Source organism: Shewanella sp. AS1 (genome assembly GCF_021412565.1).
In the GTDB taxonomy this organism is placed as follows: Bacteria; Pseudomonadota; Gammaproteobacteria; order Enterobacterales; family Shewanellaceae; genus Shewanella.
This window is the reverse complement of record NZ_JAKCLJ010000004.1, coordinates 173,014-230,684: the sequence shown is the minus strand read 5'-3', so window position 1 is coordinate 230,684 and position 57,671 is coordinate 173,014. Positions and strand designations below refer to the sequence as shown.

At 44.8% G+C, this 57,671-nt stretch carries 50 protein-coding genes and 6 tRNA genes (2 of these 56 only partly in view); 10 read left to right on the top strand and 46 right to left on the bottom strand.

Annotation, left to right across the window (positions count from 1 at the left end; all coding sequences use genetic code 11):
• A protein-coding gene (locus tag LZP69_RS08430; protein ID WP_234199825.1) for an SNF2-related protein crosses the window boundary here: on the bottom strand, positions 1 to 2,441 show its 5' portion. Its footprint begins 436 nt before the window's first position; 2,441 of the gene's 2,877 nt are visible here — the first part of the coding sequence; its start codon is at positions 2,439 to 2,441; the stop codon falls past the left edge of the window.
• An 817-nt stretch (positions 2,442 to 3,258) separates the two neighbouring features.
• On the bottom strand, positions 3,259 to 3,456 hold the full coding sequence (locus LZP69_RS08425; RefSeq protein ID WP_234199823.1) for a helix-turn-helix transcriptional regulator: 198 nt from the start codon (positions 3,454 to 3,456) through the stop codon (positions 3,259 to 3,261).
• Between the two features lie 132 nt (positions 3,457 to 3,588).
• On the opposite strand from LZP69_RS08425, the gene radC reads away from it, so the two are divergent.
• The 5 genes from radC (at position 3,589) to LZP69_RS08400 (ending at position 6,485) form a co-directional block, all read left to right on the top strand.
• On the top strand, positions 3,589 to 4,062 hold the full coding sequence (radC, locus tag LZP69_RS08420; RefSeq protein ID WP_234199821.1) for a RadC family protein: 474 nt from the start codon (positions 3,589 to 3,591) through the stop codon (positions 4,060 to 4,062).
• Positions 4,063 to 4,137: 75 nt separating this feature from the next.
• Complete coding sequence (locus tag LZP69_RS08415; protein WP_234199820.1) at positions 4,138 to 4,500, top strand: hypothetical protein; 363 nt, start codon at positions 4,138 to 4,140, stop codon at positions 4,498 to 4,500.
• Between the two features lie 96 nt (positions 4,501 to 4,596).
• Complete coding sequence (locus tag LZP69_RS08410; protein ID WP_234199818.1) at positions 4,597 to 5,004, top strand: DUF2787 domain-containing protein; 408 nt, start codon at positions 4,597 to 4,599, stop codon at positions 5,002 to 5,004.
• Positions 5,005 to 5,111: 107 nt separating this feature from the next.
• Entirely contained in the window at positions 5,112 to 5,672 is a 561-nt protein-coding gene (locus LZP69_RS08405) for a site-specific integrase (protein WP_234199817.1), read from the top strand.
• Between the two features lie 87 nt (positions 5,673 to 5,759).
• The gene (locus LZP69_RS08400; RefSeq protein WP_234199815.1) at positions 5,760 to 6,485 is read left to right on the top strand and encodes a lecithin retinol acyltransferase family protein; all 726 of its coding nucleotides are present in this window, start codon (positions 5,760 to 5,762) and stop codon (positions 6,483 to 6,485) included.
• Between the two features lie 51 nt (positions 6,486 to 6,536).
• Here LZP69_RS08400 and LZP69_RS08395 read toward each other — a convergent pair whose 3' ends face one another.
• Together LZP69_RS08395 and LZP69_RS08390 are read right to left on the bottom strand one after the other, a co-directional pair.
• Positions 6,537 to 7,157: an inovirus Gp2 family protein gene (locus tag LZP69_RS08395; protein ID WP_234199813.1), complete on the bottom strand. Its 621-nt coding sequence runs from the start codon at positions 7,155 to 7,157 to the stop codon at positions 6,537 to 6,539.
• Between the two features lie 274 nt (positions 7,158 to 7,431).
• Positions 7,432 to 8,538: a hypothetical protein gene (locus tag LZP69_RS08390; RefSeq protein ID WP_234199811.1), complete on the bottom strand. Its 1,107-nt coding sequence runs from the start codon at positions 8,536 to 8,538 to the stop codon at positions 7,432 to 7,434.
• Between the two features lie 328 nt (positions 8,539 to 8,866).
• Here LZP69_RS08390 and LZP69_RS08385 point away from each other — a divergent pair, with 328 nt between their 5' ends.
• From LZP69_RS08385 to LZP69_RS08375, 3 genes are all read left to right on the top strand, one after another.
• The gene (locus tag LZP69_RS08385; RefSeq protein ID WP_234199809.1) at positions 8,867 to 9,523 is read left to right on the top strand and encodes a hypothetical protein; all 657 of its coding nucleotides are present in this window, start codon (positions 8,867 to 8,869) and stop codon (positions 9,521 to 9,523) included.
• A 403-nt stretch (positions 9,524 to 9,926) separates the two neighbouring features.
• Entirely contained in the window at positions 9,927 to 10,916 is a 990-nt protein-coding gene (locus tag LZP69_RS08380; RefSeq protein WP_234199807.1) for a type IV toxin-antitoxin system AbiEi family antitoxin, read from the top strand.
• Positions 10,882 to 11,727: a nucleotidyl transferase AbiEii/AbiGii toxin family protein gene (locus LZP69_RS08375; RefSeq protein WP_234199806.1), complete on the top strand. Its 846-nt coding sequence runs from the start codon at positions 10,882 to 10,884 to the stop codon at positions 11,725 to 11,727. The genes LZP69_RS08380 and LZP69_RS08375 overlap by 35 nt, the downstream gene beginning before the upstream one ends.
• A 98-nt stretch (positions 11,728 to 11,825) precedes the next feature.
• On the opposite strand, the gene LZP69_RS08370 is transcribed toward LZP69_RS08375, so the two are convergent.
• The 28 genes from LZP69_RS08370 to LZP69_RS08230 all read right to left on the bottom strand — a co-directional run bounded on the left by LZP69_RS08370 (position 11,826) and on the right by LZP69_RS08230 (position 47,862).
• Positions 11,826 to 12,749, bottom strand: coding sequence for a hypothetical protein (locus tag LZP69_RS08370; RefSeq protein ID WP_234199804.1), 924 nt, complete (start codon positions 12,747 to 12,749; stop codon positions 11,826 to 11,828).
• A 154-nt stretch (positions 12,750 to 12,903) separates the two neighbouring features.
• On the bottom strand, positions 12,904 to 15,108 hold the full coding sequence (locus LZP69_RS08365) for a YjbH domain-containing protein (protein ID WP_234199803.1): 2,205 nt from the start codon (positions 15,106 to 15,108) through the stop codon (positions 12,904 to 12,906).
• A gap of 405 nt (positions 15,109 to 15,513) precedes the next feature.
• Entirely contained in the window at positions 15,514 to 17,472 is a 1,959-nt protein-coding gene (locus tag LZP69_RS08355; protein WP_234199802.1) for a polysaccharide biosynthesis protein, read from the bottom strand.
• Between the two features lie 127 nt (positions 17,473 to 17,599).
• The gene (locus LZP69_RS08350; protein WP_234199801.1) at positions 17,600 to 18,778 is read right to left on the bottom strand and encodes a DegT/DnrJ/EryC1/StrS family aminotransferase; all 1,179 of its coding nucleotides are present in this window, start codon (positions 18,776 to 18,778) and stop codon (positions 17,600 to 17,602) included.
• A 47-nt stretch (positions 18,779 to 18,825) separates the two neighbouring features.
• Positions 18,826 to 19,458, bottom strand: coding sequence for an acetyltransferase (locus LZP69_RS08345; RefSeq protein ID WP_234199800.1), 633 nt, complete (start codon positions 19,456 to 19,458; stop codon positions 18,826 to 18,828).
• A complete protein-coding gene (locus LZP69_RS08340) occupies positions 19,451 to 20,065 on the bottom strand; it encodes a sugar transferase (RefSeq protein ID WP_234199799.1) in 615 nt (204 codons plus the stop codon). Before LZP69_RS08340 ends, LZP69_RS08345 begins: the two co-directional genes overlap by 8 nt.
• The gene (locus LZP69_RS08335) at positions 20,046 to 20,879 is read right to left on the bottom strand and encodes an aldolase/citrate lyase family protein (RefSeq protein ID WP_234199798.1); all 834 of its coding nucleotides are present in this window, start codon (positions 20,877 to 20,879) and stop codon (positions 20,046 to 20,048) included. Before LZP69_RS08335 ends, LZP69_RS08340 begins: the two co-directional genes overlap by 20 nt.
• 10 nt (positions 20,880 to 20,889) lie before the next feature.
• Positions 20,890 to 21,999, bottom strand: coding sequence for a glycosyltransferase family 4 protein (locus LZP69_RS08330; RefSeq protein ID WP_234199797.1), 1,110 nt, complete (start codon positions 21,997 to 21,999; stop codon positions 20,890 to 20,892).
• Between the two features lie 44 nt (positions 22,000 to 22,043).
• Positions 22,044 to 22,937: a glycosyltransferase family 2 protein gene (locus LZP69_RS08325; protein ID WP_234199796.1), complete on the bottom strand. Its 894-nt coding sequence runs from the start codon at positions 22,935 to 22,937 to the stop codon at positions 22,044 to 22,046.
• Positions 22,934 to 24,076, bottom strand: coding sequence for a glycosyltransferase family 4 protein (locus tag LZP69_RS08320; protein ID WP_234199795.1), 1,143 nt, complete (start codon positions 24,074 to 24,076; stop codon positions 22,934 to 22,936). Before LZP69_RS08320 ends, LZP69_RS08325 begins: the two co-directional genes overlap by 4 nt.
• A gap of 39 nt (positions 24,077 to 24,115) precedes the next feature.
• Entirely contained in the window at positions 24,116 to 25,333 is a 1,218-nt protein-coding gene (locus LZP69_RS08315) for an O-antigen polymerase (RefSeq protein WP_152490613.1), read from the bottom strand.
• Between the two features lie 148 nt (positions 25,334 to 25,481).
• Positions 25,482 to 26,504, bottom strand: coding sequence for an ATP-grasp domain-containing protein (locus LZP69_RS08310; RefSeq protein WP_234199794.1), 1,023 nt, complete (start codon positions 26,502 to 26,504; stop codon positions 25,482 to 25,484).
• Positions 26,485 to 27,771 carry a flippase gene (locus LZP69_RS08305; protein ID WP_234199793.1) on the bottom strand — a complete coding sequence of 429 codons (1,287 nt, stop codon included), beginning with the start codon at positions 27,769 to 27,771 and terminating at the stop codon, positions 26,485 to 26,487. The genes LZP69_RS08310 and LZP69_RS08305 overlap by 20 nt, the downstream gene beginning before the upstream one ends.
• Positions 27,761 to 28,792, bottom strand: coding sequence for an NAD-dependent epimerase/dehydratase family protein (locus LZP69_RS08300; RefSeq protein WP_234199792.1), 1,032 nt, complete (start codon positions 28,790 to 28,792; stop codon positions 27,761 to 27,763). The genes LZP69_RS08305 and LZP69_RS08300 overlap by 11 nt, the downstream gene beginning before the upstream one ends.
• A gap of 93 nt (positions 28,793 to 28,885) precedes the next feature.
• Positions 28,886 to 29,260: a four helix bundle protein gene (locus LZP69_RS08295; protein ID WP_234199791.1), complete on the bottom strand. Its 375-nt coding sequence runs from the start codon at positions 29,258 to 29,260 to the stop codon at positions 28,886 to 28,888.
• A gap of 43 nt (positions 29,261 to 29,303) precedes the next feature.
• A complete protein-coding gene (gene tviB, locus LZP69_RS08290; RefSeq protein ID WP_234199789.1) occupies positions 29,304 to 30,584 on the bottom strand; it encodes a Vi polysaccharide biosynthesis UDP-N-acetylglucosamine C-6 dehydrogenase TviB in 1,281 nt (426 codons plus the stop codon).
• Positions 30,585 to 30,739: 155 nt separating this feature from the next.
• Positions 30,740 to 32,938 carry a polysaccharide biosynthesis tyrosine autokinase gene (locus tag LZP69_RS08285; protein WP_234199787.1) on the bottom strand — a complete coding sequence of 733 codons (2,199 nt, stop codon included), beginning with the start codon at positions 32,936 to 32,938 and terminating at the stop codon, positions 30,740 to 30,742.
• A 75-nt stretch (positions 32,939 to 33,013) separates the two neighbouring features.
• Positions 33,014 to 33,457, bottom strand: a complete 444-nt coding sequence (locus LZP69_RS08280) for a low molecular weight protein-tyrosine-phosphatase (protein ID WP_234199786.1) — start codon at positions 33,455 to 33,457, stop codon at positions 33,014 to 33,016.
• Between the two features lie 29 nt (positions 33,458 to 33,486).
• Complete coding sequence (locus LZP69_RS08275; RefSeq protein WP_234199785.1) at positions 33,487 to 34,614, bottom strand: polysaccharide export protein; 1,128 nt, start codon at positions 34,612 to 34,614, stop codon at positions 33,487 to 33,489.
• A 969-nt stretch (positions 34,615 to 35,583) separates the two neighbouring features.
• On the bottom strand, positions 35,584 to 35,940 hold the full coding sequence (hpf, locus tag LZP69_RS08270; protein WP_234199784.1) for a ribosome hibernation-promoting factor, HPF/YfiA family: 357 nt from the start codon (positions 35,938 to 35,940) through the stop codon (positions 35,584 to 35,586).
• Positions 35,941 to 36,358: 418 nt separating this feature from the next.
• The gene (locus tag LZP69_RS08265) at positions 36,359 to 39,649 is read right to left on the bottom strand and encodes a S41 family peptidase (protein WP_234199783.1); all 3,291 of its coding nucleotides are present in this window, start codon (positions 39,647 to 39,649) and stop codon (positions 36,359 to 36,361) included.
• Positions 39,650 to 39,776: 127 nt separating this feature from the next.
• Entirely contained in the window at positions 39,777 to 40,517 is a 741-nt protein-coding gene (locus LZP69_RS08260; protein WP_234199782.1) for a hypothetical protein, read from the bottom strand.
• Between the two features lies 1 nt (position 40,518).
• A complete protein-coding gene (locus LZP69_RS08255; RefSeq protein ID WP_234199909.1) occupies positions 40,519 to 41,046 on the bottom strand; it encodes a sigma-70 family RNA polymerase sigma factor in 528 nt (175 codons plus the stop codon).
• A gap of 400 nt (positions 41,047 to 41,446) precedes the next feature.
• Positions 41,447 to 41,956 (bottom strand): 5-(carboxyamino)imidazole ribonucleotide mutase, encoded by a 510-nt coding sequence (gene purE, locus LZP69_RS08250; protein ID WP_234199780.1) that lies wholly within the window; start codon positions 41,954 to 41,956, stop codon positions 41,447 to 41,449.
• 196 nt (positions 41,957 to 42,152) lie between these two features.
• Positions 42,153 to 42,770 carry a transglycosylase SLT domain-containing protein gene (locus LZP69_RS08245; RefSeq protein WP_234199779.1) on the bottom strand — a complete coding sequence of 206 codons (618 nt, stop codon included), beginning with the start codon at positions 42,768 to 42,770 and terminating at the stop codon, positions 42,153 to 42,155.
• 72 nt (positions 42,771 to 42,842) lie between these two features.
• Positions 42,843 to 43,268 carry a hypothetical protein gene (locus LZP69_RS08240; protein ID WP_234199778.1) on the bottom strand — a complete coding sequence of 142 codons (426 nt, stop codon included), beginning with the start codon at positions 43,266 to 43,268 and terminating at the stop codon, positions 42,843 to 42,845.
• Positions 43,265 to 44,863 (bottom strand): glutamate--cysteine ligase, encoded by a 1,599-nt coding sequence (gshA, locus tag LZP69_RS08235; protein WP_234199908.1) that lies wholly within the window; start codon positions 44,861 to 44,863, stop codon positions 43,265 to 43,267. Before gshA ends, LZP69_RS08240 begins: the two co-directional genes overlap by 4 nt.
• Positions 44,864 to 45,027: 164 nt before the next feature.
• Positions 45,028 to 47,862 (bottom strand): M16 family metallopeptidase, encoded by a 2,835-nt coding sequence (locus LZP69_RS08230; RefSeq protein WP_234199777.1) that lies wholly within the window; start codon positions 47,860 to 47,862, stop codon positions 45,028 to 45,030.
• A gap of 389 nt (positions 47,863 to 48,251) precedes the next feature.
• Between LZP69_RS08230 and LZP69_RS08225 the strand changes: the two genes are divergently transcribed.
• Positions 48,252 to 49,502: a dicarboxylate/amino acid:cation symporter gene (locus LZP69_RS08225; protein ID WP_234199776.1), complete on the top strand. Its 1,251-nt coding sequence runs from the start codon at positions 48,252 to 48,254 to the stop codon at positions 49,500 to 49,502.
• A 121-nt stretch (positions 49,503 to 49,623) separates the two neighbouring features.
• Positions 49,624 to 49,809, top strand: a complete 186-nt coding sequence (locus tag LZP69_RS08220; protein ID WP_234199775.1) for a hypothetical protein — start codon at positions 49,624 to 49,626, stop codon at positions 49,807 to 49,809.
• 40 nt (positions 49,810 to 49,849) lie between these two features.
• Here LZP69_RS08220 and LZP69_RS08215 read toward each other — a convergent pair whose 3' ends face one another.
• The 14 genes from LZP69_RS08215 to csrA form a co-directional block, all read right to left on the bottom strand.
• Positions 49,850 to 50,362 (bottom strand): hypothetical protein, encoded by a 513-nt coding sequence (locus tag LZP69_RS08215; RefSeq protein ID WP_234199774.1) that lies wholly within the window; start codon positions 50,360 to 50,362, stop codon positions 49,850 to 49,852.
• A 4-nt stretch (positions 50,363 to 50,366) separates the two neighbouring features.
• On the bottom strand, positions 50,367 to 51,206 hold the full coding sequence (locus LZP69_RS08210) for an FAD:protein FMN transferase (RefSeq protein ID WP_234199773.1): 840 nt from the start codon (positions 51,204 to 51,206) through the stop codon (positions 50,367 to 50,369).
• Complete coding sequence (locus LZP69_RS08205; RefSeq protein ID WP_234199772.1) at positions 51,203 to 51,757, bottom strand: FMN-binding protein; 555 nt, start codon at positions 51,755 to 51,757, stop codon at positions 51,203 to 51,205. Before LZP69_RS08205 ends, LZP69_RS08210 begins: the two co-directional genes overlap by 4 nt.
• Before the next feature lie 44 nt (positions 51,758 to 51,801).
• Positions 51,802 to 52,674, bottom strand: coding sequence for a DUF6662 family protein (locus LZP69_RS08200; RefSeq protein ID WP_234199771.1), 873 nt, complete (start codon positions 52,672 to 52,674; stop codon positions 51,802 to 51,804).
• Positions 52,675 to 53,026: 352 nt separating this feature from the next.
• Positions 53,027 to 54,160, bottom strand: a complete 1,134-nt coding sequence (locus LZP69_RS08195; protein ID WP_234199769.1) for a sodium ion-translocating decarboxylase subunit beta — start codon at positions 54,158 to 54,160, stop codon at positions 53,027 to 53,029.
• 9 nt (positions 54,161 to 54,169) lie between these two features.
• A complete protein-coding gene (gene oadA / locus LZP69_RS08190; RefSeq protein WP_234199767.1) occupies positions 54,170 to 55,981 on the bottom strand; it encodes a sodium-extruding oxaloacetate decarboxylase subunit alpha in 1,812 nt (603 codons plus the stop codon).
• A 12-nt stretch (positions 55,982 to 55,993) separates the two neighbouring features.
• Positions 55,994 to 56,239 (bottom strand): OadG family protein, encoded by a 246-nt coding sequence (locus LZP69_RS08185; RefSeq protein WP_234199766.1) that lies wholly within the window; start codon positions 56,237 to 56,239, stop codon positions 55,994 to 55,996.
• 521 nt (positions 56,240 to 56,760) lie between these two features.
• A tRNA-Ser gene (locus LZP69_RS08180) sits at positions 56,761 to 56,852 on the bottom strand.
• An 8-nt stretch (positions 56,853 to 56,860) separates the two neighbouring features.
• A tRNA-Arg gene (locus tag LZP69_RS08175) sits at positions 56,861 to 56,937 on the bottom strand.
• A 51-nt stretch (positions 56,938 to 56,988) separates the two neighbouring features.
• A tRNA-Arg gene (locus tag LZP69_RS08170) sits at positions 56,989 to 57,065 on the bottom strand.
• A gap of 23 nt (positions 57,066 to 57,088) precedes the next feature.
• Positions 57,089 to 57,165 (bottom strand) — tRNA-Arg (locus LZP69_RS08165).
• 32 nt (positions 57,166 to 57,197) lie between these two features.
• Positions 57,198 to 57,274, bottom strand: a tRNA-Arg gene (locus tag LZP69_RS08160).
• A gap of 22 nt (positions 57,275 to 57,296) precedes the next feature.
• Positions 57,297 to 57,388 (bottom strand) — tRNA-Ser (locus LZP69_RS08155).
• Between the two features lie 214 nt (positions 57,389 to 57,602).
• Positions 57,603 to 57,671, bottom strand: the 3' portion of a protein-coding gene (csrA, locus tag LZP69_RS08150) for a carbon storage regulator CsrA (protein WP_234199765.1). The gene runs 129 nt beyond the window's last position; only the last 69 of its 198 coding nucleotides appear in the window; its start codon lies off the right edge, out of view; its stop codon occupies positions 57,603 to 57,605.

Sequence of the window (57,671 nt, the reverse complement as noted above, 5' to 3'; positions counted from 1 at the left end):
ACTGACTGAACCTGCGATGGCAACTGTAAAAGCTTTTGCGCAACTTCAGCAGGAATAGTTTTGCCTTGGTTATCTACAGTGGCAAACAACAAGTAGTCTTCACTGCGTTCCAGTGACTCAATACTGAATTTTTGCAGCCGAAGTATGCCAGACTGACCAAGGAGCTTTTCAAGCACAGACACCTTTGCGTTGTGCGCTGAATAATCGAATACCAATTTTGCAAACGGCAACTCACGGTTGATAGCTTTCTGTAAAACCCACTCTCCCAAAGGAGCTGATATACGATAGCGATGGGAGTGAGGCAGTTCGGCTACTTGTTGCTGCGCAGCCCCGCGCTTATGTAGCTGATAGAGTCCGGGGACTACATTCGGGATCGAATTTTTTAGCTCAAAGCAATGATTTGTATCATCAAAATCTGCGTGATCTTGCAACTCATGACGGGTGATAGCCCAGAACCAGCGCCCGACTTTATCAAGCCGCTGCTCCGCACTGTCCAGACGCATTTTTAACAGGTCGTGGATATCTTCATCAAAGTTCTCGAGCAGCAGCTGTCTTGTCTCTTTCATTTTTTCATTAATGTCAGCTTCAAGCTCCTGTTGAAGGCGCTTAAAAGCAGCATCAATGTCTTCTGGCTTACGACAAGTCTCGTAGATGGCCTGAATGCGCTTTTCAAAATCAACACCAGATTCGATACTTCCGAGCACTTCGTCTGAGGCGCCAAATACTCCATCGAAGAGGTGGAATTTTTCACTAAGCAGTTCCAATACTCGTTGGTCTGCGTGATTTGACTGATTGAGAAAGTTTATAACCACTACATCGAACTTTTGCCCGTAACGATGGCAGCGACCGATACGCTGTTCAACGCGCTGGGGGTTCCACGGTAAATCGTAGTTAATCAACAAAGAGCAAAACTGGAGGTTAACCCCCTCTGCCGCCGCTTCTGTCGCTATCATCACCTCTGCGTGGTGTTTAAAGTCTTCAATAAGCGCGGTGCGACGATCAACCTGTGGTGAACCAGTGATTTGATCACTGCCCTGGTTTTCAACGAGCCAACGTTGGTAGACTTCTGTTGCATGTTGATGATTATTGGAGCCACTGAAGGTGACAATCTTATCCTGATAACCATTGGCTGAAAGAAATCGGTTTAAGTATTCCTGGGTCCGCTTGGATTCGGTAAAGATAATCACTTTTCGCGGTGCGCCCATGACCTCCATTTTGGCGAAGCCTTGTTCTAAAGCAGTGAGCAGCGCCGTTGCTTTACTGTCAGTTTCAATGGCCTTGGCTTGGTCGATATAAAGCTTGAGTTCATTGATTTCAAGATCAAGCAAATGCAGGTCTAAATCATCATCACCGGCCGCAGACTCATCTATTTCTTCCAAATATTCCTGTTCTAGGTCATCGTCATCCACTAACGTTGCAACGATGTTGATATCGCTTCTGTGGGCGCTTTTTAGAGACTCCAATCGTCTTAATATAGTTTCGAGCGTATTGAGCACAGCATGGGAGCTTGAGGCCAGTAATTTTCTTAAAATCAGCCCCGTTAAATGACGTTGATTTGAGGGTAGCGCATAACTTTCCTCGCGTTCCAACAGTGCCGATATGCCGTTATAAAGGTCCTCTTCTTGCGTGGTGGGCGTAAAGGGCACTGTGATCGTCTGGCGATTAGTATAAGGTACGTATTCCAGCACGTCTCGACGAAGTGTACGGTGGATAAAACCCTTTAACCTTTCTTTGAGCCTAGTGACTGCACTTTGGCCTTGAATAAAGTTTTGACGGAAGGTTCTCTCATCGCCAAAGAGCTGTTCATCTATCAGTGTTGAGAGTCCATATAACTCCATCAGAGAGTTTTGTAATGGCGTTGCTGTCAACAGCAGTTTTTTGCGACCAGTCAGTGCACGCCGCAGCACCTGCCCCATGCGATTGCTGATTCGATAAGCGTTTCTAAGTTTGTGAGCTTCATCGATAACAACCAGATCCCAGGGCTCCACTAGTAACTGCTCTTCAAGTCGAACAGCATAGTGATAGGACATGATAATGACCTGCTTTTGTGCAAGAGGATTGTGCACTCCTTCCTTCAGCAGATTACGCCAGGTTTTTGCATCCAAAATTTGCGATGGCAGATTGAATTTATCAGCGAGTTCTTGTGCCCATTGCTTACGTAGTGATGCTGGACAAATGATAAGGAGTTTACGACGACGCTCAGCCCAGTACTGCGACAGTACAAGGCCTGCTTCGATGGTTTTACCCAGCCCCACCTCATCAGCCAAAACTACACCTTGGCTGAGTGGATTGTTCAGTGCAAAAAGTGCCGCGTTTATCTGATGAGGATTAAGATCAACACTGGCGTCAAACAGAGATTGGGAGAGGCTATCAACCCCTCCTGCAGCATGGCGAATTGTAAGTTCATGAGCTAAATACTTGGCTTGATAGTCTGTTATCAACTGTAATGGTCCTTAAGATTTAATTACTTTACTGCCACTTTCAGGCCAAATTTACGCAATACGTAAAAGCGTCGTTTGAACAAGGGCTAGTCGATCATCTTGGTCACCATCATACGTTACTTGTAGGCAAGAATGTAATAACCGAAAAATAGTCATGCCCGCTAGTAATTACCTATAGATTAAACGACTACATCATCTAGATTGATAAACATCATTTTTAGGATTGTGTCAGAGAATAACCATCTAATCCAGAGAGGTAGCACACAGTCTTCGTACTAAACTGTAATACAGATGGGTGGAATTCCCCCTTGGGGTATCTTCAAAGCCACCGTAGGTCTTCTTGGTAGGTGGTTTGGCGATGTGACTACGTTCTCTTCGTCGTTTGAAATATAACTGGAGTTAAATGCTTTGAAGGTGAAGAACTATGGGATGGAGTATCCACCCCTTGTATTGATCATCAGGGCGACAAGACAAGCGCATCCCAATAAGGGAGATGCGCTTGTCTATACGTCAGTGAGTGCCCTACTTGAATAGTCTATGACATTCAAGCACTTAATACATCTTGATTGAAAATGTTATTACAATAATAACTAAGTAATCTTTGACTGTTGCCCTACCCTTGCTTGTTTTCAGTCATTCCCTTGGTTTAGTTAGGTTATTTTTAGTTATTGCTTATAGGCCTACTTATAGAGGGATGCAGCCAAGAAAAAGCATTTCAATCTAGCAATAGGGGACATTCTTAGCCTTTGAAGACAGGAAGTTATAAGGGATATCCTGAACTGAATTAATGTGCAATAAAACAGATATAGATATGGGCTTAATCGGTTCCACTCTGGGAATCTCGCTCCTCTATTCTTGTTAAAATCCAATTCTGCACCTCACTCTCAACCCAAGCGACTGCTCTTCCTCCAATCGATAGCTTTTCGGGGAATGCTTCCTGCTTAATCATTCGATAAATCGTAGCTTTGCTCAGACTGGTCATTTCCATTACTTCTTTCAATTTAATGAGTTTCATGATGAGTATCCTTTGTTATTGACTCATCACATAATCCGTTTGAGTAATTTTTAACTTTTCTTCCTGTTTCAAATCTTTTGCAGATATATATCACCCCTGTGCATATACCGATTAGCAACATTAGGAGGCGCTATGCACAAGGTGATCACCCAGCCCAGCAACAGCTGGTCAAAAACCTCATCCCAAGTTCTCGAAACCGCAGCCGGTATCGTCGCCGAGCGTTTCGTTCGCGGCGATGCTTTTTGTAACCCCGATGCCACTCGTGATTTTCTGCGCTTTAAGCTCCACCAGCATCAGCGTGAAGTGTTTGCCGTGATGATGCTCGATAGCCAGCACCGGTTAATTGAGTTCAATGAGATGTTCTTCGGCACCATTGATGCGGCCAGTGTCTATCCTCGCGAAGTCGTTAAGGCAGTACTGCTGTGTAATGCCGCAGCGGTGATCCTGGCCCATAACCACCCCTCGGGTAACCCTGAGCCATCGGCAGCAGATAGACGCATCACCGAGCGATTAATTGCCGCGCTCAATTCCATCGATGTGCCGGTACTGGATCACATCGTCGTCGGCGATCAGTGTGTGTCATTCGCCGAACGAGGCTGGCTCTGACATTCCTCTCAGACACAGCCCATACCGGCATAAAGGGCTACCTATAAGGCAGCCCTGCTTATTTTGGAGACCATCATGATTGAATTTACCGATAGCTTTTCCCAGGCGGCAGTTGCAGAGGCCTGCTCGGCATTTCCTAACTTGCTTAATCGCCTTAGCCTGGAGTTAACCCTGCCGATATTTCTCCGTCAAACAGATGACAATGGCGACATCAGCGGACCGGCAGAGATCAGCCCTCCCAAGCAACTGCGTAAGACTCAGCTGTTTGTCAGCAGCCGGGACATGGTGGATAACCTCCCCAAAGAGATTGGCTTTTGTCGCTTGGTCAGAGATTGCGATACATACGGCACGCCCCATGGCGAGTGGCGGATGATCCTCAACGGTTGTTACTACAACCACGGTGACAATGCCCATCCCCAATGGAGCAGTCACACTTAATTCTGTTTAATCACTAACAGCAACCTTTACCTAACCCTTACCCTAACCTCGCCCATCACGCTTGCCGTTGGTGGGCTTTTTGTTTTGGAGTCCACCATGAATATCCACCGCGAAACCACTATCCAACTGCCAGAGCCCTTCTATGAGTTACTAGAGAAGCAACTGACAGCCATCAACATCCCTGAATTTAATATCGTCACCTTTAACTACCGCGATCCCGACTACAGCGCCGAGAACGGTGGCTTTCACCCGGTGGAGATCAACCTCTACCGCCAGGGCGATAGCTGGCATCTGAACTACTTCACCGACTTTGCCTATTGCGGCGGCCCCTTCCCTGAATTGGAAAAGGAGATGGATATACAGTTTCAGCAAAAGGAGGTTTACAACAGTTTCTTTGGCCGCTGTTACCTGGAACACGCCGATAGTCCAGTACGGCTAGTACTGAACAACTTCTGCCGTTACGTCCAGATGGGGATTTACAAGATAGAGATCAGTGTCGACTGACCTGGTTCTCAAAAAGGTATTGTGGGAAGCAGCGAACTTAGGCCCCATGCGGGTTTGCCTGAGGCCGGTTCCCACATTCACGCTATAGCAAAAAGAGGGAACCACAGATGAAAGAAGTCGAAGCGGTGAAAAACCGCGACACCATTAAGCTTATCAGTTATCTGCTGCAGCGCCACTTTGGTCAGCAGATGGCCGATGTGTGGAATATCGGCCTTAACTTGGCCCTGCGGATCTCCGATTTACTGGCGATTAAGTTCAGTGATATCCAAGGCGATCGCTTAACCATTATCGAGCAAAAAACTGGTAAACCCGCCAGGATCAAGCTCAACGATAAGACCCAGGCGTTGATTGAGGCGATCCAGAAACGCCATCCGAACCACATCTATCTGTTTCAATCCCACCGTAGCAGGCAGATGCAATACGCAGCCCCGAAACCACTCAGTCGCCGCGCGGTGGCCAGAGCGTTTGCCTTTGTCGGCGAGGATATCAAGCTGGCATTAGGCACCCACTCGATGCGTAAGACCCGTGGTTATCACCTGTATCAGTCCTGCAAGGATATTGGCCGAGTGATGCGTATGCTCAGGCACGGCTCAGAAGCGGTCACCCTGCGATATATCGGCATTACCCAACAGCAAATTGATAGAGACTTTGTTGAGCTGGAGATCTAGCTCCTATCCCAAAAGCCATACACCACCATGGAGTCGTCACCGTCAAAGTGCGGCTCTTTTTTATCCCTTCGTCATGAGGAAACCCACATGAACACATTTAAAGCTGGCGATCATCTGATCGTTAATATCGACCGTCTACACCTCACCCAACATCATGGCTTATGCGTTGGTGATGATCAGGTGATCCATCAACGTAAAGATGGCGTGATTGAACAAGTCAGTATTGCGGTGTTTGCAGAAGGTGGCCACGTTAAGTGTAAAGCCATTGCCTACGATCGTGAAACCGCTATCGCACGGGCTCAAAGTCTATTAGGATACCGGCCCTACCACCTACTGGACAGTAACTGTGAGCATTTCGTCAATTGGTGTATCGATGAAACGGACAGCTCAGATCAGGTGAGTAACAGCCTGCACCTAACCGCGCAGATCAGTACCAGAGCGGGATTGTTGGGCAGCAGTGCCAAACGGCTCGCCCAGGGCAGTAGCGCCAATATTGCGCTGGCCTCCACCGCAGCCAAGATGGCAGGAGAATATCTGGGCCTACCTGACTCGGTAAATCGGGTGATTGGTACCCCTGGCGATCTCGTCGCAAAACCGCTTGAGACACTGATCAATGGCACCAGTGACACCTTGAGTACTTCAGCAGAACAATTACGTGATGGTCAATACGGTAAAGCCGCAACGTCATTGGTCACAGGCGCAGCCAAGACTACCGTTAAAGCAACGGTGATCACTCCGGTTAAAGTGCTTGGCGATGGCATGATCGCAGCAGCGGATGTTGGTAAAGATATCTGGTATTGGTTACGTCATTAAGTCAGAACAAAGTACAGGGGCATGAGGCCCCTGCTATTCCCAACCTAACAATTAGCCTAAGAAGATTTTCTGACTAGCGTTAAAGTGACGATTACCATCTCCAATCTCCTTAGTTTCTTTTTTTGTCAGATAACTCAGCCGATACTGACAATCAATCAGCGTTTGTCCATAATCGGGCGCATTTTGATCCAGCCAGTAGACACCATTAGCACAGACATGCACTAAACCAATTGCTTCGCCAATATCGATATCCAATGCACTCGCCCAAGCACCCACAATACGGTTATAGGTGTTATCAGCACCAGGCTCAGTACGACCAAAGGTAAACAGCGCATCCTTATTAAACATAAAGGCCACATGATAGTGCCAATGACTAGTCCCTACAGCTTGCTCCCGACACCAGATATAACCAAAGCCAATAGGATGCCCTGACTCACGCCGGTTATTCCAGGCTGACAATCGACTCTTAAATGCATCTATAAAACGAGAGATCACCTTAGTGTCGTCCCATTGAAGGTATTCTGGGAAACGTAAATCAAACCGCATCACAGTAACTCGATTGAAGCGCTGTAAATGCCTCGATAACACATCAGATACGATTCGTTGATGTTCTGATGAGAGGGTGTATTTATCCTGAATTGAACGGTTAGTATTGAAGTGATTGTTCGTCATGTTAAGCACCTTATGTTGGTTAAACACAAGATGGACTTAACTAATATTTTTTAACTTACCACAGGGCAATCTTAGCTATACCCTATGCCATACAATCCATTAATTATTAATGCGTTACTACCTATATACTACTATACCGAAGACTGCGAACTCATCATCCTCCCACTTTTACTCTTCCAGGAGATCGTTTTGCCGACAAAATCCAAGCTGTTCAGATTGATATTCACTCTGGAGTTAGCCAGAAACATCAATAGCTTTATCACTACAGAGTTCACTATCTAGCAATCGGAAACACCTTGCCAGCCAGCAAACGATCATCAAGCAGCATACAATCGTAAAAGTTCTCGTTATCTGGAACGAATGCTTCTAACACACAGGACATCATCGCTACAGGCAAAGGAGGATGAGGAGGGGGTACCGACACCATAAAGTGATTAGGTAAGTAGCCATGCAATTGAATATGCAAACCAAACTTATCCAAATAATCACGCCACCACTTTGCCAATTCTAGAATGACCATATCGACCTCATTGGCTAAAGCGACAATAATGTATTCCTTTTGCTTTTGTCTGTCGGGATCGGCATCGGCATCGGCATCGGCATCGGCGGGCAATTGTTCACACAACAGTCCATGCCTTAGCATTCCTCTAACCTGTTGAGCAAGGAAATTTGATCGTTCAACCTTTGGTCCACTAACTTCATTTAGATGATTAGCGTACATAGGAACCAGAGATAAAATTGCCGACAGGGACAAATGGGAAACATACAGGACTAATTGTTTATCACTGAATACTTCAGCAAGCTCAAAATACTGCTCATTCGATAAATTTGAAGTCTGCTCAGGATACTTATCCTGCTGTCCAGACTTTTTAACACGTCGATAAAACTCTCTGAGCTCACTGATCAATCTAAATGGGATAAAGCTATCGTTAGAGAGGGATACCCCCAATTTAATTACTTTACGTCTAGAGCTTTGTGGGGAAATTTTATAGATGGGCAATAAACGCTCAAAAAAAGCATTCCTTTTTACTCCATCGACTACGGTAGAAATGACACTTCGTCTAATTAACAGCTTGATGGTTTTTCGAAAAGTTAACTCAGTCATCCCCAGTAACTTGCTAGTTAACTCAATATTGCATCCTATAAAATATCCTCCATGATTTTGTATTAGCAGAGCTGCCCAAACCAAACGCATATTGGTACTGATTGCGGTGTTTCTTTCTGAAGAGGCCTTATCCGCAGATGTTTCACCACGAAGCGCACAGGTCAATTCATCCAGACCAACAAAAGATTCATGAAACTGACACCACATACTCCAACACTCAGGAGTCAAACTATAAGCAAAACGTACCCTCGATTTGTCACCAAATTGACGTTCCAAAGGACTCTTAATTTTCCAAAGATATCCTTCTCGTACTAAGTACTCTAACGCAACTCCAAGATTACGCTTTGACACACCTAAAGCACTAGCTAGGGCATCTCTAGATCCATCTTGAAATAGAGGACCAAGGCAGGAAGCCCAAGTCAAAAGGATCAACCTAGTACAAGATGATGCGCCCGTCATTGAGTGCAATAGTTGCATATTTAAGATACAAGTAAAACTAATGAATGCACCATATATAGCATACCACATCCCCTATTAATAGCTGATTGCTCAGCATCACACGACATGTTACGTTACATGTAATGCAATGGCCAGAAGATAAATCATGTCAACTAATAGACCAATTGAACTTCCAAAAATCATCAAGCTATTCGACTTTTTAGACTCCGAAACAATCGAATCAATAAAGTGGATAACTGGGTATTTGGATAGTAAAAAATATCCCCAACCACCACGAACCGACATTGAAAGTATCAAATATTTTTTAGCTAACCATTTTCTTACAACAGGAGTTGCTTATAGCGACATTTCAATTTTTGCTCAAAAAATGGGGAACGCATGGAGGGTGAGGAAACACAGACAAGATAAAACTGTTAAGACACTATCAATTAGCCTTAAGAAAGATGTGTCGGATCAACTAACTCAAATGTGTAAAGGTCACAAAAAGACTGACATTATCACATTGCTTATTACAGATAGCTACGAACAGTTTTTAGCAGAAAAGAAAGCCGCAAAAAATAGGTTGCCCGAGGAAAAAAGAATAAAACAGCAGGAAAAATCGGAGGATTGGATAGAAAAAGAGTTTATGATCCCTAAAGCCCCTCAACAACCAAAAGCAAAAATTGAACAGTTAAATGAATTAAAGAAAGGAATAGCCAACCTTTATGAAATAATTTGTTTCGCCCATGAACAGGGCAAGGGAGTCGACGATAAAGTACTGCTTGAAGCAACAAAATTATACTACAATGCATTCAATAAATAGCAGTAAAACAGGACTTCAACGCGAGATTGGACGCCGATTCAGATTCCAAACGGGAAACTTAGCATAAACCATTAAAAAATTTACAAAATATTGAATTTTCACCAAAAGTTACACATCAGTTTTTGGTATTCCAAGCAGTATTCCAAGTGAGACAACCGAACCGGACAAAACTCATATAAATCAACTGTAAATAACATCAATTCAGATGACGCCGTCCCACCAATAAAAACAAAGGGTTAGCGGAAACGCTAACCCTTTGTCACATCTAGATGGCTGCAAAATGGCGGCAACAGTTTAAAAATCATTCCAGAGTATTAGCTTAAGCACAGTTGTCTCTTAGTTGCTTGCAGAATGTTTTGTTCACGGCTATCATCTGTTCATGATTCATGAACGTGAGGCAGGTATGAACAAAGAAGCCACATTACTCATGCTCGCAATGGACAATCTACCTCCCCAACTCCATGGCGAAAGCACTCTTGTCGCTAACAGGAAAGAGAATCATTGCTTCAATGATGCAGAAGTGATACTGAAAGCCCGTGATAAAACCTATCATTTTGATGTTGAAATAAAACATATCCATCGCAAAGAGAGCTTAGCTGCATTGTTACCTTTTGTGCGCCCAGATACTCTGCTTATCTGTAATAGGCTATCTCCATTTTTAGCCGATTTTTGCTCTGAGCATTCAATCAACTTTATTGATAATGCAGGTAACGCAAGGGTTACATATAAAGAGTTCAACCTCTGGGTGGAGGGCAAGCGCCCACTTAAAAGCTTTTCTTCAAATAGTCCTCAAGCAAAGCCCGGCGTAGGTTTTATGAAACTGCTATTTGCCTTGTTAGTTAAAGATGAAACCTTACATTTGCCCTATAGAGACATAGCTAATCTGGCAAATATCTCTTTAGGTATGGTCAGTAAAGGGGTTCAATATTTGGTAGCGGAGAAGTTAATCAGTCAAGGTTCTAGCAGAGATGTGCTAGACCAAGCAGCGCTATATAGACTTTGGTTTGAGTATTACCGAACGGTATTAAGACCAAAACTGGGAGGCATAAAGCTAGATGCCCCAAGCGACTGGAGAGACATCCCCCTCAATCAGAGAGATTGCTGGGGTGGCGAAGTCGCTGCCGATGAACTGACCCAATATTTACAACCCTATGAATTACAACTTTTTACATTCGAACCACTACAAAAAAAGCTTGCTCAGCTCAAGGCAAAGCCCAATACAACCGGTAAGCTCTGGCTTGTTCCCGCATTTTGGGGTCAAGAATTACAAATAAACAATAAAGCTAAGGCATTACTGGCAATTGCAGAATTATTGGCCAGCAATGACAGCCGCAACAGGGAAGTTGCAGGACAAATCAATGAACAATATCTACACCTTAAAACATTCCCTTAGACCAGGATTTGAACCAGTCTTAAAGCTCATCGTTGAAACGACTCAGAAAACAGGCACTCCGTTTTTTGTGGCTGGGGCAACAGCAAGGGATTTAGTTTTGTTCCACGTATTTGGGCGAGATCCTGGCAGGCAGACCCGTGACATTGACACAGGTATTCTTCTACCAAATTGGGACGTGTTTAAAGAAGTCAAAAAGGCGTTAATTCAAACAGGGCTAACAGAAGCAAATAATAATGCGCACCGCCTTATACATAGTAGCGGGTTGCCAGTAGACATTATCCCATTCGGAACCATTGCGGATGAAAACGGTGAAATTCAATGGCCACCCGAACATCAAATAACTATGTCGGTGGCAGGGTTCCAGGAAGCCTATGATGCCAGCCTATTAGTTGATATAGGTGATGGCATAATCATCAAAGTTGCCTCACTCGCAGGATTAACTCTGCTTAAACTCATTGCTTGGCAAGAACGTGCCGATATGAATGACAAAGATGCAACCGACTTCTTAACCATTCTATTGGAATATCAACACTTACAACTGGATCGTCTTTGGGAAGATTTCATACCAGCAGAAGCGCTTGAATATGACTTGGAACGCCAAGCTGCCTTTCTGTTGGGTTACGATCTGAATGGCATACTATCTCAGGCCGATAGTAGCACTCATACCATAAATCAAATTAAGTTAGTTAAAGCTGATCAGGACAACAGACTACTAAGAAGCATGCTCAAAAACCCATCAGCACATGATACGGATAAAATCAGCTTGTTACTTCAAGATTTCTGGATGGGATTAAAACTAAACGAGCTTTAACTGGATAGCCACCTAGGCGGGACAGAAAACAAAAAAGCCAGTTGATTGCTCAACTGGCTTTTTAAATTTATCAACCTACGTTAGGTCAAAACACTTCATTAACCGCCGGTGCCGCCACCGCCAGCGCCACCAGTGCCACCTGTACCACCGGTAGGAGGCTGAGTTGGATCTTCAGGCTCTTCTGGAGGATTCACAGGTTGAGGCGCAGGCACTACAACTGTCGCAGGAGGAGTTGCAGGGTCGTAGTTAGGATCAGTTAGATCATCGATGTTCTTAGAGGTTTCTTTCACATCAATAACTATCTCTTCACCACTGGTATTCATCGGATACTCAGGATAGCTCTCTAGCACAGTCGCGGTCAGGTTACCGGCAGCCTTTGCTAACTGAGTAGGATCAATTCCTGGATTCGCTACTAAAGTATCTGATAATACGACGTTAGTTGCTGCGATTTGGCTAAACAACTCAGCATTACCTTCCTCTTTAATGGTGGCCATGCTGCCTTCAACATCCAGCAAGAACTCCTCAATCGAGATGCCACTTACAGTGGTTAAGTCAGTCAGACCGAGTGCATTTAATACTTCAACAGCCGTTGCTTCATTGTAAGCTTGGTCACCCAATGTATCGGCAATCAAGGTAGAGATAGGTGAAGCAGTGACTTTTTCTGTGTCTGCAGTAACTAAACCGACAGGAACTTTATAGGTCACATCGCTCATGTCCTTACCGTTAGACACATCGATTGCGTTCTCTGTAGGTAAGAAAGTAAATGAACAGTTTGAAGGATCTTCAATGGTTTCATCATAAACAAAACCTTCAAAGTCAGTCATCCCTAACTCGATTGGGTCACCGCCGTCACACACAGCTTCAGCATCCATTCCCCATACTGCACCGTCAAATGCCTGCACAGCTAATGATGATGGCGGTGGCGGTGGCGGTGTTACGACATCCTTATCCTTGTCCTTGTGATCATTACAGCCAACCACAATAGCGGCTGAAATACACACCGCTAGAAATTTATATTTCATTGCATTTCCCTCAAATGAACATTAATAATAACGCTATGAACTATCATAACGTGGAGTAAATAAATGGTATATATTTTTATTTAAAAACAGATAATTATTTAAACCTTTCTCGCTCTACAGCAGTAAAATACTAACACAGATATGCTCGGTGAAATTAATACCTATCTCGATTGAAATAAGCTTGATCTAGGTTGTGATACAAATAAGGCTCCTGACCAAAACCTGTTTTAATATAATTCGCAGTATTTTTCTCTGTTAATGAGGTTTCGACATAGTAATTCCACTGTTCAATCCCTCTAATCTGGAAGCCATACTTAGGCGTCATCGACTTACTAAAGTTAAGCGGGATAGAGAAACCGATGGCAAAAAAGTCTTCCTCTTCTCCACCGTCAATATCATCAAATTTGGTTCTACGATATTTAAGCCCAACTTGGACGTTATCAAACCAATGCAGCGACCTAACAGTAAAACCCTTATCTCCGCCCCAATATTGACCAGCCGTTAACTCGATATCCCAATTCAGTGGCGAATAACGGTATCGGTATTTCATTAACATTGGCTGATTATGAACATGGCCATAGGACGATGTTGCCGATGGGGTTTCGAAATCGCCCCCAAGAAAGCTGACTCTATGTAAGCCATTGTTACTCTGCCAACGGGACTCATTTAAAAAGCCGTCCGATTGACCATAAATGCGACCATAGGAGAACTGAGTAAACAGATTAAAAGGCAGCGAGAACGCCTGATGGAACAGACGGCGATCTATCCCCTTCTTGATCCCAAAACGATTGTAGATATATTTACCCTCTTCAAAGTCATCCGAATGGGCAATGGTATCTGTCATGTAGCGGAAATCTAACAAGGCGCCAGGCCATAAAGACATCTGAGCATTCAGGCTCATCACCAGTTGATAATCAAAAGCGCCATATTCTGTGCCCACTAATGAGGCCAATGCAGGCGCCACTATCAGACGCGGTGTAAAATACGCATTGGACTGCCCTTTGACTAGCCAATTCACATCACCTGCAAACGGAAGCTCATCGATCACAAAGCGCGAAACCCAATTACCATCATTGGCGGTTTCATAGCCAGCAATATCAAGCGGCCTGTTGTCGGTAAAATCCACGTTTACGGTTTTCACCACTAAGCCCCAATTGGTTAATTTCAAAACGGCCTTAGTATGCAACTGCTTATCAATCAGTTTCGCCATCACAGCTATGGCATCGTCCTCATTACGGTTATAGAGATTATTCTCAAACTCGATAACTAAGCCCCTGCTATCATCTAAGCCAATGCTGATAGACTCGAAACCATAATCAGCTAAATAGGCGGCGAAGGCGTTAATGTCAGCTTTAGATAACGCCGCATCACCCTTAGGCTTATCTTGAATTGCTTGTCGCTCAACAGACTGGCTCGAAGCCTGTGCATACTGATTAGCCTCTGCTTGCTTAATCCCAGCCTGATTAGTCTCTGCCTGATTAGCCTCTACTTGATCAGCAGCCCGCTCTGCCACCTGCTGTGAGCTCGGACGAGGCTGAGTCGACCCCATAGGCACAGTTAGGTTAACCCCAAACCAGTTATCTTTTTCATTATTATCAAGGTCACTGGTATACAATTGCGCCGAGCCAGATAATTGCCATCCACTGGGTAACCAGTCTTTGGGGGTATAAAGCTTTACGCCCGCATTCACGGCATTAACATCGTAATCCACCACCAACTGCACAAACTCAAAGGGCTGATACTCTATCGATCCGAACACACCATTCATATAACCAATGGCGTTATCAGACTTACCAACCCCAACACTGGTACGCATACCGCCTAACACACCCAAACTGAAATCTTTCGAGGCGCTAACATAATAGACTTGTGACTTAATCGCAGCTCCGCCGATATCCTGGCCGCCAACAGCCAATTTAAACCAATCAGCAGGAATAAAAGGTATTTGCCACTTAAACGAGCCTGACAGATCCCTAAAGCCACAACCTTTATCAACATAACTATTACAATCTGAGGTGCGGGTTCCTAAGCGACCTACAATTTCCAGATTTGGCAAAACACTGACACCAAACTTCAAGTCCGTGGCGCGCTGAAAACCATCATGCTTATATCCGTTACGCCCCTGCTCGTAATAATTATCACTGTAGCCAAAGGCGAAATCACCATAATCGATCACTTCGGCATTGGGCGTATTAAATGCCCCAGTAAAGGCCTGCAGTGAATAGGATTTATTAATGTAATCTCTGCTTTCTGCCTGAGCACTTACTGGCACCACACTTTCTGCGCCAGTAATTTCAGTGCCATTTGCCTGAAAAATCGCGCAGCCAAGCACAAAGCAAATAACAGCCTTTGTTCTCATAAATAGTTATCCATTCATTATTGTTATAAGGTCAAAGAACTGTGACCAAAAAAACGATAAACTCACCAGCTTTAACAAGCAGAGCCCTAGGCAAGCAGCTCGTCTTAGTCTTGTTCTGGTGAGGCAAAAGTAACGCCTAACATCTTATCCGAGGCCTGTTTAAACTCATTATCGAGCTTTTTATCGCGCAGGCCATATTCAACAAAAGCAGTCATCTAGCCCAGCTTGTCACCACAGTCGTGGGAACGGCCAGCCATGTCAAAAGCTGCTACCTTGCCGGATGCAATCTGTATATCGATTGCGTCTGTAAATAGCAGTCAGCATGCGAGCCCCAAAACCCGCAACAGGGATGACAACTTTCACAGATATAAATCTTAGGGGAGTTTAAGAGTTGAAAATAAAAGCTTAAGCAACAGAAGGAATAATTAAATCAACGTCATCTAAATTTTTCTGACAATCTTTCTGACACTGTACCCAAACTAAATCACCAATCCCATCGGTCGGGTTGAAGGCTGTTGGGGCATCTAAGAGGAGCTCTCGAATACTGACGTGATCCTTACCAAAACAGGCAAAATCCAGTTTTTCTAGTAGGGTTTCATATTCTTCCAAAGGCAAGTATGCCTCATGGGCAGTCATGATCCGTTCATGGGAGGTATTCTTAACGTTATCGCCAATCAACAATTCCTCATAGAGTTTCTCGCCTGGTCTGAGACCTGTAAACAGAATTTCAATATCACCATGAGGATTAGATTCTGATTTCACTTCAAGACCGGAAAGATGGATAAGGTTGTTAGCAAGATCGGTAATTTTCACCGGTTCTCCCATATCTAAAACGAACACATCACCTCCCTTACCCATGGCTCCGGCTTGAATGACTAATTGAGCGGCCTCTGGGATCGTCATAAAGAAGCGTGTTATCTCAGGGTGTGTCACGGTAACTGGGCCGCCAAGTTCGATTTGTTTTTTAAACAGCGGAATCACAGAACCCGATGACCCTAATACGTTACCAAATCGCACCATACAAAAACGCGTGCCATTGGGCTTTTTATTCTCACGCTCTGCAAGCGCCTGGAGCCCAAGCTCAGCCATACGTTTGGTTGTCCCCATAACATTGGTTGGACGCACGGCCTTATCGGTCGAAATAAGTACAAAAGACTCCACGCCAGCCTCGATCGCTGCAAGTGCCGTGTAGTAAGTACCATAGACATTATTTCGTACCCCTTCCACGACGTTATATTCGACTAAAGGAACGTGCTTATAAGCGGCTGCATGGTATACCGTTTGTACCTTGAACGCTTTCATCGCCTTTTCGAGGCGCTGCCTACGCTGAACAGAGCCTAATAGCGGGATGATATCGCAGCTTAAACCATGCTTTTGCTTCAGATCATTCAGCTCCCTGTCGATTTGATACAAAGCAAACTCAGAAAGCTCAAACAACACAATCGAGGTCGGTTGCTGCATCAAAATCTGACGACATAACTCAGAGCCAATCGATCCCCCTGCACCAGTGACCATGACGACTTTATCTTTGATATTCGCTTCAAGTAATGTCTGCTTTGCTGCAACTGGATCACGACCTAACAAATCTTCAATCGGTACATCTCTCAGCTGATCAATTTGGGCGTTGCCTGACAAAATCTCGTACATGTCAGGCACAGTACGGATCTCAATATGTAACTTAGACAGTTCGTCTAAAATAACTTTACGACGTGAGCGCGGAGCACTTGGCACAGCAAGCAGAATTTGTGAGATATTATGTTTTTTGATCGCAATCGAGGCTCGTTCCGGAGGGAGCACCGCCAATCCCAAAATCGACGTATTAATTAACCTCGGCGCGAAATCGATAAATGCACGTACTCTATACTCCTTTGAATTACGAAGTGCCATAGCAAGCTGTCTGCCTGCCTTGCCTGCCCCATAAATCAGCACATCTTTACTTTTATGACTATAAGTTTGCGCAAAAAGAGAACGAATAACGGCGCGAGAGCCACCACACATTAACATTAAAAATGCCCCATAGATGAAAGGCACTGTGCGTGGGAACGGATTACCAGTATAAAAACCGAGTACGGCAAGCAACAGTGCCGAGACCATGGCACCTATGGTGACCACAGATAAGGCCTGGAAGGTGAGATAGCGAAGCACCGCTCGATATAAGCCAAGGCGTGTATATACCACTACGGTCACAATAGCGACAGCACCTAAAATACTCAAAACTACAGAGTTAGAATAATTCTCGATATTGCCAAGACGTGCCAAGAGTGCGAGATGAAATGCAATTAATATAAAGCCTATATCAATCAACACACTCACGATGCGCTTATTGGTGCGAGATAACTGCCAAATGAATTGTAAACGTTCCATAGCATTAGTCACTTATTGTTATAAAGTTAGATCACCTAACCGATGAATAGATCCCTCTGAGAATCAACGGATAATGTTTGCAGCAATTGGAGGGGATGAAGGTTTGAATGCTACATAAGTCGCTTGATTAGCGCGCTTGCGCCTCAAGTAATACCTCACGTAACATTAAACAAGTCTTAGTAATTTCCGCTTCGGTGAGTGTCGGATGAACCAAGAACATCAAACTGGTTTCACCTAACTGCACCGCATTCGGCAAACGTTTTTCTGGTCGCCATGGCGTATTATCAAATGCTTTTTCTAAATACACCTCAGAACAGCTCCCCTGATAAGCCGGAACGCCACGTTCTACAATGGTTTCCACAATGCGATCTCTCGTCCAGCCCTCTGCCAAATGTTTAGGCTCAACAAATAGGTAGTGTTTGTATTCTGCGTGCTGCGAATGCTCAGGCACGTGAACACGACGAACGATATTGAGATCTGCAACCGCTTCATCGATTTGTGCCGCATTGGCTTGACGTTTTGCCGTCCATTCTGACATACGAGTCAATTGAATACGCCCGAGAACAGCTTGAAGCTCAGTCATGCGCCAGTTCGTGCCAAAGCTTTCATGTAACCAACGAAAACCTGGTGGGTGCTGACGGTTATAAATTGCGTCATAGTTTTTACCGTGATCTTTGTATGACCACATCTTCGACCACAACTCTTTATCGTTTGTGGTCACCATGCCGCCTTCACCGCCAGTTGTCATGATCTTATCTTGGCAGAAAGACCAAGCACCAATGTGACCGATGGTACCTACACTGCGGCCTTTATATTTCGCGCCATGTGCTTGAGCACAATCTTCAATAACATAAAAACCATGTTTTTCTGCAAGCGCCATGATGGCATCCATTTCTGCCGGCATACCTGCCAAATGAACAACAATGACAGCTTTAGTCTTTGGTGTCAGCACAGCTTCAATCGACTCAGCTGTAATGGCTTGGCTGTTGAGATCTACATCCGCGAACACAGGGTTAGCGCCAGCCGTAACAATAGAAGACGCAGAAGCAAGAAACGTTCTAGGCGTCGTAATAACCTCATCGCCCTCGCCTACGTTTAACGCCTTAAGCGCCACATCAAGCGCAAGGGTGCCATTGCTCAGCGCAACCGCATATTCACAACCAGCCCACGCTGCGAATTCTTTTTCAAATTCACGACATTCACTACCCGTCCAGTAGTTCACTTTGTTTGACAGCAGCACACGACTAACTGCATCGGCTTCTTCTTGAGTAAAAGAAGGCCAAGGAGAAAATGGAGTATTAAGCACGATGTCACCTGAATAGAGATTATTCTAAATAGTTATTTTTAAGAGTGTTACTTAGATTTATTTAAAGGCTTCGCAGGCGTACCTACGACAGTTTGAAAGTTAGATACGTTTGCAACGACAGTGGCTCCGGCACCCACCATTGCACCGGAACCAATGGAAATAAGTTGTTTCACTTGACTGCCAATGCCTAACCACGCGCATTCTCCAACGGAAACACCTCCAGCAAGGTTGCTACCTGGACTAACGTGAACACCATCAGCTAGTTTGCAATCATGATCTATCGTTGAAGAAGTATTGATAATGCAAGCATCGCCTATTTGAGCAAAAGGATTGATAACCGCATTCGCCATTACAACCGTACCAACGCCCAATTCAGCATACTGGCTAACCGTTGCACTAGGATGTACAAGTGGAGAAAAACATGCACCAACTGAGATTAACTGTGTCTGCTTTTCTAACCTCACGTTGTTATTACCAATAGCAATAACAGTGAGGTCAAAACTCGATGCCGTCGCAAGCAATGATTCAGAATTACCTTTGACTGACCAGTGCTCTACGCTTTGTAGCTCTGGCCAGCGATCGTCAAAGAATTCAATGTCTATATAACCGTTTAGTTCAGCAATTTCAGCGACGACTTTACCATGACCACTTGCACCTAAAATTGCACAGATTTTAGTCATTTACTCCGCCTTGCCTTGCTTGGCCAGTAAAGGGCTCTATCGTGACGTGACCATCAGCTGAGATTCCCTCTTTTACGAAGACTTTTTTAACGGTTAAGAACAGAATCTTGATGTCTAACCAAAAACTGCGCTTATCGACATACCAAACATCTAGATTGAACTTATCTTCCCAGCTAATCGCATTACGACCGTTAATTTGCGCCCAGCCCGTTACGCCAGGCCTTACTTCGTGACGTCTTGCTTGCTCATTACTATAAAGCGGTAAGTACTGCATTAATAAAGGACGAGGCCCCACTAAGCTCATCTCGCCTTTCAACACGTTCCATAACTCCGGAAGCTCATCTAGGCTTGAGTTTCTCAACTTGTCACCAAAAGGTGTCATACGTTCAGAGTCTGGTAGTGGATTCCCTTGTGAATCGACCGCGTCTTTCATGGTACGAAACTTAACCATTTCAAATGGCTTACCGTTTAAACCCGGGCGAGTTTGATGAAATAACACCGGTGAGCCAAGGTTTTTACGGATTTTCCAGGCGACCAGCACCATTATTGGAGCAAAAATGATTAAAGAAATAAATGAAACAAAGAAATCAAATAGTCTTTTTAACATTATTTTGAATCCTGTCAGAAATGTCATTCACAATATCTTTTAGCTTTATTTTATTTTCAACTAGTTCCTTGTTAGACAGCAACTTCAGCTTGCTTTCCTTATCCTTCAATTTAGATACTTCCAACTTCAAATCAATTTTTTTGGAGGAACTTGATACTGCGGGATCATTTTTAAATGTTCTTGATAAAATAACTGAATTAGAGTTTAGGCGAACATGTTCTGAAAGTATTAATTCGGCAGGAAGATCTCCTTCACCTAGTTTAGCGATACCACCAAAGCCAACAGTGCCGCCTGCGTTTTGAATCTTTTCTACCATATATTCTACAAGTCCTCCGGAGAGAACTTCGAACATAAAGTTTAGACCTAAACTAATTTTTAAATCGTTCAATCCAATAAAAAATTCATCAATTCCTTCTACAGAAATTAGATCATCGATTCGCGATAAGGCTTGGGCGGTTTCAATCATTACAATTGTTTTCGCTCGCCCATTAACCATTTCTACAAAATCTCTAGCGTCGTTAGCATCAAACGCCATAGGCAACATAATAATATCGGCACCATTTTCAATCACGCTGTCGATTTCATTTTTAGATGTGGGATTAATAGGGTTAATTCTAACAAGTAGATGAGAGTTTCGTAATACAGAGCGTACTAACTTTACATCTTCAATAGTATGATTAGATAGGACGGTGTTTAGACCTCGTTGTCTTTCGGCTTTATTTAAATACTCTAGATCAACAAATATTCTATTTACACCAGCCAATTCAGCTTCAAGTGCAAACTTAGGTTCATTAGTAAGAATCATTAATTGCATAGTAATACCTTTATGACGCGATAATTTTTAATCGATCTTCATGAGTTAATCGAAGCATTTTTTCTCTACCGAAATACTTAACACATCGTTTAAAACCATTTTCTGATAAAACACTTCTCATTTCACTATCTAGATACAGAGTTTCCATAGCGATTCTAAGTTGTACTGAATCTCGAGGAGCTACTAATAGCCCAGATATATCTTTTACGACTACTTCTGAAGGACCAGGTATATCTGTTGTTATAACTGGTATTTTAAGAGCCATAGCTTCTTGAAGCACCATACTAAATCCTTCTCGGTAAGAAGGATGTACATGAACACTAAAACTAGAAATGAAAAGTGATGTATTATTTTGCCTTCCGGTAAAGATCACTTTGTTTGATGACTTAGCCCAATGTAATAAATCTTGTTGTATAGGATCTCCATCGAAAGTGCTACCAACTAGCACTAACTTTACATTGTCATATAAACTAGAAATTTTTTTAAAAGCTTCAATTAGCTCGTTGGTACCTTTATCTCCTCGCAAGCTACCTACATAGCCAAAAATAAAGTCACCCTTATTTATTCTATAATTTTTATAAAACGACGCTCTATGAGATTCTTTCATTTCTATGTTGTATTTTCCCAAGTCTACACCTATTGTTCCCCCTTTCCCCACGACACCACTTTTCTCTTTCTTATATAATTTTTCTGATATTGAAAACTGTCTATTTTTTTCACTGGCAGGCCGTATGTCTGTAGATAAAGAACAAGTAACGAACTCAATAAACTTAAATACCTTTCTTTTCATTCCTTCATCAAAGCCAACGTATCTAATTCCCCATTGGCAATATAACCTTTTCGGAACAAGAGCTAAATAGCTAGCTATGGAGGCATAAAATGCAGCATTTGGCGTTGCATATTGAACCATATCAAACTTCTGCTTTTTAAATATTTTATATAATTCGTATGTGTTTTTAAAAATATCTAAAACTGAAGAACCGCGATTCATACCTATATTGATACAATTAAATTCATCTCTATAATGAGAGTAAAAATCATCGGACATATTACATATTAAAGTAATATTAAAGCCATTTTTTTTATGAAACCTAGCTGCTTCAATAACAAACGCAGACATTGTCATATCAACTGTTGTTACAATACAATAATTTGTCATACAATTTATGAGTCTATTCCAGGAACTTTAGTTTTAAGAATACTATCCATCTCATTTTGGACAATTATTTTTTTTTCATGTTCTTTTTCACCATCTTTAAGCATGCTAGTTTTTAGCTTCCCATACATATTTAAGTTTGATACAGCTTTTAAGGCTATTTTCTTTATCTTATTTTTATAAAGTATTTTATTTAATTCATTTTTTGAGAACACTTTAGCACCATAAGTAGAGATTATTTCATTCCTTTCTTTGAAACTAATATCAATTTGATGTGTGCTTACGTTTGCGTCATCTCGATAAAAATACAATGGTTCAGATAATCTCGCGTGGTCTCGTTCAGATAATTCACCAGACGATATAGCTCTTACCCACAACTCATAATCTTCTGTTCTTCTGTTTCTTGTGGAATAGATATTATTCTTAGACCATGAAGATTTGGTTATAATTGTCGGGTGCCCTATTGTACTTCCATACTTCAAGTAATTTTTCAAAGTTATTTCGTGATTCGGTGCCCTTCTAAAATTTAAGACTCTATTATTAGAATCGATAACTGCCATTTCAGAAGAAACAATATTAAAGCCATACTCTCTGATAAAACTCAATTGCCTATCTATTCTTATTGGGGAGCACATATCTCCACTATCCATTCTTACGATGTATTCTGTTTGCGCTCTTTCATTTATTTCATTTAATCTATGCGCAAGTTTTTTGTTCTCTCCATCATGATAAACCTTAACCCTAGGGTCATTGATACTCATAAGAATATCTAAGGAGCTATCTTGTGAACCATCATCAACAGCAATAAGCCTCCAATCTTCGTAAGTCTGTGAAAATATGGACCTTAATGTATCAAGTAAATCCTCTTCATTGTTATATACCGGCAATCCAATCGTAATCATGCTTTCTCCAATGCGTTTATAAATGAAGTAACTTGTTTTTCTAAGGTAAATTTATTTTTTGAAAATTGATATGCATTTTCTATGATATCTAAAGCATCTTCTCGATTATTTTTAACTTTAAATATGCACTCCGATAAAAGCTCATAATCATCAACATCGACTAAATATCCTGTAATACCATTTACTAATGCATCTGGTATTCCACCTACAGGTGTTGATATAACAGGTGTTTTTAAAAGCATACTCTCAATAATAACTCGAGGAAAACCTTCGGTATGTGTAGGAAGAATCATTAAATCTGATGAGTTTATCATATCTAGTATGTCGTTCCGCCATCCAGTAAACTCTATAAGATCTTCAATCTCGTAAATTTTTATTAAATTTTTTAACTCTTCATAGAAGTCACTGGTATGACCTATTGGTACATCTCCCGTTAATATTAGCTTTATATCTCGCCCATATCTCTGTGAATAATCTTTAATAGCTTTTATTGCACAGTCATAACCTTTCAGTTTAGTAGGCCTGGATGCAGGAAGAATTATAGTAAAGATATCATTTTTTTTATGTACTGGTTCTATTTCTAACTCAACCGCGTTTGGAATATAACTTACTTTTTTTTGGGGGAATAATTTTGATAATGTTTTAACACTATCCTGAGCATGAGAAATTATATTTTCACAAAAAAATCTCATTAAAAGTAAATACAACAAGTCAATATCATGTTCTTGAACCCAAACTCTATGATATATAATTATTTTTGCCTTTGTTCCTATTGATGCTATTGCCACAGGTAATAAGGTTTTTTTGTTATTCACTAAAACATAATCATAGTTTTCAGATTTAATCAGCCGTCTTATTCCTAATATTACTTTCACTTGATCTGGAAGATGGGATATAAATTTAAAAAATCTTTTAATTACTCCTCCTTTGCCTAGTATATAATTACGACTATCTTGAAGTAAAACCGTATATGAAATATCATTACTTTCAAGTTCTTTAAGATATTTATCATTTATACCAAAAAAATCACATGCCTTGCATAGATAACCTTTCTGTGAAAGAGAACTCAAAAGATTGATTGTACCCTTTAAAGAGCCACCATAGTTGACATTACTATCTACGAACAAAAATCTATACATAAGAACGCCATTTATTGTAAAGAAAAACTTTTCTGCCTGTCATTTAAAAGCCTTAAATAAAAACCTAGCTAACAATTTAATTATTAAGATTGGAACAAATACAAACAATATTGTTCTTGATATATATGCGTAAAAGCTACCTATATTTAACATAAACACTAATGAGAAAGTACTTGCAAGACTAATATAGATATACTTGTAACCTATATAGTTAATTTTTAATGCGCAGCGCTCAAAATAAAGAGCTATCGTGACAAAAAAAGAAGAGTAAAAAAATAATCCTATATACCCAAAATGGAATAAACCACTTATAGAAAGTGGAATTATTTGGTCTGCATAGTCTCTATGCTGGTAAATAAATTCATTGAATTTAATTGTCCCTTTATAATTGTCATAGGTTAACTTTGATAATATAGGTATATTCTGAAATGTATCATTGACGAGATACAGTATAGAATCATCTATAGTTAATTCATCATAAGCCTCAAACCCTAACGAAACATTACCGACACCAGAAAAATACGCGTTTAATGTTGAAGCAGTTACTATTGAGTTTAGTGTTAACGTATTACCGTATTTTGAAAACTTTGCTAGAGTTGTTATAACGATCATGAACACAAAAATAAACAAAGTAAAAATCAATATTTTCCTAATATCTTTAGGCTCGACCATTTGCGAGATTAATACCACTAATGGAAGCGAGAACAAGACTACACTAAACCTGCTAGTCCCTACTATAAATAAACTCGAAAAAAACACAACTAGTAAGTAATAGTAAGATTTATTTATTACCTTACTTGAATTATATATTATACTTATTGCTAATAGTGATAATATTATTTTAAAAGGAGTTAATAGTACAGCCCCAAATTTATTGCTATTAATTTCATCTTCGCCGGTAACATACTTGCTTACATAATCTCCCAAGTTCCAAATAAAATTCACAACCTCAAATGAACCGGTATAATATAGATAACAAAATATTACCAGTAACAAGAATGATACTATAGTATAATTTTCGACTGGCTGTATCGTTCTATTCACCCGTCTTATAACAGACTCTTGTTTCTTAGAAAAAATCTCAAAAATTAAAAATATTGATACAATTTCCAAAACACTAACTATAATTGCTATATTTGTGTAACGTGACTCAAACCCTACTTTTAAGTATTGATCATGAATGATAAAAATAGGGATAAGTGAATATCTTATAATAGCTTGAAAGACTACTAATTTAAATACAACACTGTTTCTCAATCTATAATACACTCGATTATAGATTAATGTCACTGTTAAAAAAGACAAAGGTAATATAATTAGAAAATTGTATTTATAGCTATCAATTACATATATAGAAAATGAGATAGAAATAACACATAATAGTATAACTATTTTTAGCATTGTATTAACTTTCGTGATTTTCTTTAATAATATTCGATATTATGAACTCTTGTGGATTAAAAAACCCTTCATGCCAGTTCATTTTACTATCCCAATAGCCTGGACACTTATCATAAGAACTTACATGAAAACCATAACTAATCTCGATAATTTTTGGATTTCCTTCTTGATCATACACAAAATCATAAGCCAATGACTGTGAATTTAATTTTTCACTAACCTCAAAAGCGATATTAATTAACTTTTCATCTATATCAAATCTCTCGTAACTAATTATACCACTACCGGAAGCTCTAAAATCATTCTCTCTAACGCTTCTTTTAATTGCAAAAGCTTTATCTCCTATAACAATGACTCGAGTGTCAAATTCATTACCCGGTAGAAACTCTTGAAAGTAAATATACCCTTTATCTCTAGGTCTAGAGTTCGAGTAATTTTTTCCAATAAATAATCGTACTAAACCTTTAAAAACAGCTGAAACACCTTCTTTACCACTCTTAAAATTCCCTAGCCTATATTTAAAATGGGTCATTCTGTCAAACTGAGAAAATCCTCTTCCAAAGGACTTTGAGATAAGTTTCTCAGCTTCATTTTTAGTTCTAACTAATTTTACATTAGCACTTCCAGAACCACCTCGTAATTTAAAAACCAACGGAAAATCAGCATCTTCTATCCATTCTATAGCGTCTTTTTTTGTATAAAATACATAACTAGGTACTAGAGGTGCTCCTATCGATTCAAGTAAATATTTTTGAGCTACTTTGTCATCAAAATGCCATGTCGTATTTATATTGGGGAATGTTTTTATCCCAGATAAACTTAGAGAGAATAACAATTCGTTAGCAAAGTTAGTATCTCGAGAGTCATCATTATTATGGTGCCACATAAAAACGTCTACTCCATTTAACTTTTTAACTATTCCATTGTCATATGCGTTAACTTCAATATAATTCAAGTTGTTTTTTTTACAATATTCAATCCAACGTTCAGAAAAACTACCAGCACGTTTATGAATTGCAATTAACATTTAAAACCTCCATTTTTCCTTTGATTTTTTTAGCATAAATCATAACAGTTAAGCCAAGCATACTTCTGGTAAGTGCAATCGTAATAGCAGCTCCAATATAGTCATATGCAAAAACTAATGGAAAAGAAATACAAAACCCGAAAGCCGAGACAAAGAATGTAATATTTCTTAAAAGCTTATCCCTACCAATAATTATTAAATAATTTGTACCATACACACTATTCATTGTTAGAAAAAATAGGGATATAGACATTATTTCTATAATAATTTTGGCTTCATAAAACTCTGATGTAAACAATATTCCGACAATAGCCTCAGCTAATAAATACAATGTTAAAGACAGTATAAAAGAAATTATCAAATTGATTTTTTCATATAATTCATGCCCATCAATCCTTCTAGATAAGTAAGGAAAGAAAACTCTAGATATCATATTAACAAAAATTTGCACAATATTAGGCACTTTCATTCCGGCATCTAATATACCATTAGAACTATTTCCACCATAAAATCCTAACAGAACATGAGAAAAACTGTTATATAGATTTGGCACTATATTATTTATAAATACATCTTTACTATCTGAGATGGACTTTATTACTCTTGAATATCGAGGCCTCAATATTTTCAACTTATATTTTCTAATAATTATTATCATTGAGAAAATCCCAACAAAAATATATCCAACTCCAAAAAATAATGGCTGGTAAATATAATCCTCTTTATTAGTTACAAATATAAAAATTAGTAAAGTAAAAATAACCTTAGATATAAATGAAAGATACGTAATATATTTCATATCTTCCACAGCTTGAAAAAACCACTCAGGAAATAGTATATTTCCAGGAATAACAAGGAATGTAAGTAGTAAGATTAACTTGTAATCAGAAAAGTAGCTCACAGTTTCTATCATCAGAAATAGAATCATAAACGATACTATAGCAAGTAAACACCGTGCCCATAATATGGATGAAAATATTTCTGACATTTTATTTACATCGTCTTTATTTCTTGCAATATCTCGCGCACCTGTAAAATTAAACCCCCAATCAGATATAGTTTGAAACCACACTATAATTGCAGCGGAAAATGCTATTTTACCAAACCCTTCAACACCTATAACTCTGGCTAGATAAGGGATTGTTATTAGTGGAAATATGTAGCTAACAACTCTTAAAAACAATAAATAACCAAAATTAGTGACTAAGCTTTTTCTATCTGAGTTAGAAATATGGTTACTCTTCAAAAATCGATTATTAACCTTCATGTTCTACAGTACCAACATACCATGGTAGTGCATATTTAAGACCTCTTTTTATAGAAAATTCCGGTCTGTATTCTAACTTGATCTCTGCCTTATTTATATTTGCTTGAGAATGCCTAACATCACCCGCACGAAAATCACGATATTTAGGCTCGGCTTCTACCTTTACACCATTCTTGTTTAATGCACTTTTAATTGCGTAGTACAGATCATTCAACGTAGTTCGGTCACCAACGGCGACGTTATAGACTTCGTCTTTTGCTCTTTCATCTGCAGTTGCCGCTAAGAGATTCATTTGCACTACATTGTCGATGTAACAAAAATCTCGGCTTGTTTCGCCATCACCATTAATGTAGACATCTTCACCATTGATCATTGCTGCCGTCCATTTTGGAATTACCGCAGCGTAAGCGCCATTTGGATCTTGTCTGCGACCAAACACATTGAAATAACGCAGGCCAATGGTCTTGAAACCGTAAGTGCGTGCATATACGCCGGCATACAACTCATTTACGTATTTCGTGACAGCATAAGGAGAAAGTGGGTTACCAATATTCTCTTCTACCTTTGGTAATGCTGGGTGGTCACCGTATGTTGAGCTGCTCGCAGCATAAGTAAAACTGCTTACCCCTTCTTCTTTGGCTGCATCCAACATATTTAAAAAGCCGGTGATATTCGCAGCGTTGGTCGTTAGTGGGTCAGCGATAGAGCGAGGCACAGAACCTAGTGCAGCTTGGTGTAATACGTAGTCAACACCTTTGACGGCTTTTGGGCATGTTTTTGGATCGCGGATGTCTCCTTCAATAAAAGTAAAACGATCCCACTGGGCTTCGCTGACTAAGCTTTTTACTTCATCTAAGTTGTGTTGATGGCCTGTCGCGAAGTTATCTAAACCCACAACGGTTTGATCAAGCTTAAGTAGTTGTTCAAGTAGGTTTGAGCCAATAAAGCCCGCAACCCCCGTTACTAACCATGTCTTTGGTGATTCAACTAGCTCTTGTTGGATTTGTTCGTATTTGGTCATTGTGGTTTCCGTGTGGGGAAGGTCTAGGGTCTAGGGTCTAGGGTCTAGGGTCTAGGGTCTAGGGTCTAGGGTCTAGGGTCTAGGGTCTAGGGTCTAGGAAACATAATCTCCCTTTTCTTCCCTAACAAAACCTTTCCGGATTTTAATCAAAGCGGCAATCATTGCTGCTATCTCTTTGCATTCTGCAACAATGAATAAGCCACTTTCTTTATCGATGTAACCTATATCGATGCCAATATAGGTTTGCGTAAGGAATTCACCTAACGAGCCTTTTGCGTAATAGAGAAACCTTGATTCTTCTTTCGCAGTTTCTCTTTCAAGACCTTCTGCGATATTAGAGGGAACAGATAAAGCTGATCGCGTTATTTGATCTTTAAAGCCATAATCTTGGCAATCTCGCATGAGTTTATAGACGTTACTCGCCAAACGTGATGAACGCTTCCAAACATCTAATTGCTCGAATTTCATGGCTCGACTCTGAGGTTATAGCTTCTAGGCCCTAGGACCTTCCTTACAAACGCATATCCACGCTTTCTTTGTCTAGAACGTATTTTAGGTCGTACAGTACGTGTTCAGCCTTGCCCAAAGCACGAATCTTTTCGACTCCCATTTCTTTAAATTCGTTGTGAGATACCGCCATGATGATCGCATCGTAATGGCCTTGCTTTTCTTTTTCGCAAAGTGTTAAGCCATATTCATGCTGCGCTTCATCATTTGAACACCAAGGGTCCATAACATCGACGTTGATGTTGTACTCTTTTAGATCAGAGATAATATCAACCACTTTGGTGTTGCGAAGGTCTGGGCAGTTTTCTTTAAATGTTAAACCCATAACGAGTACGTTCGCGCCTTCTACGTGAATACGTTTTTTCAGCATTTTTTTCACTAGCTGAGAAACAACGTATTGGCCCATGCCATCGTTTAAGCGACGACCTGCCAAAATCATTTCAGGGTGGTAGCCTACCGCTTGTGCTTTATGCGTTAGGTAGTAAGGGTCAACACCAATACAGTGGCCGCCTACCAGGCCTGGACGAAATGGTAAAAAGTTCCATTTAGTGCCTGCCGCTTCCAGTACTTCTAACGTATCGATACCAAGCTTGTTGAAGATGATTGAGAGCTCGTTGATTAATGCAATGTTTATATCACGCTGAGTATTTTCGATGACTTTTGCAGCTTCGGCTACTTTAATTGATGACGCTTTGTGTGTACCCGCAGTGATAATTGTTTTGTAAAGTTGGTCGACAAATTCCGCCACTTCCGGCGTTGAGCCACTGGTTACTTTAAGGATGTTGGTTACACGGTGCTCTTTATCACCTGGGTTGATTCGTTCTGGCGAGTAACCTGCGAAAAAGTCTTGGTTAAACTTAAGGCCAGATACACGCTCAACAACTGGAATGCAATCTTCTTCTGTTGCACCAGGGTATACGGTTGATTCATAAACGATGATATCGCCCTGATTTACTACTGTACCCAACGCTTCTGAAGCTTTAATAAGAGGCGTTAAATCCGGTTGTTTGTGTTCGTCAATTGGAGTAGGAACGGTAACAATGTAAACATTGCACTCTTTGAGTTGTTGAAGAGAGGAAGTGTAAGAAAGGTATTTTGCTTCTGCTAATTCATTATCGCTGCACTCTAATGTGCTATCGCGCCCGGCAGAGAGTTCATCAATACGTGACTGGTTAATATCAAAACCGATAGTTGGTGACTTTTTGCCAAATTCCACTGCAAGTGGTAAACCAACGTAACCTAAGCCAATGATGCCAACTCTGGCGTTTTCTAATGAAAAGTTCATTTTTAAATCCTAGCAAGTTTAGATTTTAGACCGCCCCTGGGCATGGTTAGGCAAACCAAGGGCGTAGATAGACGAAGGGCACTCAAGGCATCCTTGAGAAATTCTTGATACTTGTAAAAGTACGAGGTACGGCAGTTTTAATACACTTTCTTATTTTAACTCTTATCGTTTTTATCGCTCTGATAGCTGTAGTTGTAATACCCATAGCCATAGGTACTGCTGGCTTTCTTCTCGACTGCATTAAGAATAAAGCCTTTGACTTCGATACCGGCCATTTCAAAACGGTGGCGCGCAATATCAATCTCTTTGGCTGTGCTAACTTCAAAGCGTCCCACCATTAAGGTGGTACCCGCAAGAGAACCAACAATGCTTGGGTCAGTAACGGCTAATACGGGCGGCGTATCGATAAGCACTAAGTCATAGTGCTCGGATGCCCAGGTTAAAAGCTCACTGAATCTTGGGTGCATCAGAAGCTCTGAGGGGTTTGGCGGTACAATACCACGGGTGATCATATCCAGTTTATCGACGCCTGTGGGCTTAATCACTTGCTCGGCGGTTGCATTACCCACCAGCAGATCAGACAGGCCATTCTCATATTGCAAACCAAAGTGGCGCTGTAAATAACCTTTACGCATATCGGCATCGACAATCAGCACTTTTTGACCTGCTTTGGCAATCACACCACCTAAATTAGCGGTCACAAACGACTTACCTATGCTGGGTGAAGGGCCTGTGATCATCACAATATTATTTTTCGCTTCCAGCATGGCAAAGTGCATGCTGGTACGTAGGCCACGCAATGCCTCGATCGACAAGTCGGCCGGGTTTGACTCGGCAAGCAAGGTATCTTTAATCGTAATGTTAGAACGGTTTTTAATCCGTTTGAGTTTATTCTCAAGCTGATTCTGCCAGCTTGATAAAGGAATGCTGGCGTAAACAGGAATGCCTAGCTCTTCAATTTGATCTGGGTTTTCGACCCCTTTGTGAAAGGCTTTATTGACCAAGACGAGGGCCACGGCAACCATTCCACCGAGTAACACTGCAAGCACTAGGATTAAGGGCTTTTTCGGTTTAACTGCATTTGTATAGGCCTGAGCTTCATCGAGTATACGCACATTACCCACAGTACCCGCTTTAATAATGCTCAACTCCTGCACTTTATTTAGCAGTTGAATATAAATTTGCTGGTTCACTTCAACATCACGCGTCATACGCAGCACTTCGCGCTGAGTTTTTGGCAGCTTTTGAATTTGTTTGTTTAAACGTTCTTTTTCGTTTAACAGGGTTACACGTTTATCGAGTAAAGATTTGTAAGCTGGGTGGTCTTTGGTAAATCGCTGGTTAATGTCACTCTCTTTGAATGTCAGTTCATTCAGCTGCGCTTCAAGCTCAACCATCACTTTCAGCGTCGACTGCGCTTCTAAGCCTAAGTCAACCGATTCATTCACCTGACGATATTGATTAAGCACGTCTTCTGCTGTTGTTAAGCTGTTCTTGATGTCAGGCAAACGCTCTTTCAGAAAAACCAGACTTTTTTCTGCTTCGGCCGATTGTCGTTCTACATTCTGCAGAAAGTACGTTTGGCTAATGTGATTGAGAATATCAGTGATCTGGCTAGGGTCTTCACCCATAAAACTCAGTTGTAATATCCCCGTTTGCTTACCACGCTCGCTAATTGACAGGCTTCCCTTAAGCCACTCAATCGCGTCCAAACGGCTACGTTTAGCAATATTAAATTGTTGACCATTCTCTGCATGAATTGCAGTAATAAATAGTTCATAGCCGTTGTTCTTAGCTAACGTACCGGCTTCGCCTACCAAAACAACTTTGTCATCTTCACTAAGTAACTGATAAGTTTGCTTCTTAGAATCTACCACCACTAAACGATGCTTTACGCCCATTGCAAAATCAGGCATTACAAAACGGCTGACCACAATCTGATTAACTTCACCCGATAAACGCGCCAAGCCTTTGCCGACAAAAGGGATATAGTCAGGTGTAACGACAGTGGTTAAGTTAAATTTATCAACCGTATCACCTAAGATCATGCGCGATTTGATGATCTCAATCTCAGTTGTAGCAGAAGATTCTTGGGAGAAAATTTCCCCCATGTCTCCAACTAGAGAGCCAATCCCGCCAGAGTTTTTTGACTCAATCTGCAGTAGCGCATCAGCTTTGTAAACCGGCGTTGCGAGCAACGCATAAGCCGCGCCAAATATGGCAAATAACAGGGTAAGACAAATAATAAACCAGCGCGCATCGAGCAAGGTGCCCACGAATTTACTGAGTTCGATAACATCTGGTACTTGAGGCTGACGGCTATTGGTCATTGTGATGTTTTTGATACTGCTCATTGTCACCTAGGTTTCCTAAATAATTTATCTGATACGCGGCGTTGAAAAATTACTGTCTTTACAGCTAAAACACCTTTAAGCCAATTTAACTGCCCAGGCCTCGGCAGCGGCATCGATTAGGCTGTATACATGCTCAAAGGCTTCTTTACTTTGCCGGTATGGATCGGGAATATCTTGCAAGCCACTTTCAGTATTTAACCAGCGCCCCAGCAGCATGGTTTTGCCGCGCGCTTCAGGGGCCAGTTTAGTCACCGCGTTGATGTGTCCTTGCTCCATCACTAAAATGAGATCGGCCTGGTGACATAAGTCTGCGGTCAGTTGCCTGGCCCTATGGGCTTGTAAATCAAGTCCATGCTGCGCCGCAACTTCTGTGGCTGTGCTATCCGCCCCTTTGTCCACCAGCGCACTGATGCCAGCTGATGAAACCTGCTTATTTGGCAGTAAGGCTTTGAGCCTATATTCCGCCGTTGGCGAACGGCAGATATTGCCGACACAGACCACTAAAATCTTTTCAAACATGCCTTAGCTAACTCCTTTACCTAACTCCCTTACCAAGCCCGAACTCGTGTAATGGTCTCGGTGATATTGCTGACCCCCGCGATAGTCGGTACTAACTGACGCACCACTCTGTCCCAACGGCTGATAGGCGCGGCGGTGACATAGACTATGTCATAGGGCTGGATTTCAAAATCTGTCCCCAAAATCATCGACGTAGGATCTGTCATATCGAGCTGATAGACGTTTGCTAGCGTGTCACTATCATCGTGGTTACTACGGATAACAAACACACCTGTGGCATTGGCTGTCAGCTGGTTCAAACCGCCCGCTTCGCTTAAGGCTTCGGTTAGGCTCATGCCGGCGCGATCAATTTTTACTGTCTTAGGCTGCAGCACTTCACCCATGACAAACACTTTTTGACCATCATTGCGCGGCACATGCACTATGTCGCCACTCTGCAACAAACGGTTTTGAGTTAAGTCACCCTTTTGCATTAAGGCATAGAGGGAGATGATTTCATCTTTGCCATTGCGAGATAACACCACATTGCGCCAGTCGGCATCGGCCTGCAAACCGCCCGCCTGATTAATGGCATCCAGCAAGGTTAGTGGCACGTTGGTGATCGCCTGACTGCCAGGCTTAAGCACTTCGCCTGTGATATAGGTTTTCTGAGAACGGAAATTGGCGACGTTGACATCGACCTGAGGACTTTCGATAAATTTGGCTAAGCGGCTGGCCATCTCTTGACGAATTTCGCCCACAGACTTACCTGCGACATGCACAAAACCAATATATGGATAGAAGATTTGCCCATCGGCACGCACCCAGTTACCTGAGTCTGCGGCACTACGGTAAGAACCGGCAGGAATGGTTAGCTCTGGATGATCCCAGATGGTGACATTGAGGATATCGGCTGCGCCGACAAAATATTCGTACTGAGCGATTTGCGCATCTAGCGCAGGATTAGATAAGGCATTTGGCTCGGGAGACGCCATCTCTCGCAGTAGCTGAGGTGTCAGCCCATAAACAGCGACATTGCTTTGTTGATTATCGACCTGCTCCTGGTTTTTAAGTTCGCTTCCGCCATCAAAATGCTGGCCCGGAAGTACGCAACCTGAGAGAGAAAAAAGCATGATAAAAGGAAGGAGAAACTTACTTTTTTTATTAGTTATCTTCATGTTAGCGATTATTTTAATGTGAAATGACAACAAAAAACCATTCAGCACCCCCGGAACAAACAAGATGATTAACATCAGTTCACAGGAGCTACGAACCAGACACAGGCTACCCAAGATGAATGTTGGCTAACTAGCAATACTGGTTGAATAAAAATTAGGTTTAAAAATTTTCGGCGAATTCTATCAGCAAATCGTTCGCAAGAGTGAACAATTTCCTTATAAGCTAGAGAGATAAAATGATTTTATGTTGGATTTTTGACACGCTACCGCCCATCGACAATGGATTAGCCGCACTTCGAAAAAAACAAATTATTAACATCCAACTCAAGATGTCAGCAGCGATTGATTAATTCGAAAATGGTAACCGTCAAAAATTTGATGCGCTCGAATCAAGAATCCCTTCTGAACAGCTCGAACACCATAGGTAAGCAAATCCTTAATTAATCAAACAAATAAAAAATTGAAAAACACAGCTTAAGATGTAAAGCGTCAATTTTTTATAGCACTTGACAAATTGCAGCAGGGATATTAAGGCCATTTTGTTTGTATGACAAACTGTTTTTTACAATGTTAGTTATTCGTCAAAAAATTAACGGCGGTCAACCCCAGCGAAAACAAGATTAAACACCAATTTAACTCTGTGTTTTTAATTGATATAAAATTTTTGTTCGCTATAGAGAATGACCTTTTTGTGTAATTCTTACCCTATATAAGGAAAGTCTAATAGCTTGTTTTATGAGCACTTCAGTGAAAGAAGCGAGGTTCGGGGTGCGAGGAACAAAAGCGGTAAGCGGTAAGCGGTAAGCGGTAAGCAAAAGCTGGGTTCGGGGTTCGGGGTTCGGGGTTCGGGGTTCGGGGTTCGGGGTTCGGGGTTCGGGGTTCGGGGTTCGGGGAAAACGTAAAAATGCAGACAGTAAAAAACCACCTTGCGGTGGTTTTTTACGGTTAGCAAATATTTACTTCATCTGCCTATACCAGTTTCATCTCTTGGATGTATTCGGCTGCGATCTCTTCTCTGGTAACACTAGGTTTGGCATGTAGATCGGCTTTTAACTGGCCTTTACGATGTTTTAACGCGGCATCCAGTTTTTTAGCAGCTGTGCTGATGGCTGGATACATCACCTCGTCACTGCCTGAGGTTGAAATTCGGCCCCCTTCATAATTGGTTCTGAGCTCAACTTCAAACTCACCATGCTCTTTGGCTATGATGATGTCGAGCGAGATAAGGCTTGGGAAGTGTGTGGCGATTTTGGAAAACTTTTGAGTGACGTCCTCTCTGATTGAGTCTGTGATATCTACGTGATGACCGGAAAGATTTATTTTCATAGGTTTTCCTTTTTCTTAATGACTTCAATAAAGAACTTGGGGCAGATTGTAGAAAAACAAGGAGTGATACCCACTTTTTCTTGTGCCTTTTAAGCTTGGGTCAAAATCCGTTAAAAATCTATCTTGCCCCTGTTCATATCTACGCTTGGTTTGAGTTAAAGGCAAGCAGTCTTAACAAATGTTAATCGAGTTTCGAGGTGCGAGGTGCGAGGTGCGAGGTGCGAGGTGCGAGGTGCGAGGTGCGAGGTGCGAGGAAGCGAGGAGCGAGGAAGCGAGGAAGCGAGGAAGCGAGGAAGCGAGGGGCGGGGATAAAATGAAGGCTATCGATCTGGGAACTGAGTGATCAATAGCCTTCGAAACTCACATTACAATAAAAAACTAAAATAAGCTTAAGAAATTAAAACCATATTAATTCACACTAGTTAATATCTTTTGCCATTCCCGATGCAGGCATAGGCTGTGCCTTAAATGGTTTGACAGGGGATTTTTCCAGCTCGGCTTTTAAGTAACCTATCGCTTTTTCAAGCTGTGCATCTTGACCCTTAAAGGTCGCCAGCGGCAGGTTGTCCACTTCGATATCCGGGCTTATTCCACGCCCCTCGACTATCCAGCGGCCATCCATTGCGTATTGTGGATATTCGGCCACCCGCGCCATGCCTTTATCTGTCAGAGAATTACGTCCCGATAACCAGACCCCGGCCCCGGCCGTTTGCTTGCCGATGAGCGGCGCGATCCCTAAGGCTTTAATTCCCGCTGAGAATGTCTCGCCATCTGAGTAGGTGAGCTGATCGGTCAGCACGGCAATGTGACCACGGAAACTCTGCTGCATATTGGGGTAAGCATCGCCCTGTGTTGGCTGCCAGAACATCCAGGTACGGCGCAGCAGTTTTTCGATGATCCAGCTGTCGATATTGCCACCACGATTTCGGCGCACATCTATGATCAGACCTTTCTTATTGATGTTGGCATAGAACTCACGAGCAAAGCTGGCGATGTCCCCTGCCCCCATAGCGTAAAGGTGTAAATAACCAATATCGCCATCACTGCCCTGAGTGACTTGGCTGGCATTATGGTTAACCCAGTCCAGATAACGCAGGCTAGCGTTGCTGCGATTATTCACAGGCACCACTATGGTCTTATGGGTTTTACTGCCGCGCTTTAAGGTTAAAAGCACCTGCTTATCGGCTTGATTTCGCAGATGATGCGCCACATCGGCGACACTGTTAACCGTTTTACCATTGATAGCAGTGATAATGTCGCCTATTTTGGCATCGACATCTACACGCCCCAGGGGCGATGCTTGACTCGGCAGTTCGGCATCATTCTGATAAATATGAGCAATTTTCACCCCTTGCTTAGTCTGCTCCAGTCGAGCCCCTAAGTTAGCGGCAAGGGGCAGATTGGGGTTAGTCGGCAGATCGCCGCCGCGCACCTGAGAATGCAAGGCATCGAGCTCACCCATCATCTGCTTAAAGATATCGTTAAGCTCGTGTCTGTCGGTCAAGCGCAACAGCAGAGGTTGATATTTAGCCTTAGTTGCCTGCCAGTCCAGGCCGCGCATCTTTTTGTCGAAGAAGGAGTCACGGTGCATTAACCAGGCATCTTCAAACATCTGTTGCCATTCGAGCCGTGGCGAGATAGCCAGTTGCCACTGCTGGGTTTGCACCTTAGCCTGACTCACATCCGCAGGCATGGCATCGCCGGCCGGCACAATCAACATCTCTTTGCCTTCATCGCTGGCCTTGCGTAGCAGCAATTTGCTGCCATCGGCTGATAAGCCATAATCGCCCACATCCTCGCTGAAGGTGTCGAGCTTAGGATTGAGAGGATTAAATTTTATCAACTTAAGCGCCGGATGACTGCCTGGGGTAATGGAGCTGGCCAACAGATACAGGCCATTTTCAGTCACCTTGAGGCGATTGTAATTACCCGCTGCGACAGGCACTTGCCACAAACGCTGTTGCAGGCCAGTCCAGTCAATTTTGACCTCGGCATCGGCATCGGCTTGCTCAATCTTGGCGGTTAACTCATTGGGCTTAGCAAAGGGGAACTGGGCATCGCCCCTTAAGGCTAAGGCAAAGATCTGGCTGCGATTATCAAACACAGGGCCAAGATTCCTGTCTCCCCAAGGGGAATTTGGCGTGGCATTAAACGCGCGGTTAGAGATGAAATAGAGCCACTGACCATCCGGGCTGAATGCGGGTGAAAAGGACTCATATTTATCGCTGGTTAGGCTCTGGGCTTTTTCCTCATGCACCGAGTAGAGCACAATTTGCGGCCGTTGCTGGCCTATCTCATTTTTGGTGACAGCAATAAAACTGCTGTCTTTCGACCAAACCACATCCGTATAAGGCCCAAGCCCCTGACCTTGGGTGATGATCTTACGGTTCTTGCCTTTGCCTATATCTAACAGCCAGAGGTTGCCCTCATAGTCATCATGGGCCAGATAGCGACCATCGGGTGACAAATGCAGCCCCATACGCATGCTGCCACCGTCGGTGGTTAACTGTTTAGCATCCTCGCGGCCATCGGCGGCGTAGCGCCAGATCTCCTGCTCGCCGCTGGCATCGCTGATGGCATAAACCCACTTACCATTGGGGCTCATTACGGCGTCGCGCACCCTGTGTTTGCCATCTAGGGCAAGCTCGACCAGACGTGAGCCATCGATACCGGCAATGGCCACATGGCTGCGGGCGGTGATCACCACTTTATCGCCCGATGGTGCAAGATGCGCAGAAGTGGCATATTTCATCGGATCGGTCACCCAGTGCTCGCGGCGCGAGCTGAAGTCTGAAGTCAGATGAATCGCTAAGGTTTTGGTCTGATTAGCGGCAATATCATAGAGCTTGATATCCGCGCCCTGCTGGAACACGATGCGCCCCTTGTCGATACGGGCGCCGCGCACCTGCCAGTCACTAAATTGCGTCAGCTGACGAATATCCTTGCCATTGAGATCCATGGACCAGATGTTGTCGTTGCCGCTGGCATCGCTGATAAAATAGAGCCTGTCCTGATACAACATGGGCTGACGTACAGAACCTGAATGATCGCCCGTGAGCAATACCGCTTCCTTGTCGCTGCCTAAGTTGTAGCGCCACAGCTCCCCTTTAGCACCGCCGCGATAGACCTTGGCATTATCACCCGTGGTCTGCAAGCCAAAGCGGGTGAAGAACACGGTTTTACCTGCATCGTCGATCGCCCCTTCGATGGCATCGGCCAGGGGGTAATCTGTGGTGGTTAAAGTTTCAGGTTCGACACTGCGAAGCACCCAGTAATTGGCGGGACCAAAGGCATTGTCTGTGGCATAGAGTATCTGACCGTCCGGCGTCCAGCCCTGCACTCGCACCTGACTGTTCTCGAAACTGACCCGCTTGGCCACACCGCCCTGAATAGGAATGACATAGACCTCACTTGCCCCTTCATAATTAGCGACATAAGCCACCCACTTACCATCTTTCGATATGGCGGCGCCCATCTCTTCGGCAGGCAGGCTGGTCAGTCGGCGGGCAGAATCATCATCCAGTGATTGTGTCCAGAGATCTCCTTCGGCGGTAAACACCAGAGTATTGTCTTGAATCGCCGGGGCGCGATAGTAACCCTGATTATCGAAAACAGCCGCTGTGGCGTGAGCAGAATCGGCAAGCAGTGATGAAGATTGGAGTGTGCCTAGCGCAAGCACACAACTGGCAAATATACGACTGAGTTTCATATTGATCCCAAATAATTTGATTGCTTCCATTTTATAAGGGTCTCAAACTAACAAAACTTTTAGGTCAGCGTCATCTCTTTCTCATCAAATATCAATGAGAAAATGTAACAAACATGCACTAACACATTTACTTGGCAAGCTCGATAGCCTCACTCAAGTCGCGCCACTCTTGATGTTGAGGATGGTCCTTGTCGGCCAGCTGAGGCCGCTCTTGGTTGATCCGCTCAAGCAGCTTACTTGCCTCCTGCCACTGCTGACTATTGACCAATTGGCTCAGATGATAAAGCGCCTGCTTATCGGACATTGTTAGCTTAGGTACGGTTTTATCGGACTGTGGCGCCTGCTCTAACTGCATGGGCTCTGTCTGCGCTTGTTTTGCCTTCATCTGTTCTGTCGGTATTGGTTCTGACGGCATGAGCTCAGCCTGTATTTGCTCCGTCTGTATAGATAGGGCCTGCGCGGGTTGCTCACCCTCTTTTTGCTCTCCTGCCCCTTCAACTGGACTGGTCTGGATGGGCTGAGACGAAAGTAGACGCGCAGGTTTAGCCGCCATAGGCAGAGGCGATGGGATATCGTCAGTTTGCTGATTTACCAATAACAATGAAACCAGTAATACGGCCGATGCCGCCGAGGAGAGGGTCCAGCGATATTTGCGCCAAAAGACCACTTTTTGCGGCGAGACTGACATCTTCGCGTCCTTCGTTTTACTGGATTCGCTATGAGCCTTGGCCCGGGCCAATATCTGCTTATCCAGCGCCGAGCCTGGCTCCTCATTTGCCTGGGCCTGATAGAGCTGTTTTAGCTCCTTATTCCAGCTTTGATCCTCCAAGCGGGGATCGCCATTTGGGGTTTGCTTATCTTTTTCCATCTTATTGCTCCTGCCACTTTTGTTGAACGCAGGTTTTAAGGGATTGATTGGCGTAACGCAGGCGGCTCTTGGTGGCTTCGAGCCCGGCATCGACTATCTCGGCTATCACAGCAGCGGTCAGCCCAAGCTCGATACTGAGCAGAAAAGCCTCTTTCTGCACCTGAGGCAGTAGAGTGATGCAATGGGTCAGCAGGCTGCTTTTCGCCTGTTTTTCAGACGCGGCCTCGACTTCACTTTGCGACCGCTGTACTTGCAGTTCATCGAGATTTTCAACACTCTCTACCGGCTTTAAGGCGCGCACATGATCGATTAACAGGTTATGGGCTATGGTATAGAGCCAGGTGGTAAATTTGGCACTGTTTTGGTAGCTGGCCGCCGCTTTAATTACCCGCCCCCAGGTATCCTGGTACAGATCTTCAGCCAACTGCTTATCCTGGATCTGCCGAACAAAATAGCGATAGAGCGGGCCCTTGTGTTTCAAATACAGGCGTTCAAATGCCTTATGATCACCGCCTGCATAGCGCTGCATTAAGACTTGATCGCTCACTTCACTATCGACTGGCTGTACTTGGCTGCTCAACGCAGACTCCTGTTTAGTATCCGCTTTTTATAACATAAGAGTCTGCACCGCCGCAGAGGATTTGTCTATTTAAACACAGCTACGAGCTACGGGCTATGAGTTGCGGGTTGCGGGCTGCGGGCTGCGAGCTGCGGGCTGCGAGTTGCGGGCTACGAGCGACGGGGTGTGGGGTGCGAGTAAAGTAAAGAAATAAACAGGAAGAGGTAAAAAGGCTTTGAAACCAAGCCTGTTAAGACAAAAAAACGCCGCGATTTTATTCAATCGCGGCGCATTATGCTTGCTCGGCTAATGCTTGTTCGTTGTGCCTGTGCGCCTACTGGAGCGATGGCGAGAACGAGGCTAGCGTATATTAAACGTTAGCGAGTTTAGCTTGTAGTTTTGCATCTTTAGCTTGAACCGCTTCGGCAGACGCCGCGCGCTCAGCTTTAACTGCTGCAGCCAGCTCATCATCACCAACGGCCAGCATCTGTGCAGCTAGGTAACCTGCGTTCTTCGCGCCTGCACTACCGATTGCAACGGTAGCAACAGGTACGCCGCCTGGCATCATTACAGTCGATAACAGAGCATCGTGACCTTGCAGTGGGCCGTTATCAATTGGCACACCGATAACTGGACGAGTCGTGATACCCGCAACAGCACCCGCTAAGTGAGCAGCCAGACCCGCTGCACAGATAAAGACTTTACAGCCACGTGCTTCGGCATCGGTAACATAGGCGTGAGTAGCGGCTGGAGTACGGTGTGCTGAAGTCACTTTCGCTTCAAATTGGATACCGAAGCTTTTTAAAACATCTAATGTCGACTGCATAGTTGGCAAGTCTGAATCAGAACCCATTAATACTGCAACAAATGGTTTAGTCATCTTTTATCCTTATTTGTAGGGTGGGGCTGGGGGTGTTACTCATTATTGGCGCGCATTATAGACATTTTTTTAGAATGTGAACAGTGTCACATTACTAGCAATTCAAAAATAACGGCAAAATTTAAAATTTCCCTGTTTAATCAATATATTCAACTAATACCTAAACAAAAACAGAGACCTAAGCAAAAACAGAGGTCTAGGCAAAAAACAGACGCCATAACCAGGAGGAGTCTAAATCTTCCTGACAGGTCTTATATTGGGCGGCGTAACGGCGCGAGCGTTGATCGACCTTGTCGGCGACCCTTACCAGCCAGGCTTTTTTCAGATAGCTTTTACGCTTATAGCCGCCCCAGCCTTCGTGGTAATTCAGGTATTGATTTCTGGCATCCCATTTAGAAACGCCATTGAGTTTATGGGTTTTGTAGATAAACCAGCCCATGAAATCCATGGCATCGTCAAAATCACTCCGGCTCGACCAGGAGTTGCCGGTTTCGCGCACATAATCATCCCAGGTCATGGTTTTCGCCTGGGCATAACCATAGGCATCACTCGCCCTGCCGATGGGAATAAAACCTAAGAAATATTGCATCGGCGGCGCGGCATTGTGCTTAAAGGAGCTCTCCTGATACATCATGGCCAGCGGCACATGCACAGGCACACCCCACTTCTCGCGCGCATCTTTGGCCGCCTCATACCAGTCGCGATTTTCTTGATAGATGGCACATAGGCTCTCTGGATTTTTGGGAGGGGGAGTGGCACAGCCACCGAGGAGCAGAATTATCAGCGCAGACAGAATGCTGAGGTGCCATTTCATAAAAAAAATTACCAAATCGAGAAGCGAATTAATGCCTTAGTGTCACATCGAATCCGACCTGACGCAATGCCTTTAGGGCAATTGTGGCGCCAGTTCACATTCATGAAACGCCTGTTGCCAGATCACAGGTTGCCAGTAATCCGTCTCTAAGCCGCGATAGATTTTATCCTGATTAAATTTGGCTGCGAAATGATATTGTTGACCGGCTTCAACCTGGATAACCAGAACCTTAGTCTTGCGGGCCGCCAGTTTTACCTCCAGGGTTTCTGAATCGATCAGTTCTGCCAGGGTAAATTCATACTTGCCCGGTGGCAGCTGATAATTGGGGCGCGAGATCACGGGCGTACCATCGAGGTGGGTGACCACAGCGCGATACAGCCCCTGCGACCTGTCTGGCTCCAGATAACCCGATACAGTGCCACAATGCATCTCATCGGGCGAAGTCGCGCAGCCGGACAGGAGCGTAAACAGACTTAACCAAGCAAGGAGGGATTTCATCCGACCTGCTCGGCAACAGTCTGGGTGTCGGCGAAATAATCGGCCAGGTACTGCTCAAAACTCACGCTATTGCTCGCCTCTAATTGCGCCTGCTGCTGCAAAGACTCCTCTGCCGCCCCCCTAAAGGCCTGTTCGATCTCAGGGCTTAAGCTGTATTCCCTAAGCAGCTGGGTATAACGCAAAGATAAGTTTTTCACCCAAGCATTATGATCTTCTCCCTCGACCACCAGCTGATTTAATACTCTGCCGGAGAGGGTTTTGCCAGGATCTGCCACAGCCTGATGCCAATAGGTCAGCGCCTGCTGATAATGCTGATTCTCATCCTCAGCATCGAGGAATTCTGCCAGTGTCGCCAATTCGGTAAACAGATCATTGAGCCAGGTTTTAATATCCACCGACTGGCCGCTGCGATTGAGCTGCAAACCGGGTCTGCGCCCTTCTATGATGACTGAATTAAGGTTCTTGGCGATTGCCTGTTCCTCTCTTGCATCTGACTTGGGCGATGGCGTTAGCAGACAGTGGAGCAAGAAGAGATCGAGAAAACGTATCTGTGATGCTTCGATCCCCACAGCCGAGAATGGATTCACATCCAAGGCGCGCACTTCTATGTACTCGACCCCGGCTCTGGCAAGGGCCTGTGAAGGTTTCTCGCCCGGTTTGGTCACGCGTTTGGCGCGAATAGGCGCGTAAAACTCGTTTTCAATCTGCAGCACATTGGCGTTGAGCTGACGGTATTCACCCTCGACCTTAACCCCGATAGCCGCAAACTGAGATGATGGCATCTTAATGGCGGCATTGACCCCATCTAAGTATTCAGCCAGGGAGTTATAGCTGATGTTTAAGCGCTCCTGTTCCTTATTGGTGTAGCCTAAATCGCTCATGCGAAGGGACGTTGCATAGGGCAGATAGAGAGTGCCTTTACCCAGCTTTTCGAAAGGTAAGTTGGTTTCTCTGCCCTTGATAAACGAGCCGCACAGTGCAGGCGATGCGCCAAAGAGATAGGGAAGCACCCAGACCAGACGGCGATAATTACGGATAAGACCAAAATAGCCTTCGGAAACAAAATCGCAGCGCGTCTGGGACTTGTCGGAAGCCTGATAGAGGCGATCCCATAGAGCATCCGAGACAGAAAAATTAAAATGCACCCCGGAGATGATCTGCATCTGGGCGCCGTAACGATAGGTTAAGCCTTTACGGTATAAGTGCTTCATTTGCCCTGTGTTAGAGCTGCCATAATCGGCGATGGGGATATCTTTCACATCGCCCACATAACATGGCATGCTAACAGGCCACAGCTGCTGGGAACCTAAATTTTGTATCGTAAAGGCATGGATCTGAGTCAGGTCTGTGAGTAAATCGTCGATATCCTGATGAACCGGTGTAATGAACTCCAGCAATGATTCACTGTAATCTGTGGTAATTCGGGAGTGGGTCAAGGCCGAGCCAAGACTCTTAGGGTGGGCGTCCATCGCCAGCTGACCCGACGGCTCAGTTCGCAGCGCCTCACGTTCAATGCCCCTGTACATTCCTTTAAGTGCATTTCGTCCCTGCTCATCACTGAGTAAGCTAATAACTTCATTGAAAGAGTTCAATATCTTGGTCTCTCATTACATAGATGGCATCTGCAGGCTCGGCCCACAAACAGGTTTCCTGTCACCACAAAATAGCCGCTGGGCCGGATAAATGGCAAGGGAAATAAAAATAAAGCGGTGATCCCAATGGGATCACCGCAGACTGATATGAGGTCAGTTTAGGGCGATTACAACTCTAATGTTTTAACTTTATAGCCCAAGGCTTTGATATTGCCCTCTATCTTAGCCCTATCGCCCACTATCACCACCACCATCTGATCGAAATTCAGCTCTCTGGCCGCCAGGGCATTGAGGGTCTGTTTATCGATACTCTTAATGATTTTATCCTGCTGCTCGGTGAAGTTCGCGTCCAGATTAAAGCGTTGGATATTACGCATAAAGCCCGCTTTTTGATAAGGGGTCTCATAATCCAGCGCCTGTCCTTGAGAGACAGAGTCGCGCATAAAGCTCAGCTCTTTATCTGTCATCCCTTCGGCCTGATAGCCTCTTATTTCTTTGGCAAACTCCGCGAGTGAGGCTGCGGTTACATCGGTTCTGACACTCGCCGTCGCTTCAAATTGCCCTACTTCACTGCCGCCGGAGAAGAAACTTCTGGCGCCATAGGTATAACCTTTATCTTCACGCAGATTAAGGTTAATACGGCTATTGAAAGCGCCGCCCAGCGGGTAGTTCATCAGATAGGATTTAAAGTAATCCCCAGTCGCATCATAGGGCATGGCAAGTTTACCTATGGCAATCACAGACTGAGCCGCATCGGGTTTATCTATGATATACACAACCCCAGCATCCAGCCTAGGCAGTTGGCCTAAGTCTGGCATAGGCGTTTGATCTCCCTGCCAGTTCCCCAACCAGCTTAGCTTACTGAGCATCTGCGCCTCATCGAGGGCGCCCACAGTGACGACCTGGGCATTACCGGCACGATATTGGGTCTGATAAAACCCTTTCACATCGTCCAAGTTCAAGGCGGCGACACTGGCCATGGAACCATCGGCGCTCACGCCAAGCGGTGACTCTTTACCGAAGAGCAAGGCTTTAAAGCCGCTGTCAGCCAGATAGTTAGGATCAGACTGCATATGTTGCAGGCTCTGCATGTGCTGCCCTTTGACGCGCTCAAAATCCGGCGCCAGGAAGCCAGGATTGAACAACTTCTCCTGAACTATGGCCAAGGTTTCATCCAGGTTAGAGACAAGTGAGGAGACCTTGATGTAACTCTGATAATCGCTGGCACCAAAGCTCACCGAACTGCCAAGCATCTCCAGAGCCTGGGCCAACGCCTCGGTCGAGCGTTTGCTGGTCGATTCATTGAGCATGGCGGCTGTCAGTCTAGCCAATCCCGCCTGTTTCACATCCACCAGACGATGGCCGCCGTTGAGATAGATGATTAACTCCACTGTGGGGGTTTCACTGCTTGTGGTGCCCATAACAGAAATACCGTTACTCAACTTATCCTGCCACAGGGTGGGCACATTGATCACGGGCGCCGCCTGCGTCGTGGGCATAATATTACGATCGAAAGATGAAGGAGCAGCCTTGATCTCACCTAAGCCGGTAACCGCTACTTTGGCAACCTGAGACTCAGGAGCCACATAGTTATCGGCATGGGCCACTAGCTGGGTCATTCCCTGAGGCACCACACTCATCACCACCATGGGCTTGTCTTTAATGTAAGTATTAAATACCCGCATTACATCGGCCTTGGTGACGCTGGCATAGCGCTTAAGATCCTTAGCCAGCATGTCTGGATCACCATAAAAGGTTTGGTTTTGCGCCAGGGTAGAGACTTTGCCTTGGACACTCTGCAGACCAAAGATGGTATTGGCTTCAAACTGCACTTTTACCTTTTGCAGATCATCATCTGTCACGCCGCGCTGCTCAAACTCAGCAATGGACTCCTGAACACGCTTTTCGATATCGCTAAGCTGACCACCTCGGGCAGGGTTGGCCAAGGCGAATACGGAAAACTGACAGGCCAGCTCCTGGCAGGGATGACTCACCCCGGCCTGCACTGCGTAGCCATCTTTAACCAAATTTTTATACACAAGCGAAGTTGGGCCGCCGCCGATAATATTGGCGAGCAGATCTAATGGCGCCTCATCTTGATGGCCGGCATACACGGTTGGGAAACCGATACGCAGCAGCGGCAGATGTACTCTGTCTTCCATGGAGATATAGCGGGTTTTATCTAAGGTGACTAAGGTTTTTTCATCATTACTGACCGCTGGGCCGCGTGGGATCTCGCCAAAATATTTGTTTACCCAGGCAAGCGTCTGCGCCTCATCAAAATCGCCGCCTATGGTTAAGGTGGCATTATTGGGGCCATACCAGCGCTGGAAAAACTGTTTCACATCTTCAACATCGGCGCGGTTAAGATCCTCTGGCCAACCAATCACAGGCCAGGAGTATTGATGACCTGCCGGGAAAAAGGCTTTATTAAAGCGTTCGCCCATACGACCATAGGGTTGGTTATCGATGCGCTGTGCCCGCTCGTTTTTCACTGTCTCGCGCTGTACCTCAAATTTTTTCTCTGTCAGCGCAGGCAGGAAATAGCCCATACGATCTGACTCGAGCCACAACATCTTTTCCAACTGGTTGCTGGGCACAGTCTCAAAATAGTTGGTGCGATCTGTATTGGTTGTCCCATTAAGCGTGCCGCCCGCCTCGGTGACGGTTTTAAAATGCTGTTCATCACCCACATGCTCTGAGCCCTGGAACATCATATGCTCAAACAGATGAGCAAAGCCTGAGCGCCCTGGCAGTTCGCGGGCAGAGCCCACATGATAAGTCACATCCACATGGACCAGAGGATCGGAATGATCCTCATGTAAAATCACGGTAAGGCCGTTGGCCAATTGATATTTCTTAAAGGGGATGCCTACCTGGCCATCTGCGACTGTCACAGTTTCGACCAGGGAAACCCCTTGAGGTAAATCTGTGCTTGTGCTGGAAGTTACACATCCTGTCAGTGCTGCCGAAATCGCGACAGCAAGTATCCATTTTCTCATAAACACCTACTCCTATTGATATAAATCCTGGCTAACCACATTAAACAACAAGCGTACAGCCCTGTAAAATATCCATCAATGTCATCGGCCAGCTTAGCCACACGGCTCAAGTTTGTTACAAACATACCCCGATGCTTTTAGCTTACCTAATGAAAAAGCGTAATTTTTTATGTCTGCCGTCTGCGCCTGATCTCCATCATACTTACCGCCACTTGTTTGGTGATAAAAATCACACTTTAAATAACAATAAGTTATAATAAAATTGTTTAGTTAGACAAGACCTTAGTTCGATACAATGGCAGGATAGAGGGGAGTCAATAAAAAGTATTAAAAATAACTCCCTTATTTTTTTAAGGTACAATCAACTAGATAGATTTGGAATTCATCCCATGTGGCAAATAATAAAAAAAATCCCATTTTGGCAAAAAGTGCTTGCCGGTTTTATTCTTGGGGTCACGCTCGGTATTATTCTTGGTGAAGGCGCAACCCAATTAAAGCCTCTAGGCGATCTCTTTATCGCCGCGATCAAGATGCTGGTCGCCCCACTCATCTTCTGCGCCATAGTCGTCAGTATCACCTCCCTTGGCACTGGTGCCAGTTTGAAACGGCTTAGCTTCAAAACCTTAGCCATGTTTATGCTGACAGGTACCATAGCCTCGCTCATAGGCTTAACCATAGGTAGCCTTATCGACATGGGCGGTACCCTGGAGCTGGCCACAACCGAGGTGAGAGAACGAAATATTCCCGGATTCTCACAGGTACTGCTGGATATGATCCCGGTGAATCCTTTTGCCTCTCTAGCCGAAGGTAAAGTGCTGCAGATTATCGTCTTCGCCGCATTAGTGGGTATCGCCATCAATCAAATTGGTGAGAAGGCAGAGCCCCTTAAACGCACCATAGAAGCGGGTGCTGAAGTGATGTTCCAGTTAACTCGCCTGGTGCTACAGCTCACCCCGATAGGCGTTTTTGGTTTAATGGCCTGGGTTGTGGGTGAATATGGTTTATCCATGCTATTGCCTCTGGGTAAGTTTATCGGCGCTATCTACCTTGCCGCGCTCATCCATATTATCTTTGTCTATGGCGGCCTAGTGAAATTTGCCGCCAGACTCAGCCCTGTGCAGTTTTTCCGTAAGGCCATGCCGGCACAACTGGTGGCCTTTACCACGGCATCGAGCTTCGGCACCCTGCCAGCCAGTACCAGAGCAACTGAAACCATGGGTGTTTCCAAGAAATATGGCGCCTTCGTATTACCGCTCGGCGCGACCATGAATATGGATGGCTGCGGCGGTATCTATCCCGCCATTGCGGCGATCTTTATCGCACAGATCTACGGTATACCACTGGATATGACCGACTATATGCTGATCGCCGTCACCGCCACCGTAGCCTCTGTCGGCACGGCAGGCGTTCCCGGCAGTGCCATGGTGATGCTGTCGGTCACCTTAGGTGTGGTGGGTTTGCCGCTTGAGGGGATCGCCTTTATTGCTGCCATCGATCGCGTTATCGATATGATCCGCACCGCCACCAACGTCACCGGCGATATGATGACAGCCGTGGTCGTGGGCAAGTCAGAAGGACAGCTAGATGAAGCTCAGTTCTATGATGATAAAGATGAAGTCGTCGGCGAGAGCGCCAGCTAATTGTTAAATGATTGAACATTAAAAAAGCCGCTTAAGCGGCTTTTTTAATGCTAAAATATTGTTCAAAATAGAATAATATCCCTATAACAAGATCAGGCTATGTAGGGGATTAAGGAGATTTATGGCCCGGATGTTCCTGCTTCCTATCATACTTTGCCTGTGCTGGACCCTGTTTTTATACCTCAATGGGGTGCCCCTTAAGCAGGGGAAGAAGGGTTATATCTATATCATAGCCATCAGCGCCAGCGTCATAGCCTCACTGGGCTTACTCCTGTGGATCACCTCAGGACAAAATCTAAGGTATTAAAACCTGATGCATTAGCATCTAGCCCATGAACATCAAGTAATTAACTCAGAGGCTCATGACGCATAGCAGATTCATGCCTTATCTTGCGGGCTTTGGTTACCACTCTGATTTTCGCCTCGCGCAGTTGGAGACCGTGATAATAGTGCCAGACAAAAGTAACACCCAGCAGCAAACCAACGAAAGAGTGCAGTAAGCTGGCTACCAGCTGCCCAGCTTCGCTGCCCAGATAATAGAGTCCAACGCCGGTAACACCTAAGAGTAGCAGGCTCAGCGTCTGAATCATGCCACTGATATGATTGCGTTTTTTTCGCCAACCGCTACGAATATGACTATGCCACAGCGCGCCGAGCAGCATAAACAGCAGCCAGGCAGATACCACATGGATAATCACGGCAGGCAACCTATAGCCCCATTCTAGCCACAGCTCCATCTCCCACTCCAGTTTGAACTGCGCCACCCAGGGCAGCATATAGAGTCCCGAGAGCATCACCGCCAGTAGAGTGCTACTCAGCAGCCAGAAAAACCAATTAGGGTAGCCGGTTAATCGTTTCATTGTCTTAGATCCCATCGAGAAAATGCACAGCCTGCCCCTTAAGCCGGTGAAGCAATGCAATTAGTTCATCACTCTTGTCATCATCAAATGCCGCGGCGACCTTTGTCAGTCCGTCGGCGCGCCAGGCAGAAGCAGCCTGAATGCTGATCACTCTCTCGTGACTCTCTGGCTTATCACTACCATCTTGATGCGTCACGATCAGACCCGGCTGCATAGGATCCAGCCCTCCACCTACCCTCGAGCTGGCCAGGGCTTGATTGTTAAGGCTTTTGGCCACAGAAAGCCCATGGCGCTCTCGCCTATGCACAGGCAGCATCGCACAGCCAAACACCCGCAGATCGCCACCGGCATTGACCCAGCCACCCTGGGCGCCTTGCCTGCGTAAACTGCTGACAGCCATGTCGACCGCATAGCCTTTGGCTATGCCATCTAATGTCACCAGTACGGGGCGTTTTAACCTGGCCGATTGGTGACCAAGCTCGATATCCTGCCACTCGCCCCGCGGCAAAAATTCTTGCTGGCTATGACGCGGCAGCACGCCGCGCGTCACCAGCTCACCGCCTAAGGTACAATTAAAGCGGTTATTGCTTAAGCGCCCCAGGGCTCTGGCCAATCTCAGCACCCGCATGGCATCCCGTTCCAGGGGGACCCAGACACAGGGATTGAGATTGAGCCTGGATAATGCGCTGTCGGGGCGATGAAAACTCAGCTCATTATGGACGCCGGTGATGCGCGTAAAGGCCGCATCTATCATGCCATGGGCATCGGCTTGAGTTAGCTGCTCATCGGCAAGCAGCGCCACCTCGACAAAGGTGCCTAACAGGGGTTTGGCGCGGCGGATCAAGAGGCCACTTCTTGTGCTAAAAATAGCTTATGGATCACCAGTAAGCGCTTAACCCCATCGAGCAGGTTACGGCAACTGAGGGTCGCACCGCTGATATTGCTGACATCCTGTTCTAGCTTGAAGGGGTCGGCTAAGGTCTTGCCCAAAAACTGCTGGCGCCAGCCAGGCTCTCTCACTTCCCCGCCGTGGGTCTCGCGGTAACTCATGATCTCCATCCCCAACACGCTGCCATCAGGGCTGATCGCCACGGCATAGGTGATGTACTCATGTTTACCTATCACATCATCGACGATAAACCAGCCCTTGAACTCGCCATTCTGCTCCACCCGCCAGATAGGCTGGGTATCCTGACGTTGGCGGGTGCCCGACAGTGACTTGATCTGATCTTTGGCATCGCTGGTCAGTAAGCGCGGCTGCTCGATAAAACTGGCCGTATCCGGAAACAGCAAGCTTTGGGCCTGGGCGACGCTCAGATAATCTGTGCTGTGTGCCGGCGCCACCACAAAGGTCATGGGCAGAAACCACAAGCTATTGATAGGTTGATTTGTCATGTTCACCTCAATTGACAGAGGCCCATCTTGGATGACCCCCTGCTTTAGAAATTAAAGGCGACCTTGAGCCTGAACTCCTGCTCCGTCTTTTCGATGAGATGCAGATCTGTATCGGCCTGATTAGCATACTGCTCGCCACCACCGGCCAACTGTGGCAACCAAGTTAAGGTCGCCCACCAGGTTTGAGTGCCGTAATGCAGTGACGGGCCGGCGAACCAGGACCAGCGCTCCTGACCCACCTCGGTTTCAAACTCGGTTTCATAGAGCAGCTCGGCGCTGACAAACCAGTTAGGCGCAAAGCGGTAACTCAGGCCTGTGCCAAATTTCAGCTCGATCTCCATTTCTGGATCCGTTGGCCAGTCGAAGTTCGCCGGTAAGTTAGCGATTTCGGCTCGGTCGGCATAGGTGGTCTCAACCCCTAAGTTACCCACCCAGATCAGCTCTCCTTCGAGCATATATTTCTGCGTCTGCAGACCCAAATCCAGTGACAGAGTATCCTTATCCTGACCCGAGTGTTTATCCAGCCAGTCATAATCCAGACTCATCGACATAGATAAGCCGATATCGTCCATGGCTGGGCTGAGGAACATATAGCTCATGCCCACTTCCGCCCCCGAAGTACTGAAGCCAATATCTTCCTCTTTAGGCAGATAACCATCGACGATCAGTCCTTCATTCTTAAGCGACATAAACTTGAAAGAGCCGGAAACTGAAAACTTGTTGCTGTAGCCATACTCAAGTTCAGTCTCGTAATCGATACCGCGATAGGTTCCCTGCCCCTTACCGTCGCGCAGTGTCACTTTCTGATACAGCTCCATGGCATCTTTAGGCAGGGCTTCTGCAGCCTTAACATAGCCAAACAGATCTTCCCCCGCCATGGCACTGGGCGCACTCGTCACTCCCATAAGCGCTAACATAAGTAGACTGATTTTATTCCTTGAAAAACGATCCATATGAACAGACTCCCCATCGAGCTTTATTGTTAATTTGGTCGCATCATAGTCAAGTGCAAACGCGAATGCAAATAGGTCTTATTTGAATTAACCGCGATAAATAATGTGATTTGATAATTAATTGATTAAAAACAGAAGGATAAACATTAAAATTAACTTAATTTATTTTTCACGCTAAATTAACAATGATTGCCTTATATATCGCTCACACACTGAGAGCCTGTCCATTGGCTACACATCTCATGCCCTTTAAAAGTAAAAAACGGCGCTCAATAAGCGCCGTTTTTGCTATCAAGGATGAGAAATAAATGAGTGATTAGCCACCCAATACTGCCAGCAGGACACCGGCTGCGACCGCCGATCCCAATACACCTGCGACATTCGGTCCCATGGCATGCATGAGCAAGAAGTTCTGCTGATTAGCTTCCAGCCCCACCTTATTGACCACCCTGGCCGCCATAGGTACGGCAGATACGCCGGCCGCGCCAATCAGCGGATTGATCTTACCGCCGGACAGTTTACTCATCAGCTTGGCCATCAGGACACCAGCCGCAGTTCCTATGCCAAAGGCGATCGCCCCCAGCACCAAAATCCCTAAGGTTTCCAACTGCAGGAACTTATCGGCAGAGAGTTTAGAGCCCACTGCCAGACCAAGGAAGATAGTGACTATATTGATCAGCTCATTTTGCGCCGTGTTAGACAGCCTTTCCACCACACCAGACTCACGCATCAGATTGCCTAGGCAGAACATGCCTACCAGAGGCGTCGCGGCCGGGAGAAAGAGGATAGTTAAGCCTAATACCATCAAGGGAAAGAAGATCTTCTCTTTTTTACTCACTTCGCGCAGCTGCTCCATCTTGATCTGACGCTCAGCTTCCGTGGTCAGCAGCTTCATAATAGGCGGCTGAATAATAGGCACTAATGCCATATAGGAGTAGGCGGCAACCGCAATCGCCCCCAGCAGCTCAGGCGCCAGTTTTGAGGCAAGGAAAATCGCCGTCGGACCATCGGCGCCACCAATAATGGCAATGGCCGCCGCGTCTTGCATGGTAAATTCAAATCCGGGGACGAGATTCAGCGCGATAGCGCCTATCAAGGTAGCAAAAATACCGAACTGAGCCGCGGCGCCAAGCAGTAACATCTTAGGGTTGGCGATCAGCGCGCCAAAATCGGTCAGCGCCCCCACCCCCATAAAGATCAGCAGCGGAAACACGCCTGTCTCTATCCCCACATGGTAAGCGTAATAGAGCAAACCGCCCGCTTCGCTAAAGCCGCCATTAGGGATATTGGTCAATACCGCGCCAAAACCGATAGGAACCAAAAGCAGGGGTTCAAATCCCCGCGCGATGGCCAGATAAAGCAGCAAGCCACCCACGGCCATCATAAACAGCTGACCAGCCGTGAAATTAGCAATGCCTGAGTCGGTCCAAAATGCCATTAATCCTTCCATTTCAGACTCCTATGCCATAGCCAACAAAGGCTTGCCGACGGCAACTGAGTCGCCCTCTTTTACCCATACCTGACTGACAACGCCATCGAACTCGGCACGGATCTCAGTCTCCATCTTCATCGCTTCGAGAATGATCACCACATCACCGGCACTGACTTTGTCGCCTGGGCCGACATTAACCTTAAAAATATTGCCCGACAGCGGCGCCTTTATCTCATGGCTTGCCGCTGCGGTGTTCACAGGCGCCAGCTTTGTTGATTCTGAAGCTGCTGGAGCATGGGCCTCAGTTGGCGTGATCTGCTCGATATCACCGCCTTTGGACACCTGAACCACAAAGGTTTGCCCCTGCACATTGACTGTATAGACTTGGGGATCTGATGGAGATTCACTATTTTGCACCTGACCATTTTGAGCTGTAGCCACTTCGACTCTACCCTGCGGCTTAGGCTCAAACGCGGCGGCATCACCCCTGTTGGTTAAAAACTTAAGGCCGATTTGCGGGAACAGGGCATAAGTCAGCACATCATCATCTTTCTCAGATGCGAGGGTGATCCCCTGCTCATCCGCCTTCTGATCCAGTTCGGCGCGCAGTTTATCGAGCTCAGATTCCAGTAAATCCGCCGGGCGGCAACTGATCGCCTCTGCGCCATTGAGCACACGACTCTGCAGCTCGCTATTAACCGGAGCGGGCGTCGCGCCATATTCCCCTTTTAATACCCCTTCGGTCTCTTTGGTCATCGACTTATAGCGCTCACCCGTGAGCACATTGATCACCGCCTGAGTGCCGACTATCTGAGATGTGGGTGTTACCAGCGGAATAAACCCTAAATCTTCACGCACTCGGGGGATCTCCTCGAGCACCTGATCTAATTTGTCAGAGGCGCCCTGCTCGCGCAGCTGATTTTCCATATTGGTCAACATACCGCCGGGCACCTGAGCGCGCAGAATGCGTGAATCAATTCCCTTAAGTTCGCCTTCGAATGCCACATATTTCTTTCTCACCTCACGGAAATAGGCTGCTATCTCTTCGAGCAATGCCATATCGTAACCCGTGGCGCGATCGGTATCTTCCACCATGGCGACTAAGGTTTCGGTGGCACTGTGACCATAGGTCTGGCTCATTGAGGAGATAGCGGTATCGAGTACATCGATCCCCGCCTCTATCGCTTTCTGGTATGTTGCCGTACTCAGGCCCGTTGTCGCATGGCAGTGCATACTGACTATCAAATCTGTCTGCGCCTTAAGCTGACTTATCAGCTCAAAAGCCTCCATAGGTTTAAGCAAGCCAGCCATATCCTTAATGCACAGGGAGTGACAGCCCATATCTTCGAGGCGCTTTGCCATATCCACCCAGGAAGAGAGGGTATGAACCGGACTTGTGGTATAGCTGATGGTGCCTTGGGCATGACCACCTATATCAACCACAGCCTTGATTGCGCTTTGCAGGTTACGCACATCGTTCATCGCATCGAACACGCGAAAAACATCAACACCATTGAGATAGGCACGCTCGACGAAACGATGCACCAGATCATCGGCATAGTGGCGATAGCCCAGTAGGTTTTGCCCTCTAAGCAGCATCTGCTGTGGTGTATTGGGCATGGCTTTTTTCAGCTCGCGGATCCGCTCCCAGGGATCTTCACCAAGATAGCGAATACAGGCATCGAAGGTGGCCCCGCCCCAGGACTCAAGGGACCAGAAGCCCACTTGATCTAGCTTGGGCGCAATGGGCAACATATCTTCCAGGCGAAGGCGTGTAGCCAAAATCGATTGATGGGCATCGCGCAGAGCGACATCAGTTAATGCAAGTGGCTTACTCATAAGATCCCCTTATTAGGCTTTAGCACGATATTGATAGATGGCAGTACTAATAGCCGCCACCAGACTAGGCTCGATTGAGTATGACTCGCTGGTTTTAACAGCCGCGTTATCCTGAATACTCGGCGCTACCACTGGCTTATATCGCCACGCCACTAACTTGACCGCCAAAATAAGCAGTGACAGGAAGAGGAATACCAATCCCATTCCCAGTACCATAATGACCAAGGCCTGCATGATCTGCTGAACTATTACTTCCATATCGTCCTCATTTGCCATCTCGCCAATCAGTGCATTTCCCCAAAGGACACTGATCACGCGCACACTATTTATTCACTATTAATGCCATAAAAATCATTACATAAAGCAAAGATTCAATGACAGCTAAGTCAATAAACACAAAAAAGAGACAAAAAGATAACTAATTTACAACAACAAAGCGAGCACTTTTGTAAATTGGTCTTACCAAATAGACAGGTTAACGACGAATAACACTGACTAACAGACTAAAAATGCTGTTTTTTCCATCATGAGAGTCAGTAAAAACATTTTTATCAAGCAAACCAGATAAAGCGGATATTAAGCAGAATATAGAGCAGGCTAATGCCTTAGCCGATGGTAAAACGATGATTTATGCAGTAACCATTGCAAGGGTGGGGATGCAAAAAAAGAACAACAGATAGGGTGGTAGAATAACTCGCTGCAATGCAAAACCGCAGGTAATAATAAGAATCGCAGACAATAAAAAACCCGTGATGATTAATCACGGGTTTTTTATATGATGGCGGAGAAGGAGGGATTCGAACCCTCGATGGGATATAAAGCCCATACTCCCTTAGCAGGGGAGCGCCTTCGGCCACTCGGCCACCTCTCCGTCTAAAATGGTACGCGTGAGAGGATTCGAACCTCTGACCGCCTGGTTCGTAGCCAGGTACTCTATCCAGCTGAGCTACACGCGCAAAATCAGTTTTTAAAAGCAAAACAACGGATAAATCCGCTGTTTTTAAATATGGTACGCGTGAGAGGATTCGAACCTCTGACCGCCTGGTTCGTAGCCAGGTACTCTATCCAGCTGAGCTACACGCGCAAAGATAAACTAGGTGATATAGATGGTACGCGTGAGAGGATTCGAACCTCTGACCGCCTGGTTCGTAGCCAGGTACTCTATCCAGCTGAGCTACACGCGCATCTTATATCTATAGCACTACTAAATAAAAAATGGTACGCGTGAGAGGATTCGAACCTCTGACCGCCTGGTTCGTAGCCAGGTACTCTATCCAGCTGAGCTACACGCGCATCTTTTTTATTTGGTAAGAAATGGCGGAGAAGGAGGGATTCGAACCCTCGATGGGATATAAAGCCCATACTCCCTTAGCAGGGGAGCGCCTTCGGCCACTCGGCCACCTCTCCGTTTTCTTGGCGCACATATTACTGTTTGAAGAAAATAAGTCAAACCATTTCTCGGAAACAGATTCTATTTGGACTGTTTTTAAGCAGTTGCTACAACTAAAGCAAAGACCCAACGCCAAATGTTATCAAAAAGGTTAAAAAGCCGTTGGTTAAAAACAAAAAAGCCAGCAACAAGCTGACTCTTAGGATTCACAAATAGCCTTAAGCTAGATGCTTAAAAGTTACCGCCTTCTGCAGTGTTACCAGACTTTTCAGACTGAATACGCTGATAGATCTCTTCGCG

Bases quoted from the DNA above. Each gene is read 5' to 3' on its own strand.
- purE (WP_234199780.1), bottom strand. From the start codon at position 41,956: ATGACTAAACCATTTGTTGCAGTATTAATGGGTTCTGATTCAGACTTG.
- LZP69_RS08410 (WP_234199818.1), top strand. From the start codon at position 4,597: ATGAATATCCACCGCGAAACCACTATCCAACTGCCAGAGCCCTTCTAT.
- LZP69_RS08195 (WP_234199769.1), bottom strand. From the start codon at position 54,160: ATGGAAGGATTAATGGCATTTTGGACCGACTCAGGCATTGCTAATTTC.
- oadA (WP_234199767.1), bottom strand. From the start codon at position 55,981: ATGAGTAAGCCACTTGCATTAACTGATGTCGCTCTGCGCGATGCCCAT.
- LZP69_RS08225 (WP_234199776.1), top strand. From the start codon at position 48,252: ATGTGGCAAATAATAAAAAAAATCCCATTTTGGCAAAAAGTGCTTGCC.
- LZP69_RS08205 (WP_234199772.1), bottom strand. From the start codon at position 51,757: ATGACAAATCAACCTATCAATAGCTTGTGGTTTCTGCCCATGACCTTT.
- LZP69_RS08275 (WP_234199785.1), bottom strand. From the start codon at position 34,614: ATGAAGATAACTAATAAAAAAAGTAAGTTTCTCCTTCCTTTTATCATG.
- LZP69_RS08400 (WP_234199815.1), top strand. From the start codon at position 5,760: ATGAACACATTTAAAGCTGGCGATCATCTGATCGTTAATATCGACCGT.
- LZP69_RS08365 (WP_234199803.1), bottom strand. From the start codon at position 15,108: ATGAGAACAAAGGCTGTTATTTGCTTTGTGCTTGGCTGCGCGATTTTT.
- LZP69_RS08335 (WP_234199798.1), bottom strand. From the start codon at position 20,879: ATGCAATTAATGATTCTTACTAATGAACCTAAGTTTGCACTTGAAGCT.
- LZP69_RS08345 (WP_234199800.1), bottom strand. From the start codon at position 19,458: ATGACTAAAATCTGTGCAATTTTAGGTGCAAGTGGTCATGGTAAAGTC.
- tviB (WP_234199789.1), bottom strand. From the start codon at position 30,584: ATGAACTTTTCATTAGAAAACGCCAGAGTTGGCATCATTGGCTTAGGT.
- hpf (WP_234199784.1), bottom strand. From the start codon at position 35,940: ATGAAAATAAATCTTTCCGGTCATCACGTAGATATCACAGACTCAATC.
- LZP69_RS08240 (WP_234199778.1), bottom strand. From the start codon at position 43,268: ATGAAATCCCTCCTTGCTTGGTTAAGTCTGTTTACGCTCCTGTCCGGC.
- LZP69_RS08215 (WP_234199774.1), bottom strand. From the start codon at position 50,362: ATGAAACGATTAACCGGCTACCCTAATTGGTTTTTCTGGCTGCTGAGT.
- LZP69_RS08370 (WP_234199804.1), bottom strand. From the start codon at position 12,749: ATGAAATATAAATTTCTAGCGGTGTGTATTTCAGCCGCTATTGTGGTT.
- LZP69_RS08285 (WP_234199787.1), bottom strand. From the start codon at position 32,938: ATGAGCAGTATCAAAAACATCACAATGACCAATAGCCGTCAGCCTCAA.
- LZP69_RS08300 (WP_234199792.1), bottom strand. From the start codon at position 28,792: ATGACCAAATACGAACAAATCCAACAAGAGCTAGTTGAATCACCAAAG.
- LZP69_RS08255 (WP_234199909.1), bottom strand. From the start codon at position 41,046: ATGCAGCGCTATGCAGGCGGTGATCATAAGGCATTTGAACGCCTGTAT.
- LZP69_RS08280 (WP_234199786.1), bottom strand. From the start codon at position 33,457: ATGTTTGAAAAGATTTTAGTGGTCTGTGTCGGCAATATCTGCCGTTCG.
- LZP69_RS08265 (WP_234199783.1), bottom strand. From the start codon at position 39,649: ATGAAACTCAGTCGTATATTTGCCAGTTGTGTGCTTGCGCTAGGCACA.
- LZP69_RS08325 (WP_234199796.1), bottom strand. From the start codon at position 22,937: ATGATTACGATTGGATTGCCGGTATATAACAATGAAGAGGATTTACTT.
- LZP69_RS08260 (WP_234199782.1), bottom strand. From the start codon at position 40,517: ATGGAAAAAGATAAGCAAACCCCAAATGGCGATCCCCGCTTGGAGGAT.
- LZP69_RS08375 (WP_234199806.1), top strand. From the start codon at position 10,882: ATGAACAATATCTACACCTTAAAACATTCCCTTAGACCAGGATTTGAA.
- LZP69_RS08320 (WP_234199795.1), bottom strand. From the start codon at position 24,076: ATGTATAGATTTTTGTTCGTAGATAGTAATGTCAACTATGGTGGCTCT.
- radC (WP_234199821.1), top strand. From the start codon at position 3,589: ATGCACAAGGTGATCACCCAGCCCAGCAACAGCTGGTCAAAAACCTCA.
- LZP69_RS08380 (WP_234199807.1), top strand. From the start codon at position 9,927: ATGAACAAAGAAGCCACATTACTCATGCTCGCAATGGACAATCTACCT.
- LZP69_RS08330 (WP_234199797.1), bottom strand. From the start codon at position 21,999: ATGTCTGCGTTTGTTATTGAAGCAGCTAGGTTTCATAAAAAAAATGGC.
- LZP69_RS08395 (WP_234199813.1), bottom strand. From the start codon at position 7,157: ATGACGAACAATCACTTCAATACTAACCGTTCAATTCAGGATAAATAC.
- LZP69_RS08295 (WP_234199791.1), bottom strand. From the start codon at position 29,260: ATGAAATTCGAGCAATTAGATGTTTGGAAGCGTTCATCACGTTTGGCG.
- LZP69_RS08385 (WP_234199809.1), top strand. From the start codon at position 8,867: ATGTCAACTAATAGACCAATTGAACTTCCAAAAATCATCAAGCTATTC.
- LZP69_RS08245 (WP_234199779.1), bottom strand. From the start codon at position 42,770: ATGAAATGGCACCTCAGCATTCTGTCTGCGCTGATAATTCTGCTCCTC.
- LZP69_RS08230 (WP_234199777.1), bottom strand. From the start codon at position 47,862: ATGAGAAAATGGATACTTGCTGTCGCGATTTCGGCAGCACTGACAGGA.
- LZP69_RS08355 (WP_234199802.1), bottom strand. From the start codon at position 17,472: ATGGAACGTTTACAATTCATTTGGCAGTTATCTCGCACCAATAAGCGC.
- LZP69_RS08200 (WP_234199771.1), bottom strand. From the start codon at position 52,674: ATGTTAGCGCTTATGGGAGTGACGAGTGCGCCCAGTGCCATGGCGGGG.
- LZP69_RS08340 (WP_234199799.1), bottom strand. From the start codon at position 20,065: ATGTTAAAAAGACTATTTGATTTCTTTGTTTCATTTATTTCTTTAATC.
- LZP69_RS08305 (WP_234199793.1), bottom strand. From the start codon at position 27,771: ATGAAGGTTAATAATCGATTTTTGAAGAGTAACCATATTTCTAACTCA.
- LZP69_RS08415 (WP_234199820.1), top strand. From the start codon at position 4,138: ATGATTGAATTTACCGATAGCTTTTCCCAGGCGGCAGTTGCAGAGGCC.
- LZP69_RS08220 (WP_234199775.1), top strand. From the start codon at position 49,624: ATGGCCCGGATGTTCCTGCTTCCTATCATACTTTGCCTGTGCTGGACC.
- LZP69_RS08185 (WP_234199766.1), bottom strand. From the start codon at position 56,239: ATGGAAGTAATAGTTCAGCAGATCATGCAGGCCTTGGTCATTATGGTA.
- LZP69_RS08310 (WP_234199794.1), bottom strand. From the start codon at position 26,504: ATGTTAATTGCAATTCATAAACGTGCTGGTAGTTTTTCTGAACGTTGG.
- LZP69_RS08405 (WP_234199817.1), top strand. From the start codon at position 5,112: ATGAAAGAAGTCGAAGCGGTGAAAAACCGCGACACCATTAAGCTTATC.
- LZP69_RS08425 (WP_234199823.1), bottom strand. From the start codon at position 3,456: ATGAAACTCATTAAATTGAAAGAAGTAATGGAAATGACCAGTCTGAGC.